This window comes from Algoriphagus hitonicola (genome assembly GCF_900113375.1).
GTDB lineage: Bacteria > Bacteroidota > Bacteroidia > Cytophagales > Cyclobacteriaceae > Algoriphagus > Algoriphagus hitonicola.
In genome coordinates this window covers 101,559-159,229 of record NZ_FOPC01000010.1, presented here as the reverse complement: position 1 = coordinate 159,229, position 57,671 = coordinate 101,559, and the positions used below count along the sequence as shown (strand labels likewise).

Here is a 57,671-nt window from a genome sequence, read left to right as displayed (position 1 = left end):
TCCGACAATTTGGAAATGCTGAAAACCTTTCCTCCTCCTTGGGTTTGATTATTTCCATTGGTTCTTCCTTGATTTTATTATCCGCTCTTTTGACCAGAAATTTATGATTGATGGCAAGGTAGATATGTCCAAGTTTCAGGAAGATATCAAACCCATTGATATCAAATACTACCTGATTAAGTATTTCAGATATTGGCCCTTGTACGTCACCAGTATATTCTTGGGCTTGATCATAACCTTTTTGTTTCATCGCTATTCGGTGGAGGAATATGAGGTACAAGGCAGTATTTTGATCAAGCAAAACTCCAGTCCGGAGATGCGGATTTTGGACAGATCCAATATTTTTTCGGGAGCCTATAATCTGGAAAACGACATTCTCTTACTGACTTCCAAAAATTTGGCAGCCGAAGCCTTGAGCAATTTGCACTTCAATGTGACCTATTACGCCTCGACCAATATCAAGGAGGTGGAGCTCTATGATCAGTCTCCAATCTATGTGGAAGTAGATCCGGATTTTCCCCAGATGGAGATGGGGGAGATTACCTTTACCATGGTCAATGAGGATGAATTTATGCTTACCCGTGAGGAGTCCGGTTTTTTTGATTTTCTCAATGCCAAAGCAGATGGTCCGGTGGATGATGCGATTTTGAATAAGGTTTATACCTTCGACGAAGAAATACAGTCACCTAATAGTAGCTTTAAAATCAAAAAAGTCAAGAATCTTAGAACTGGGGATAAGCTGTCCTTTATGATTCATAGTCAGATGAATATCATAGACGATTATTCCAGAGGGATCACGGTAAGACCCATTAACAGCTACGGAACTGTCCTTCAGGTAATCATGAATACCAAAGTGGTGGAAAAGGGCCGTGATTATGTCAATGCCCTGATGGATGCCTACATTGAGTATAGTCTGAAGGAAAAAAACCAAATGACTGAAAACACGCTCAAATTTTTGGAAGAGCAGTTGTTTATCGTGGAGGATTCATTGAAGGCCGTAGAAAGACGGATACTAAACTTCAAAGTTGAGAATAAACTCCTTGATATCAATTCTGAATTCGGGGGAGTATTAGGGAATATCCAGAGTTTGGAAGATCAAATCCAATCCATCGATTTCGAACTGCAATATTACCTCTCTTTACAAGCTTATTTAATTGAAAAAGGGAAAGACTATTCAGATATTCTGGCTCCCTCCTTAGTTGGGATCAATGATGGCCTATTAAATAGCTTAGTTAGTAACCTGATTGATATTTCTTTACAAAGGCGAAAACTTCTAGCTAGTGTCAATGAAAATCATCCCAATGTATTGGAGCTTGATGAGCAGATCACCAAGATTCGTGAGAATATTTTTGAAAACATGGATAATCTGGTAGAGAATACCAGAGATAGGAAGGATCGTGCTATTGCCAAATTAGAATCCGAAGGAGTGGAATTTTCTAAACTGCCTCAGGCCGAATCGGATTTCATGGCTTTGAGTAGGGAGTTTAAACTGCGGGAAAATCTATATAATTATTTATTGGAAAAAAGAGCAGAGGCTGGCATTGCCCAGGCATCCAATATTTCTGATAATTCGATCTTGGATTATGCTCGAAGAGGAAATTTGATTTTCCCAAAGAAATCGCAGAATTATGGCTTGGCTTTTGGTCTTGGCCTTTTTATTCCATTATTGCTTTTGATCCTTTATCATTATCTCAATAATAAGATTGTTGACCAGGTTCAATTAAAGAATGTACTTCGAATTCCACTTTTGGGTACCATTGGCTATAGTACCAAGGATACAAATTTGTTGGTGCAGGAGCATCCAAAATCCATGGTTTCAGAATCCTTTAGGTCCTTGAGATCGGCTTTGTTTTACATTGCCAGTGAGAAATCCTGCAAGCGGATTTTGATCACCTCCTCCGTTTCCGGTGAGGGCAAAACTTTCGTGAGTATCAATTTGGCTTCTGCCATTGCTTTGAGTGGAAAGAAAACCATCCTGATCGGCTTGGATTTAAGAAGACCAAAAATCTCCGAGTATTTGGGTGTACAGAATACTACTGGATTGTCCAATTTTTTGGTTGATAAAGCAGATCGAGAGGAGATAATCGTTAAGACCAAGTATGAAAATCTCTATGTGGTTCCTTCGGGTCCGATTCCTCCCAATCCTGCGGAACTGTTGCTAAAGGATAAAATGACAGATTTTCTGAATTCCCTGAAAGAAGATTTTGATGTGGTGGTGATGGATACTCCACCGATTGGATTGGTTTCCGAAACGATGGATTTACTTCGGTTCTCGGATGTAAATCTGTATATCGTCAGACAGGATTTTACGCATAAGCGCTACCTCCTGATGATCAATGATCTCTATGCCAATGACCAGGTAGATAATATTTATGCGGTATTTAATGGACTGAAGGCTGGTCTGGATGTGTATGATTTTGGAGGTTATAATTATGGCTATGGCTATAATTATTCCTATATGCGCAAAAATGAATATACCGGTGCCTATTATGATCAGGAGGAACCAAGAAAAAGATCTCCATGGGTCAACAAACTATTGGAGAAATTCAGAGTCTAATTAAATTCTTTATTCTTACTATACCTATACATGATCAGATCGGCAGTTTCCTCAGTTTCGATCAACGCATAATCATCTCCTAGGCTGTTCATATAGTCAGGAAAATCAAATGGTGCTTTTTCTTTAACTGCAATTAGATAATAGCTTTCAAGATCATTTAATTCTTTGAATCCCAGTCTTCGATAAGCTTTGGTTTGAAATGGACTTCTGGCTATCCAACCTTCGATAAAGAAGGGAGTTTTTTCACCGGAGCTGAAGTATCGGGAAAAATATTCTAGAGGAAAACCTTCAAGATATATGGGCGTATCGAGTGCTTTTTGAGCAATTAGGCTTTCATATTGACTAAGTTGGGACTGTCTTTTTTTGGCTTCATTCAGAAAATTAAAAATATGGATACTTAATAAAAACCCTAAGATGATTAGCGAAAGTCCGAATATAAATTTGTTTTTAAATCTAAGGCTTTGTTCAAAAATCGGTGGTAAAAGTGGCAAGTAAAAAAGAAATATTACCCTGCCCCGTATATGGTTGAAATGATTAAAAATCAAAAAAAAGAAGATCCATGCTATTGCAAACAAGAGCATTTTTTTATTCCCTCTGTAATGTATCCAATAGAGTATTAAAAAAGTTAAGGCCAGAAAGCTTTTGAAAAGCTCCGTCAAGTGGACTTGTAACAATCGAATTAAAGAAACCCAGCTATGTTTAATTGAAAAATAATGTGAATTTAATTCTTTGTAGTGGAGATTTAGATCAGCGAGGGTAGGAGGGGATTCCTGAATAAACCATTGCGAAAATACTTTCCATTTAGGATCGTTTGAATATACCTCTTCAATTGTATTTTGGAAAAATACTGGATGATCAATTACCTGATGCCTTGCTTTGTTGAACTCTAGGTAACCTTTGTATTCAGATTGATTTTCATATATACTCTTGGAACCTATCAAGACAAGCAAAAGGATTAGGGCGATGCTGAGATGCAAAGCCTTGATTTTTTGAAATTTGGCAATCATAAACCAAACAAAACCAAGCCAAATCAATAAGCTCGCCTCTGCCCGCAGTAAAGCAGCGAAAAAAAATAGGAATATCGAGAATACAAGTACTAGTTTGTTCTTTGGGAAATTCATTAGTAACAAGAAGGCTGCAAAAGCGGACCAACCAGCCACTAAAGTGAATTGGGGAAAAATGCAAAGGTGGAGGGAAACCAAAAGTAAAATGGATTGGTAAATGGTTTTACTTCTTTTTGTAAGAAGAGAATGGTGAATGACGCTACTCGCAAATGCAAATGATAAGAAAATCAGGAGATACTGATATATGCTGTACCAGGAAACAGTCGGGGTATGCTGGTAGAGGAAAGAAAGTAAATAAGACAGAAAGGGGTGCATAAACACGGCATAATTTTCGGATTCGCCAGTGTAAATACCCGAAACCAACCACATCATAATCACATCATCGTTGACCTGAAAGCGCCACGGCAGAAAGTAGATGATCACCATAGCCAGAAAACTAAGTCCTATCCATAGATATGAGGATTTGGATGGATTTGCAGATGGCTGAATTTGGATCATATAGAAAATCCCTGAATAGTTAATTTTGGATAAAAATAGGGGATTTTTTTCAAGGCTTAGGTCTTGGTTCATAAAGCAAGCCCATAATCGTTTCAATGTTGAAAAGTAGACACTGAGAGAGTTTTCATTTTATTCCTCAACTTATTCTCCGATGTTTTCAAATCCCATGGAGAGTTTGAATATTCCCGAAGAACAAATCCTTCTTATAGTGGGGAGAATCAGCATCGCTTGATGAGTATAATTTATTTTATGTTCGAGAAAACCTGTAAACTTGCAGTTTCATAATTAATTTTAGTTGTTTTAATTCCATGAAATCAGCCGCTCTTATTCCCGCCCGTTTTGCCTCTACCCGTTTGCCGGAAAAGCTGATTCAGGATATTGGGGGGAAATCAGTTATTCAGCGAACCTATGAAAGTACCTTGGCTACGGGGCTGTTTGATGAAGTATGGGTAGTAACTGATCACTTGCAAATTCAAGAGCAAATTCAAGCTGTAGGAGGGAAGGTTTTTTTTAGTCAAAAAACCCATGAAAGCGGCTCGGACCGAATCGCAGAGGCACTTTCAAAAGTCAATGCAGAGCTCATCGTCAATGTGCAGGGTGATGAGCCTTTTCAGGATAAAAAATCTCTGGAAGATCTTCTGGCCTTGTTCGAGGATGATCAGGTTCAGGTGGCTTCCCTTTACTTTTCCATTTCACCCGATGAAGCTCAAAATCCCAATGCGGTAAAGGTAGTTTTGGACGATAAAAATAATGCTCTGTATTTTTCACGTTCTCCCATTCCTTTTAACAGGGAAAAGATTAGTGATCTTTCCTTTAAAAAGCACGTGGGAATCTATGCCTATCGAAGAGAAATCCTTCAGGAATTCCCCTCTTGGCCCAAAGGGAAATTGGAGCAAATCGAGATGCTGGAGCAATTGAGATTATTGGAACGAGGCATCAACATCCGAATGGCTGAAACCCAACATCAGGCGATTGCCATTGATACGGCGGAGGATTTGGAGCGGGCAAGAGATTATTGGGAGAAATTAACGAACAGCTAGTATAAAAGACCTGCCAAGTTTCGGAAACTTGGCAGGCTTGGAGCGCAACAAATTCTCTCAGTTTAACCTTCTTAGGTACTTGAAAAACTCAGAATCCGTCGAAAGTACGATACTGGTGTTTTCATCCATTGATTTCTCAAAACTCTCCATGGTCCTTAGAAATTTATAGAGATCGATGGATTGCCGGTTTTTGTTATAAGCAGCAGCATAAATTGTAGTGGCTTCAGCATCCGCCCGCCCTTTGATTTCTTCAGCTTCTTTGAATGCTTCGGATTGGATTTGGGCAAGATCCCGCTCTTTATTCCCTTGAGTCACCCGAGCTTGTCCCTGACCTTCGGATCGGAATTGATCGGCAATTCGGTTTCGCTCAGAAATCATCCGGTCATATACCCGATCTCTGACTTCATCCACATAATTCATTCGCTTAAATCGGAAATCCAATATCCTCACTCCCAAATCAGTGGTGCGTTCATTGGCTTTTTCCAAAATGATATTCTCGATCTTATCCCTTCCCACCGAAATATCCTCCAAAACTTCTATTTCTTCCATAAAATCCTCAGTAACCTCCGGGTCACGATTGGTGGATCTAACCACATCCAGCAGATCATGACTGGCAATGGCATTTCTGGTTTCCCCATCAAGTATATCATCCAAGCGAGACTGGGCAGATCGCTCATCCCTTAGACGGATAAAAAACTGAAGGGGATTGGTAATTTCCCACCGAGCATAGGTGTCGACGAAAATGAATTTCTTATCCCTAGTCGGAACCTGATTTTTGTCTCCATCCCACTCGAGATAGCGCTTATCAAAGAATTGCACTTTGTGAAGAAAGGGAGTTTTGAAATTGATGCCCGGGGTAGTGCGGGGCTCGCCTACCGGTTTTCCAAATTGGGTAACTATGGCCTGCTCGGTTTCATCTAAGATGAAATAGCTGTTGAACAGTAAAAGGACCAAAACTGCCGCTACAACGATATATCCTATTTTTCTCTTTCTCATTGGATTGGAGGCTTTACTTTGTCAATATTTAAAAGTGGCAACACATTATTTCCTTCTTCATCTACAATAATCTTGTTACCTATTTTGGGAAGTATTTTTTCCATTGTTTCCAAATAGATCCGTTGTTTGGTTACCTCTGGAGCCTTGATATAGGCTTCGTAAAGTGAATTAAATCGTTCCGCTTCTCCTTTGGCACGATTCACCCGGTTGAGAGAATAGGCTTCAGCCAATTGGATGGTTTCTTCCGCTTCTCCTCTTGCTCTAGGGATAATCCGGTTGTAGTCAGCTTCGGCCTGGTTAATGAGGGTTTCGCGTTCCTGTTGGGCTTCATTTACAGCGTTGAACGAAGGCTTGACCGGTTCGGGTGGATTTACATCCTGCAATACGACCTGATCGATTCGAATTCCGTTTTCGTATTCATCGCAGAGTTCCTGAAGCTTAATTTCCGCACTGGAGGCAATTTCTTGTCTTCCCACGGTTAGCACCTCATTTACGGTTCGGTCACCAACTACTTTCCGCATGACAGATTCGGACATATCACGCAGAGTTTTTTCCGCATTTCTAACCTTAAATAGAAATTTGTAGGAATCAGTGATTCTATATTGGACCACCCATTCTACATCTGTGAGGTTGAGGTCTCCCGTCAGCATCATGCTTTCATCTCCGTATCCAGCCTTTACATATTCGGAGCGTTGACCTGCTGAGGTGGTTCGAAAACCAAATTCCTGCTTTAATTGTCGTTGAACAGGAATTTTATACATTTTCTCGATTCCAAGGGGTAGCATAAAATTCAATCCCGGCACTACAGTTCTGTTGTATTCTCCAAGCTGAATGACGACTCCTTCTTCTTCAGGCCCAACTGTTCGGACGCTGGAAAAAAGAATAATCAGGGCAAAAACTGCCCAAAGGATTTTACCCAGATATTTTTTTATCCAATCTGGATTGATGTTGATGTTATAACTTTTTTCTTCCATTGATTTGTAGTTGTATTCTTGATTGCAAACAATTTCCTAATGAGCCGTATTCGGGATAAAGAAAAACAGTGTTAATGAGATTTGCTTTACAAAATGCCAGGTTAAGTTCTGATTTTGCTCACTAGATTAGCTTATTGCCTTATGCTTCCAATATACCATTTTTAAAACTAGCCCAAGCAAATCCTGTTTTCTTGATTGGGAAAAGTAAGTGTCAAAACCAAAAAAAAGACCCAAAGCATGCAGAATTATGCTTTGGGCCCATAAATATTAATTCCTTATTATGTATATCCGCTTTCTTACCAGTAGCAAAACTGAACAACTAAAATTCTGCGAAAATGACAGATTTATGCAGGCATCGGTCACCGGACATCTGACACCTGTCCGCAGAGGCGGATCCGTCTTTTTTTAGTAAAGAAAATTGGGCTACTGGCATCATTGCGGACAATCATATTCCTTATTATTTTCAAATCAATTTGCATAACTCACCCGATAAATGCAATTGGCCATATCATCGGAAATCAACAAACTTCCATCGGGCAATTCCTGCACATCTACTGGCCTTCCCCAAACATCTTGAGTCGCATCATCCAACCATCCGGTGGCAAATGGTTTTTCGGCAATTACCTTTCCATTGGAGTCCATTTCCACTTTTACCACCTCATAACCGGACTTTTTACTCCTATTCCAACTTCCATGTTTGGCAATGATTGCCTGATGTTTATAATCCGAAGGGAACATGCTTCCTTCATAAAAACGCATTCCAAGTGGCGCCACATGAGGCCCAAGTTTTGCGGCCGGTTTCACATATTCAGATTCGGCCTTTCCCTGATTTCCAAATTCCGGATCTTTGACTGTACCTGCATGCCAATAAGGATAGCCAAAGTGCTGTCCTTTTTCCGTGGCATGGTTGAGTTCGCATTCGGGAATATTATCGCCCATCATATCCCGTCCATTGTCGGTAAACCAAAGATCTCCGGTTTCGGGATGCCAATCAAAACCCACTGAATTTCTCACTCCATGGGCAAAGATTTCAGGCGTAGGGTTGGCAGAGTTGGGGTCAATCCGAGTGATAGAAGCATAGATTTCATCTTCTGATTCACAAATGTTGCAAGAGGCACCCACCGGTACGTAAAGCATGCCATCCGGACCGAATGCGATAAACTTCCATCCGTGATGTGACTCGGTAGGGTATCCATCATAGACGACCTCAAATTTTGGATTGGTCAGCGTATTTTTAATGTCTCTAAAGCGTAAAATTCGGCTAACTTCGGCAACGTAAAGATCTCCGTCCTTGTAGGCCACTCCATTTGGCATGCGCAGGCCTTCGGCCAAAACAAACTTCGCATCTGCCTTTCCGTCACCATTTTCATCCACAAGGGCATAGACGTTTTTTTCCTGGCGATTTCCGACAAAGACAATTCCTTCCTCGGTTATACTCATTGATCTTGCATTGGGAACATCCGCCGCCCAAACTTCGATTTTAAAGCCCTCAGGAAGCTGTATACGGTCCAGTTTGACATCCGCCTGAGCTTGGCTGATGTTTCGTTTGTTGGCAGAATTGGGAGTTTTGACTGCTTGGAGTTGGGCACTTGCTTCTAAGCTAAACAAGCTGACCCCAACAAAAAGACTAAGTATTTTCAATGTGTTCATAGTTGAGAGGTATTGATCATGATTTAATGGATTAACCCTTTAATATAATGCTTGTTGTCCGGATGATGGTACTTTATTCCAAAAATAGGAAAAGAGGATAGGGCCCAAACTTCGAAATTCACCTTTTTTCATTTATCATTCGAAATTTTATAGGACTGATTTCTCCAAACTCCCGCCTTCCCATCGATTCAACAGTTCGACAATTCCCCGATTCATCAATAATTCAATAATCATTACCACTTGAAATTTGCGCATTGAATTTGTTAATTGAACATTGTCATCCTCCTCGGCATTCCGGTGCAGGTATCCGGCAGATCCTCGGGCCGAGGTTGGGGTATTTTGTCGTGACCAAACCCCGCATTCCGTTCGGCATTCTGCCTCACTTCATACGGGGCTACGCCACAGGCGCACAGGTATTGAAAAGTTTAATCTCCCGATAATCGGGACAGGCACTTCGGGATTTTTCTGAAATCCTCTTTGAGTATTTCGAAATTCATCATTCGAGATTTTCAAGATTTGGATATATCAAATTTCAGAATTTCGAATTCCTGAAAATTGCGACTGCCTACCTATTTACGATTTATGAATTAGGACTTACGAGGAGCAGAGTAGATTTAAACTTTTTCCTTGAATTCATCGATTCAGAATTTAACCCATTAGCCTTTAGATTTCGATTAACACCGGACATCCGACATCGGACACCGGACAAAAAACCCATTTCTGAATTACGATTTACTAACAGCAGCGTAGTTTATAGAGTATATCACTTCAATTTCACCTTTCATCTTTTTGCCCTTAATTTTAAAATTTACGGCCTTGTGCATCGTACTCACCTAATTTTCTGTAGAATATCCTCTTTAGGCTCCAAAGAGTCTTTTAGCTTTGAATTGGCTTAAAAAAATTGTATATTTACTTTCTGTCGAGCGTAAAAATACAATCATGGAAACTGTAAAAAAAAGTAAAAATACAGAATCAGGGGACTTAGGTTCTTCTGCCAAGGAAATTGGTGGGATTGATCAATTGCATATGTTTTCTCCGGCTTGGGTTGTAGTTCATTCCAAAGATGCGCCTGGGTACAAGTTGGAGTTGATCGGCCGTATTAGAGACGGGGTTAAAAAATCTGATTGGAAGCAATTGATTACTCTTTTGGGTTCGACGGAAAAGGAGTTTGCTGATATCCTTCCAGCTTCTATCAGCAGTATGCAAAAAAAAAATGTGTATAGTAAAGAAACGTCTGAGCGTATTTATGAATTGGCAAGGTTGTTTGGGTTAGGATATGATGTATTTGACTCCCGTGAGGATTTTAAAAATTGGTTATTGACACCCTCCCGTGCTTTGGGAGATAAAAAACCATTTGAATTACTGGATAGTAGTTTTGGGTTTGAAATGGTTGAAAATGAGATCATTAGAATTAAATATAATGTTTATAGCTAATGGTCGTTTTCAGAGTTGCCAATGCCAAATTCAAGGACTTTACGCTTTCGGGAATAGGTGCCGAAAAGGTTGGGGGAAGATGGAATGAGGTTGGTACTAGAGCGGTTTATTGTTCTGAGAATATTTCTCTCGCGCTTTTGGAATACTATGTCCACTCAGATAACATTGCCAATTTACCCAGAGAGATTTTAGTTGCCAAAATTGAATTTCCGGATGATTTCCCCATAGAGAAGTTAACTGAACTTCCCAAACATTGGAATCAATATCCTTATTCTACAGAGACTACCACTATTTTTACAGAATTAGTTAACAAGAAGGGGGTTTTTGCACTTCGGGTGCCTTCGACTATTGTAAATATGGAGTATAATCTAATATTAAATCCTTTGTATCAAGAGTTTGGAAAAGTTCGAGTAAAGGAATTTTTAAATCTTCGCATTGACCCAAGATTTAGAAAGGGGAGTGTTTTATAGATCAACTTATAAAGTGCTCCCTACGACGCAACTTTTTCCGTTTTTGAATTAAAATCCGAATATTAGGTAGTGGGTATCTGCCTTGCAGCATTTATGGTTTTTTGGGGCATTGAAAATCCGTTAAGAAAATGGCTTAGTCCCGAGCAATGATTCCATTTCCCTTGAAAATTGCTCATTGAATTTGTTTATTGAACTTTGTCACCCTCCTCGGCATTCCGGTGCAGAAATCCGGCAGATCCTCGGGCCAAGGTTGAGGACTATCGTCATGTCCAAACCCCGCATTCCGCAACTCCTTTCATTCGGGGCTACGCCGCGGCGCACAGGTATTGAAAAGTTTAATCTCCCGATAATCGGGACAGGCACTTCGGGATTTTTCTGTAATCCTCTTTGAGTATTTCGAAATCCATCATTTTTCATTCGATATTTTAAAGGTTTAGAAATACCAACTTTCCGAGTTCCTAATTCCTGAAAACTGCGACTGCCTGCCTATTTACGATTTATGAAATAGGATTTACGAGGAGCAGATTAGATTTCACCCATTCCCTTTGCTAAATACCGTTTCAACTTTTTCATTTAAGCCTTCAGACTTTCCTATGACTTCCTCCTTTACACCCAACCCTCCCAACAATCTTTTCCATTTCAGGAAGGATAGGAACGGGCGATTAGCTATTTTTGCAGCATGTTATCAATCAGTAACCTTTCATACTTTATCGGCGGGAGAGCTCTTTACGAAAACGCAAACCTTCATATCAAACCCAAAGATAAAATCGGGTTGGTAGGCCAAAACGGAACCGGAAAATCGACACTTTTAAGAATCATCAATGGGGATTATCAAGCGACAACCGGTGAAGTTCAAAAAGCCAAAGACTGTACCATAGGATTTTTAAATCAGGATTTGCTTTCCTATCAATCCGACGACAGTATTTTAAACGTGGCTTTGGCGGCTTTTAAAGAAACACTGGCTCTTCAGGGTGAGATCGATGAGGTACTGCATAAAATGGAGACGGATCATTCGGAGGAAATCATCAATAGATTGGCCTTCTTACAGGATCGCTTTGAAGCAAATGAAGGCTATACCATCAAAGCCAAGGCTGAGGAAGTTCTGGAAGGAATCGGATTTAAAACCGGGGATTTGGAAAAGCCACTGCGGACCTTTTCCGGTGGATGGAGAATGCGGGTAATGTTGGCAAAGTTGCTGTTGGAAAAACCCTCCCTGTTGATGCTGGATGAACCAACCAACCACCTGGATTTGCCATCCATTCAGTGGGTGGAAAATTATCTGAAAAATTACGAAGGAGCGGTAATCGTGGTTTCCCATGATCAGACTTTTTTGGACAATTGTATCAGTAGCACCGTGGAGGTGGCGAATCAAACTTTGACGCTATACCCAGGTAATTATTCTTTCTATAAAGAAGAGAAAAAACTTCGCATGGAACTGCAGCAAAATGCCTACGAAAATCAGCAGCAGATGATTAAGCAGACGGAGCGTTTTATCGAGCGTTTCCGTGCCAAAGCGACCAAATCCAATCAGGTGCAATCCCGAATCAAGGCCCTTGACCGATTGGATCGGGTAAATGAAGTGGTCAATGATGAGGCTTTTGTCAATTTCAAATTCAAATTTTCCCAAAAATCCGGTCGGGATGTGGTCGTCTTGGATCATGTATCCAAGTCCTATGGGGATTTGACCATTCTGAAAAACACCTCTGCCCGAATCGAGCGGGGAGATAAGATCGCCCTGATCGGAGCCAATGGAAAAGGAAAGTCCACTTTGCTTCGGATCATCGACGGTTCAGAGAAAATCGAGGGAAATCGGACAGAAGGCTATAATGTGATCAAGGCATTTTTTGCACAGCATCAGCTGGAAGCCTTGACTTTGGACAATGAAATTTTGCAGGAAATGAATCAGGCCGGAAGCTCTAAAACCGATTCAGAATTACGAGGCGTCTTGGGTTGCTTTCTATTTTCCAATGAAGAGGTGTATAAAAAAATCAAAGTACTGTCAGGTGGGGAAAAATCCCGGGTCGCTCTGGCGAAAACTCTTATTTCTGAAGCTAATTTCTTGCTTTTGGATGAACCGACCAACCACTTGGATTTTCAGTCGGTAAATATTTTGATCCAGGCTTTGCAGCAGTATGAAGGCACTTTTGTGACGGTTTCTCACGATCGGCATTTCATCAAAGGAGTGGCAAATAAAATCTGGTACATCGAAGATCAGCAGATCAAAGAATATCCGGGAACGTATGAGGAGTACGAATTTTGGCGAAGCCAACAACAACAAAATTCTGTCAAGGAAGAAGTGGTCAAAAGCCCACCCAAAGAAAAACCAATACCCACCAAGTCAGAGGTGGAACTGAATCAGGCAAAAAAAGACCTAAAGCGCTTGGAGCGGGACTTGGAGGAATCCGAACGAAAGATGGAAAAACTAGAAGCCCAGCAGGGCAAGCTGGAAGAAGAGCTTGCTGACCCGAATTTGTATGCCGATGATCAAAAAGCCCAAGAAGTACAGGAGCACTACCAAAAGGTAAAAACAGAACTTGGGCAGATTACCGAGACCTGGGAAAAACTGGTGGATGAGATTTCAGCCCTTCAGGAGGTTTTGGCTTAACTCAATAATTGCCTATTTTCAACGATGTATCAAGCAAGAACCTATCTTTTACTTTTCTTTTTTGCCCTGAATGCGGGAAATCTCTTTGGCCAAATTGAGGATAAAGTGTATAAGGATCACATTTATTCGGTTCGGCTTTTTCCCGTGGGATCGGATTATAATAGTCAGTTGAATGCTCCGGTGGTTTCCATTTCAGATTCCAGGCCATTGGTTTTGCATTTTGATGATTTAGCCTATGATCCGGAGCTCTATTCGGTCAAGTTGGTTCATTGTGATGCGGACTGGAAGCAATCTCAGTTGAAAAACAATGATTTTCTGTCCACTTTCAATGAGTTTACCATACAGGACTACGAGTATTCAGTCAATACCCGGATTCCGTATATCCATTACACGTTTCAGATACCACCCGTGACCAAATCGGGAAATTACATTGCGAAAGTGTATCGTGGAAGAGATGAAGAGGATGTGGTTTTGACTCGCAGATTTATGGTCTATGAGGAGTTTTTTACCGTGGGTGCGAGCATCGTTCCCACGAGTCAAACGGCGGATCGCCAAACTTCCCAGCAAATTAATGTCAATGTCAATTATTCAAATGGGGACATCATGGACCCGAATAATCAAATTCGAGTAGTTATCCGTCAAAATCAGCGATGGGGAAATGCCAAGTCCTTCTCTAAGCCAACATTTTTGAACGAAAGCAGTAAACTGATGCGATTTGAGAGTTTTGACGGGGAAAACACCTTTTCGGCTGGGAATGAATTTCGTTTTGTGGACTTACGATTTATTCGAGCTGCGGGCGTCAATATTGCCAATATAACCGTGGAAACGGATGTGATCTATGCCGATGCCAAAATCGACAGTCCAAGGCCCAATCAGGCCTATTCCCAATATTTGGATCTCAATGGGCAATATGTGGTGTTTAATAATGATCGACCGGGAGGAAATCCCGAAATGGACAGCCAATACATTCTAACCAATTTTTACCTCAAATATCCCCAAACCTCAGAACCTATTTACCTGATGGGGGCCTTTACTGCTTGGGGAAAATCACTGGATGCACAGATGAAATGGAATGAGGAATTGGAGCTTTATGAAACTGCGGTTTTATTAAAACAAGGCTGGTATGACTATCAATATGCTTTGGGAGAGGAGTTAGATACGAAGCCTTTCGAGGGTAGCTATTTCCAAACCGAAAATGAATACGAAGTGATGGTGTATTATCGGGCCTTGGGTTCCCGCTATGATCAGTTGGTGGGCTATGTTTACCTACAGCCCAATCGAAGAAGGTTATAAAAAAATCCCGAGTGATTACCCGGGAATTTTTGGCTTCGTTTACTCAGAATTTACTGGTAGTTGACATAGTTGGTTAATAATTGTAAGTCTAGCTTGAGGTCTTCATCTTCGGTTTCGGCTAATCCCCGGAGAATAAAGGTGTACACCCGGTTGCCTTTGAGCTCTACATCCGATGCACTGACTATTACTTCCTCTGTGTCCACGGCGATCACCTCGATGTCGTAAGTATCTGTAGCGATTGCTGAAAAACCGGAGTGACCTCCAAAGTCAACATCAGTGGATAAACGATCTTCTGAATCGCTGATTTTGACATAAACCTCCTCGGTATCCGGAGAAAGGTGAACCAGACGAACTTGAGCTTCCTCAGCAGTTGGGTCCTCCCAGTCATCTTCAACTAAAATCGCATCCAAATCAGGCATTTTATTTAGGATAAACAGGGAATAGACCGTATCCGCTCCGAGTACGAAATCCTTCTCCAATAGGGAAGAAGCAGCATCAAATGCGGTCACTTTGAATTGTCGCTCTCCTACATAAAAAGGACTGTATGCTAGTGCTTCAGCAAAATCTAATGCCTGATTATTAATCCGGTTTGCATCTGCATAAATGTCGAGCTCAGGGGCGTCAGGGGAACCCTGATAAACAGAAACATAGGCAGTGGGAGGGAGATTTGGGTTTTCGATGTCATCGAGGCAACTGCTCAGACCCAAAATCCCTGCTAGGGCCAATGTACTGGTAGCCATCATCAGGCCTCTTTTCTTGAAAGAAATCAATCTTTTAATCATGGTGTTGGATTTAGTTTTTATTCTGTCCCCAATACGTCATGAGCCTTGATTTCGCTTCAAGACTTTTGTAAAAAAATATTAAATCACAGAAAATCAGGATTGAAATTTTCTAAAAGTCAGTTTTTGAGTTTTCGTAAAACAAAAAAGCAGGCATCCCCCGATGCCTGCTTTTGAATACTATTTTAAAACGAAATCATTCCTCTTTACATCAACAGATTGCTCATCTCTTCCAGTTTGGGTTGGAAAGGCTGATCATAAAGCCGGTTTCCAGTGGCCTTGTATAGCGCATTGGCTACGGCTGCGAAGACAGGAGGGAAGAGAGGCTCACCCAAACCTGTGGGATCTTCATTGTTTTCCACGAAATGCACTTGGATATTTTTTGGAGCTTCCTTTTGACGAATCATTCGGTATTGGTCAAAATTCCGCTTGGTAGGAGCGCCGTTTTCGAACCCCAACTCACCAAAAAAGGCATTGCCGATTCCATCCACGATAGCCCCTTCACCCATATTGGCAGCGGCATCGGGATTCACGACGATCCCGCAATCGACGGCGGCGAAGACATTCTCTACTTTTGGGGTACTGCCTTCCATTTTTAAATCCAAGACCTCAGCCACGTAAGAATTATGGCAGAAATAGGCGGAAACTCCGCGATGGACATCAGCCGGGGGATTATTCCAGTTGGATTTTTCCCGTACCAATTCTAGTACACCAGCATAGCGCTTGGGGTCATAATCGTTGTTTTCCCCTACTGGATTTGTTTCTGCTCGCTTGAGTAATTCCAAGCGGAATTCGATTGGATCTTTCCCCATTTCCTCGGCCAATTCATCCAGAAAGCTTTGCTCAGCTCCTGCGATAAAGTTGGATCGAGGAGCTCGGAAAGCCCCGATGGTAATATTGGAAGGGATTTCCCAACCTTCAGCTAAATAGTTGTCAATCGCGCCTGCCGGAAAACGGTTGGCGTGAAGTGGGGATTCTGGAATTCCTCCAGCTTTGACATGAAATGCCAATAATTGATTGTTTTCATCCAAAGCTGCACGGTAAGTAGCCGAGTAGGTAGGGCGATAAATTCCGTAGCTCATATCATCCTCTCGTGTGTACACCATTTTGACGGGAGCTTTTATTTTTTGGGATATCACTGCTGCCTCTAACAAATGATGGCTATAAGCTCTTAATCCAAAACCTCCTCCCATTCTAGGAAGGTTGATTTTTATTTTGTCCTTGGGTAAACCCAATCGGTCTGCCAATGCCGCGCTGATCGGTTCCGGCCATTGAGTAGGGCCATAAATTTCAGCTTGTTCATCCCCTACGTTTGCAAAGCAATTTGCCGGCTCCATGGTATTATGGGCTAAGTAAGGAGCCGTATAAGTTCTCTCTAGGACTTTTGCTGCTTTTTTAAATGCACTTTCGGGATCTCCATCTCTTCGGACGACCCTAGCTGAATTTTTGGCAACTATTTCCATTTTTGAGCGATGATCAACGGTATTTTCAAGCCCTTCCGGTACAGTGATTGTCGAGGGTTCTCCTCCGCCAAAACCCCTCATTGAAAAATTGGATTCAGGAGCCTTTTCCCACTCCACTTTCACTTCTTTTTTTGCTTGAAATACTTCCCAAGTTGAATTCCCTACAATCACCAGTAGCTCCGGAAAAGTGACCACATCGAAAAAGCTCCTGACGAAATCTTCATTGTAAACTTTTATGGTGAATAGGTCTTGGATTCCCGGCATTGCTTTGGCTTTGTCCCCGTCAAAAGATTTTAATCGCATTCCAAAAGCAGGTGGATGAATAATTGAAGCGTATTTCATCCCCTCCACTTTATAGTCCAATCCAAAAAGTGGTTTGCCGGTTATTATCTGTTGTACATCTACATTTTTTTTCGAGGTGCCAATGATTTTGAAATCTTTCCTAGCCTTCAAATCTACTTTCTCGGGGACTTCTAAGGTGGAGGCTAAAGAAGCCATTTCACCATAGTGTGCTTTTTTTCCACTTCCCTTGTGCTCCAAAATTCCAGATGCAGTGGTGATTTCTGATTGGGGAACACTCCAAGTTTGGGCCGCAGCAGTGACGAGCATGGCTCGGGCTGTGGCACCTGCTGTACGGAGCGGCGTCCAGCCTTGGCGGATGGATTGGCTTCCTCCAGCAAATTGTCTTTGGAATCGATTGGTGTCAAAATTACCTTGCTCTACCATTACATTTTTCCAATCCACGTCGAGTTCCTCGGCAAGGATCATAGGCATGGAGGTTTTTATGTTTTGACCAAATTCAGGTGAGGAACTGTAAAGCGTAACCGCTCCATTTTCACCGATTTTGATGTAGCTGTTGAGTTCAAACCATTCCTTGGGCATGCCAAGCGTCTCTTCTGGTGTAGGTTTACAACCGGCCAACCAAGAAAAGCTAAGGACCATTCCTCCCCCGGCAAGGGCAGAAACCTTCAGAAATGATCTTCTATTGAGTTTTGTATTTACAGTGGTCATGGTTCTGAGGGATTACAGTTTTTGTGCCGCAGTTTTTACGGCAGCTTTGATTCTGAGGTAGGTTCCACATCGGCAAATATTCCCATTCATGGCATCTTCAATTTCTTCATCGGATGGGCTAGGATTATCTTTTAATAGTGCTGCCGCTGTCATGATTTGTCCAGCCTGACAATAGCCACACTGGGGGACATCATGCTCAATCCAGGCTTCCTGAAGGGGATGATCTCCTTTTTCTGAGAGTCCTTCAATAGTGGTGATTTCGGCACCTTCTGCGCTCGAAACCGGTAGTGAACAGGATCGAACTGCAGTGCCGTCAAGATGAATGGTGCAAGCACCGCATTGGGCGATACCGCAACCAAATTTGGTCCCTACTAAATCCAGATGATCCCGTAAAACCCAAAGTACAGGGGTGTTGGGATCTACATCGACTTGCTTGGATTTTCCGTTGATAGTAAGATTGATAATGGCCATTTCATAGTTATTTAAAGAATAAAGTTAGGGATTTTATGGAAAGGTATTCTTACGAAAATCAAACAGAAGATTTTGTAAATCAATCAATTCGGGAAATTGACGTTGGATATTTTTGCTTTTGCGATTTACAGACCTGTTTGCTAGTGACCCTTCAGCCAGGACTCTAATTTTTGAATCAGTCCAGAAACCTGATCTTCGTCCATCGGCTTTTCCCAAAAATCAATGATGATTTCATATTCTTTGGCTTTCTCCCGTTCATTTCTGTTTAATGAGGAAGTGACCATGATTACTTTGATATCCAAATGTTTGATTTTTCTGACCAAACGATCTAGAAATTCCCAACCATTCATTTTTGGCATATTGATATCCAAAAAAATCAAAATTCGATTGACACCCTCATCGATGGATAGAATATAGTTCAAGGCATTTTTGGCATCAAAAAAAGTACTGGGCTTGGGATGCAGGTTATTTTCGGTCACTATGATTTCATGAAGGAATAACACTCCGGGATCATCATCTATAATAAGAACCTTGGGGGTGTTATTTTTCATTATTTCTTAAGGTTTTCGGATTTGGAGTGAGTTTCCTTTACGATTTCATCCAATTGTTTCAGGGTTTCCAAAAGCTCGATTTCCAATTCCTCTTTGCTTTTGGCTACTTTCGAGTATTTCGAATATTTAATCAACAACTGATTGATTCCCATGGCTTTGGTTAAGGGTGCCCGGACGAGATGGGATTGATCCCAGGTGATTTCTTGCAATCTCAAATTTTGATCCTCAATTTCCCGAACTGCCTCCTTGAGTTTTTCATTGGTTTGGCTGAGTTGCAAAGTTCTCCGCTCGACTTTGGCCTCCAGTTCCCGCTTCATTTTACTATTGAAATAGTATCTAAAAATGAAATAAACCAAAAGCAAAAGGGAAAAACCGATAATCATCCAAAAGAATGGAGTTTCAATAAAATTTGCTTTAACCTGAATAGGAAGTGAATGGATCGTTTCCTCCTGTCCAAATCTTAAGATTTTCACTTCCAGATCATAGGTGCCGGGCATTAAGCCATTGAAAAAGAGCAATCGCTGATCTTTGATTGGTAGCCAACTCTCCGATCCGTCATCAATTCGGTAGAAAAGAGAATACTGAGAGGGGTTTTCGAAGTCAATGAGGCTAAAAGAAACCTGAAACATTCGAACCCCGGGGGGAATTTCAATTTGACTGTCAATCGCTGCTTTTTGATTTCCCAGTTGTAACTCATCCCAAATAAAATTGGAGGGAGACTTTGCTTGCTCTGAAGTGACCGCAGGATCTATGACCCCAACTCCCTCTACGGTAGGTACCCAGATTTTCCCGGAGAAATCTTTGGTCACTGGAGGGAAAATGAGCCCATTGGCTTCAGAATTAGGCATTCCCAAGCTTTCATTGTAAAGGGTGGTACCGATGAAAAAATCCTCATCTCTGGTTTCCTTGAATTTCTCAAGCTCTGAATCCGAAAAATATTGAACCCCGAAATTATTGCTGATCCAAACCCCATTAATTCCGTCATGGGTGATGCTATACACACTTTTGGTTTTTAGTCCATTGGCTTTTCTTAAAACTTTAAATCGACCATCTTTCAATAATATCAAGCCTCCGTGGGTAGCAAACCACAAGTCTCCTACTTTGTCTTCGTAAATCGCATAAACCACATCTTCTCCCGGAGTAAGGGGTAAAGTTCGATTTCCTATAAATTCCCCGTCTTTGAACCGGAAAATGCCTTGATTCATTGATCCAATCAGAATCTCCTTATTTCGTAATTCTTTAATAGTCACGAAGTTGGTAAAGGCAAAGTTTTCAGGAAGGTCAATTTGATGAAATACCTCGTTCTCGTCGATGTAATGAATGCCTCCTCTTCGGGTTAAAATCCACACCCAATCTTTGGAATCTTTATAAATGGCGGTGATGTAATTGTGTTTGAGACCGTCCTCTTTGGTGAATTCAGATATTATTTTGCCGGAATTTCGGTCTATGATTGAAATTCCCACGGTCGTCCCCGCATAGATTTTTTCGTCTTTGGCCCCTATGGTCGTGATTCCATTTTGAATTAGTCCATTGCTTTCATTCAAGTTGCGGATTTTTCCGTCTTCAATCCAAAATATCCCATCTGATCGAGTACCTATCCAGACGCTGCTATCTGCTGCCTGAAAGATCGGCTTGATATTCTTTTTATCCAGGGCTTTAAATTTAGGCTGAGTTACTTTGGCGGGTTTGACCAGAGCGAGACCTTTTCCCAAAGTACCTAGATATAGATTTTCATCCTCTTTGATGATTTTCCGAATTGTATAATTTTCTAGTTCAGGATAGCTGAATCGATTTACCTTGCCATTTTCGATCAGAATGATGCCTTTTTCGATAGATCCTGCCCAAATCCGGTTTTCCGAATCACTGACCAAACTGGAGGGATTGATGTCATTAATTTCATTGAATGAAATAATAGATTTCATTTCCATGTTTTCCATCAGTTGAAAAATCCCTGCATCCGGAGAATACACATACACGACACTTGAGGAGCCAAAAATTTTAATGACGGGAAAAGTATCCGAGGACAGCAACTTGACTTCCTCTGCATCCAAGTCTAATAAGTAAAGCCCCCGGGTGGTTCCCACCATGAGTTGACTAGGACTCCAATGGAAAAAGCTTTGGATTTCTAAACCAAGTTCTGGATTCCAAAAATCAAGAGGGGTAAAAGTTTCATTAGCCCAGCGATGAATCTTTCCTTCCTCGGTTCCGATCAATAGGTCTCCATTTTCTATTTGGGTAATGGCTCTGATCCAGGTGTTTTCAGTGATGGATGTGCAATCAATTACTTTTTGGATATTTTTTTCTAATAGGGCTACACTTCTGTCGGCCGTAGCCCATAATCCTCCCGGGGTCTTAAAAAAGGTGTAATAGGTCTGCTCGATCATTTCAGGATAATTGTCCTGATCAAAGACCTTGGGATAAGTTCCGTCAAAACGTACCAAGCCTTCTTCGGTGGCGATCCACAAATATCCATGGTTGTCTTTTTCGAGGGCAAAAACCGCATTTTGAGGTAGTCCTTTGGTATTGTCCCAGATTTCCATGACGTAATCAAGGGAAAAATCAGCCGCAGAATCTGAATTCTGCTCAGCCTGAGCAAAAGAATACCCAGTATCCCAAAAATTGGGGATAGAATAAAAAACGAGCAAAAGCAAAAACCTAAACAAATTCTTAAACTTCAAATTATTAATAAACAGCTAATTGAATTTTGGGTTGGTAAGGATGGATGGTAAAGCAGACAAATTTTTCCTTGGTAGATTCAGGGGTTATCGACCGGGTTTTTGTACTGAGGAAATTTAGGGTTTTTTTCAAGAAAAAATCAATTGGCTCACTAGTTATTTATTAATGATAATAGATGGCTAAAAAATTCGAGAGTCAACTGGTAGTCGGATAAAAATAGATTTATCTGAATCTCTGAATTTTATAACATAAAAATTAGGTTGGAAAACCCGTCTTCAGCTTCCTGCTTTCATCAAAAAAAAATTTAAAACTCTACCTGAAAGGAAAACAAGGTGTGGAGATAATTCAAAAAAATCTCCCATTTTCCCAACATAAAAAAAGGCTGACCCGAAAAGGATCAGCCTTAAGTGTCGTTTTCAATAAATTATTGTGGCAATAGGACAGTATCGATGACATGAACCACACCGTTGGTGCCTTCCAGATCAGCTGCAACTACATTTGCACCGCCGATTGATACATTACCATCTACGATAGAAACGGTCAATTCTTGACCATTAAGAGTAGTGACAACTTGACCATCACTTAGGTCACTGGATAATACATTGCCAGAGACTACGTGAAAAGTAAGAATGCCTGTTAAAGTTTCTTTGTTTTCAGGCTTCAAAAGATCTTCTACAGTACCTGCCGGTAAAGCTTCAAATGCTGCATTGGTAGGTGCAAAAACCGTGAATGGTCCATCACCACTTAACGTTTCAACTAATTCAGCAGCTTGGACAGCAGCTACCAGCGTAGTATGATCTGGAGATCCAATCGCAATATCCACTACCGTATTTGAAGGAGCCGGTGCTTCTTCCACTACTTCTTCTTCTACAGCCGTCTCTTCGGTGGCTTCTTCTTTTGGAGCGCTACAAGCGGTCCACAATCCCATAGCTAGGAAACTTCCCGCTAGTACTAAAATTTTTGTCTTTTTCATCGTTTGAAGGTTTTTTAGATGTTGTTACAAGAACAAAAGAGTAGATGGAAAGTTTAAAAAAATCTTTTTCTCAACCAATACCTAAGCTTTTGGAGCTATTGAAAATCAGGATTTTAGGCTACTAAGCCATTTTTTTACTTCTTTTTCAACCTTTATTTCTTTTTCCCCATCCATGACAAAAAGAATTCCATCCCGCTCGGATCCACCCCGAACAGAAAATCCCGATAGAATCAGGCAGCCTTTACAAAGCTCTTCCAGCGTATCAAAACTGCTTCCGATGCCATAGCCTCCGTTGGTATTGAAGGGGATGATCTTTTGCCCGCTCAGGTTATTCTCGGTAAGAAAACTTTTTATCGGAGGAGGCAATTGCATACCCCAAGTTGGGAATCCCAGAAAAACCACTTCTACTTGATCCAGATCGTGGATTTTGGTTTTTAAAGGTGGTAGAAAGCCAGTTTCATTTTCTCTGGCTACTTGAGACACAATGGCTTGGTAGTCTTCCGGATAGGGTGTCTTCAATTCCAATTCGACCAATCTACCTCCAACTTCTTTCTGAATCATCTCCGCCACTGCTTTGGTGTTTTTGGTCCTGGAGAGGTAGACGATAAGTATTTTTTCGGAGGTCACCTGAGTATTTTGCACGATTGTCTCGGGTTTGGATTGGCAGGAACCAAGCAGGGAGGTAAACAAGAAAATACTTAGGAGAAGGAGCTTCATTGGTTTGAATATGCTGATGTTTTTTATGCCCAAGTGAGTGCTTGCCTGACGGTTAGTCAGGTCCCCACTCACTTGTTTTGCTTCAGTTAGTAGAGACACTAACCTGGGCGGCTTTACTTCTCAATCTCATGCGTATCCCGCACGCTACTGAAAGTTAAGGCCAGCATTTTCCAGTCCGTTTCCTCTTTCTGATAAACTTCGGTTACAGTGAATTCAGTGGCTACATCATTTCCTCGGACATGGGCCGTCAGCGTGATTCGGTTCCATACGATGGCAGTGTTTCCTAGGATCTCGATTGCGGTATCGTGGACATCTGCTTTTTTATACCAAATGCTTCCCGTCTCGATGATTTCAAGTTCGCGTTCAGTGGTCCAGGTACCACTCATGTGTACGAACTTGGCTTCTGGATGGAAGAGGGGAGTTAGTTTGGCGATGTCCTTATCGGCCATCCACTGCCATTTGTCCATAGAGAGCTGTTTGATTTCCTGCTCGACGGAGGACTGAGCAACTGCGAAACCGGCACAAAAGAAAAAGGTGAAAAGGATGACGTATTTTTTCATGATCGAATAGTTTTGCCTAAGTATTCAAATTTCGTTCTTACAAAATTCACAGTTATTTCTCCTGATAGCTAATGATTTTCAAACCTTTTCTTATCAAATTCAAACAATTTACATGAGCTTTTCTTCTTTTTGAAAGGTTTTTTTTCTTTGGGAATCGGATGGAAAGAGTTTGGGTAAGTTTTGTTTGAATATCGTAACTTATCATTTGAATAGCATTAGCTCCTGCTCTTTATTTCCCCGCAATTTTGTGGTGTAATTCAATTGAATCATGAGAGTAGTCGAGCTTATTTCTAAAAAAGCAAGTTATCTGAAAAATCAACTGCTCAAATCAGTGGTGTTTTCACTTCTGACTTTTGTATTGATTTTTGTAAATGTTATTTCGAATGCACAGGAATCTGAAAACCGTCAGTTGAGTGGTACCATAACAGCCACCAACAATGGGATTTCAATTATTCCTTCCTTTTCTCTGGGAAGACCTGCCGTCTTCTTTGATCTGTCGATGGGAGGGAAGCGGCTATCCTTTGATCCGATGCTTCGCTTCGGAATGGACGGAAAACCCTGGACATTTATTTTCTGGGGAAGGTATAAGGTGATTAAGGACAAGCGGTTTTCGCTGACTATTGGAGGTCATCCGGCATTTCTATTTATGGAAAAAGAAATGCTAGTGGATGGAAATCAGGAAAGGGCCTTTGTGGCAAATCGTTATCTTGCAGGGGAGGTCAACACAAGCTATAAAGTCACCAATAAATTTTCTCTTGGATTTTATTACCTGAGGGGATCCGGTGTACAAGTGATCGCAGCAAAAAATTCCGACTTTTTCGCCTTGAATGCGGGTATATCTGACGTGAAGTTGGTTAATGATCTCAGCTTGAGTATCAATCCGCAGGTCTTTTTTCTACAAGTAGATGAAAACTCTGGAAATTATGTCAATTCGGCCTTTACCTTTAAAAAAGGGCACTGCCTTTTCAGTTTCAGACTTTTTTCAATCAAAAAATCAAATCCACCATCCCGGGAAATGACTTGGTTTGGAATGTGAGTCTGTTGTATAAGTTTGAAAATCTTTATTCAAAAAAATAATCTCATGGAAAATCCCGAAAGTCTAGAGGAGTTTTACAAGCGGAAATTCAATTGGATTCCGGAAAATATCGCAAACGAAATCGGGCATTTTAACCTTTTTCGGCTGGAGCCTTATTTCGAGGGAAAGCTCAAGGCGGTACCTTACCGAAGAAGAGATTTTTATAAAATTATGCTGGTCAAGGGTGCGAGTACCGTGCATTATGCTGATCGGATTTATGAGGTCAAAAAGCAGGCGCTTTCTTTTTCCAATCCGCTTGTACCCTATAAATGGGATCATCTGAGTCCGGAAACTCAGGGGATTTATTGCATTTTCAATCCACACTTTTTTATGAATTTCGGACAAATCCAACAGTACGAGGTTTTTCATCCCAATGGGACTCACATCTTCGAACTGACGGATGAGGAAACGGTTCAGGTGGAAAACATTTTTGAAAAAATGCAAACCGAATTCAACTCGGAATACAAATACAAGTATGATTCACTCCGGGCCTTGGTCTTTGAATTGATTCACTTCGGCATGAAGCTGCAGCCTGCTGAGATTCAGATTACTCAGCATGGCAATGCTTCCCTTCGGATTGCTTCGATCTTCCTGGAATTGCTCGAAAGGCAATTCCCAGTCGACGATACCCACCAAACCATTGGTTTGCGGGCTCCGGCAGAATTTGCCGACCAACTCAATATCCATGTCAATCACCTTAACCGGGCGGTGAAGGAAATGACCGGGAAAACCACCAGTCAGCTGATTGCCGATCGACTCATTCAGGAGGCAAAAATTCTCTTAAAGCAAAGCAGCTGGAATGTGTCCGAAATTGCCTATTCGCTAGGATTTACTGAGGTGACACATTTCAATAATTTTTTCAAAAAACACCTGAATTTAAATCCTACCCAATTTAGAAAAGGAGGGATCAATTCGCGAAAATCAGGAAACAATAGATAGATTGGTTAACAAAAAAATCCAGGCTCCTTGAGCTTGGCTTTTTTCTAGGTGGAATTCAAAGGATAAATAATTCGTTTTAGGAAGGATTGGCTTTTAGAGGATTGATTCTTACATAAAAAGCTGGTAACATCGCATATGCTTCAGGACAATTTTGGACGTACACACGATTACCTCAGGATCTCGCTGACGGATCACTGTAATTTTCGCTGCACCTATTGCATGCCGCAGGAGGAAATGGAGTGGATGCCCCAGTCCAAGTTGATGAGTAAGGAGGAGATTCTTAAACTCGCAGAAACCTTTATCGGCCTGGGGGTAAAAAAAATCCGGCTAACCGGTGGGGAACCTTTGGTCAGAAAAGAATTCCCTGAACTAATGGCTGCACTTTCCAAGCATCCCGTGGAACTGACTTTGACTACCAATGGTGTATTGATTCATAAGCATATCGAAACTCTTAAAAATGCAGGTGTGCGATCTGTCAATGTGTCCTTGGATACGCTGAATCGGGAAAAATTCCTCCAACTCACCCGTCGTGATCAGTTTCAGCAGGTTTGGGACAATATCGAGTTGTTGCTTCAGAATGGTTTTCGGGTAAAAATCAACGCCGTTGCCCTCCACGGATTGATTGAGGAAGAGATTTGCGACTTTGTGACCTTGACCGAAAAGCTTCCGCTGCATGTTCGCTTTATTGAGTTTATGCCTTTTGCGGGAAATCACTGGCAGAGCAAAAAAGTGATCACCGCGGCTCAGATGCTGGACTTGGTTCGGGAAAAATTTGAAATCATCAAACTGGAGGACAAAAAGCACGACACTACCAAAAAATATATGGTTCCGGGTTTTGCAGGAACTTTTGCCTTTATCACCACCATGAGTGAAAACTTCTGCGCGGGCTGCAATCGCATTCGGCTCACTGCAGACGGTAAAATCAAAAATTGTTTGTTTGGAAAAGAAGAGTTGGATCTTTTGGGCGCTTTGCGCAAGGGAGAAAATATTGAAGAACTCATTCGACTTTCCATTTCCCGAAAGCATAAAGCGCTGGGGGGGCAGTTTGATCCTGACTACCTCAAAACCAATCCTGATGCGATAGAAAATCGAAGTATGATCAAAATCGGAGGCTAAAATGATAGGGGTAGCTGAGGCAAAAAGAATTTTGGGACAGTTGAATTTGCCCCGTAGGAAAATTAAAATCCCCATTTCTCAGGCTTTGGGCTATTTTTTGGCTGAGCCGGTCTTTTCCAAAATCAATGTGCCATCTTTTGACAATTCGGCGATGGATGGCTATGCTTTTTTTTGGCAGGAAAATCTTAATTCTCTTCGGATTAAGGGAGAGATTTCGGCAGGTTCCACCATGAATTTGGAACTCAAAAATGGAGAGGCTGTCCGGATTTTTACCGGTGCACCCATGCCTAAAGGAGCGGATTCGGTCATCATGCAGGAGAAGGTGGAGCGAAAAGGGGATGAGATTTTTTTTGATTCTTCCGAAGTAGAAAAAGGAAAACACGTCCGCTACCAAGGTTCGCAGTGCCGAGCTGGAGATCGAATTGCGGAAGAAGGTTCGAAAATTACACCCGGGATGGTCAGTTTATTGGCCTCGGTGGGAGTGGAGCATGTGGAAGTCTGGGAGTTTCCCGGCATTTCGCTGATCATTACCGGAAATGAAATCAAAGATTTGGGCGAAGAATTGAATCCCGGTCAGATTTACAATGCCAATGGCCCGGCTTTGGAGTCTTGGTTGCGGCAATTGGGGATTTGGCAGGTCAATCAAATCAAAGTTAGGGATGAAAAAGAGGCGGTTATCCAGGGATTGAAAGAAGCTATGGAATCCAGTGATTTGGTGATCTTTACCGGTGGTATTTCGGTAGGGGATTATGATTTTGTGAAGGAAGCGGTGGAGGCAAATCAGGTGCAGGAGCTGTTTTATAAGTTGAAACAGCGACCGGGAAAACCGCTTTACGTGGGACAAAAGGCAGGGAAACTAGTTTTTGGATTACCGGGAAATCCCGGTTCCGTTCTTTCCTGTTTTATGCAATATGTAAAGCCTTTGATTCGTACATGGCAGGGAGAACCAACCGCTTGGGAAGCCTATATCAAAGTTCCCTTGGCAGATGATTTTGAAAAGAAAATTCCCCTGACCCAATTTTTAAAAGCCGAGATGAAAGAGGAAAAGGCGTACATTCTACAGGGACAGGAATCCTTCAATTTGATTGCTTTTGGCTTGGCGGATGGCTTTGTGGAAATCCCTGAGGAAATCGAGTTTGTTCAGGCTGGAGAAAAGGTGAAATTTTTTCCTTGGTAATGGAGGATTTGATCTACTATGCCTTGTTTTTACTGATGCCTTTTGCGGCATTTTTATATGCTTCTGTCGGTCATGGAGGAGCGAGTTCATATTTGATGATTTTAGCATTGTTGGGTTTTGCACCTGAAGAAATACGGCCCACGGCTTTGATTCTCAACATGATGGTTTCCATGGCTTCTTTTATAAGCTATCGCAAAGCCGGTGAATTTCCCACAAGCTTGTTTTGGTCCTTGATCATTTTTTCGATTCCGGCGGCCTATTTGGGCGGGACGATTTTATTGGATGCCTCGATTTACAAAAAGGTTTTAGGTGGGTTGTTACTTTTTCCGGCTTTGAAGTTTGCGGGTATTTTTCCGGTTGCTGATGAGAAAATAATCCAGCGAAGTTGGTGGATGGGGCCAATTTTGGGAATAAGTATAGGCTTGCTATCAGGAATGATTGGAATCGGAGGGGGAATTATTTTGACTCCCATTATATTGATGTTGGGCTGGGCAGGAGTGAAGGAAACGGCGGCCTTGAGTGCCCTGTTTATATTTTTGAATTCTGTGTCGGGATTTCTTGGGGCGAGTACTTACGAGATACCACTGAAAGAGGAGTTGTGGATATTGGTTCCGCTGACTGTGGCTGGGGGAATTTTGGGAGCTTATTTAGGAGCAAAACGGTTTTCGGTCAAGTCTCTGAAGTACCTCTTGGCTTTTGTGTTGCTTTTTGCTTCGGTGAAGTTAATTTTGGGATAAGAAAAAAATGCTCCGTGCCGCTGGGACTCTGGGTTTGGATATTGATTAGAGTCTAGGGATTAAAATCCCCAGTTATAAATTGGCCGTCCCGCTGGGACTTGGTTGAGGGATTATTAATGATACTTGGCGCGGGCCTCAATGCCAGAGGCATGATCGATTTAATAACCAGCCATTTTAATGGCTGGATCAGTGATTAGATAGAAAAGGGAAAGTGCCAGAGGCACGAACGATTATTTTTTTTAAATTAAGGTGAAGTAAAAAAGTATATCCTATGCCAAATACCTACTCATCTCTTTATTGTCAAGCTATTTTTGCTGTAAAGTATCGGTCAGCAATAATCCATGAATCATTCAAAATGGAGCTTTTGGCTGTAATCGGTAATCTCATTAATGAGACAGGTTGTCAAACTCTGATAGTAAATGGGGTAAGTGATCATGTTCATTGTTTGTTTCGATTTTACCCAAAGCATTCCATTTCTGATGTTATGAAAAGCGCAAAATCAAAATCCTCTAAGTGGCTAAATGAAACGAGTTATTTGAAACACAGATTTGAATGGCAAATAGGCTTTGGATGTTTTGCGTATAGTCAAAGTCAATTAAGCCGAGTAACTAGATACATCAAAAATCAAGAGGAGCATCATAAAAAAATGACTTTTAGATACGAGTACATAGAGCTCTTGAAAGCTCATAATATCCCCTTTTTACCGGAGTATTTGTTTGAAGATTTGCAATAATTAATGCTCCGTCCCGCTGGGACTTGGTTGAGGGATTATTAATGATACTTGGCGCGGGCCTCAATGCCAGAGGCATGATCGATTTAATAACCAGCCATTTTAATGGCTGGACAAGTGATTAGATAGAAAAGGGAAAGTGCCAGAGGCACGGTTCATTTCATAGGAATGTTCCGTCCCGCTGGGACTCTACTCTCTGGTTGATGCTTAAGGTCTAGGGATTAAAATCCCCAGTTATAAATCGGCCGTCCCGCTGGGACTTAGTGATCTTATTTATAAATGCGTTCTATAAAATTTATTCAAATAGTTGACTGATTGTTTTCATTGGAAGAAACATTTTCCCACTGTCTGGAAGCTTGATGAACCCGTATTTTGTATAAAATTCTTCTGCATCAGGATCAATAGGGTCCACTATTACCGCAAAGGAACCTAAGGATTTTGAAATATCATGACATCTCTTTAGAGCATCAACTAAAAGTAATTTCCCTATTCCTTTGCCTTGGAATTGTATATCAATTGCTAATCTACCAAGTAAGATAGTTGGAATAGAACGATAGGTTTTTGGCAATTTTTTCTGAATTTCTGAAGGAATCAGATTCAGGGGAATGCTACTATTGGAAAGCGTGTAATACCCTTTTATAAGTTTTATTTTTTCTTGTGCAATTACAAAACAAGCAGAAAGTTTTCGTTTGATGTCTTGGTTTGCCTGTTCTTGGATATAGGAATCTGGCATTTCCTTTCCACAGGAAAATTCAGATTTCTTATGAATAGATTGTAAAGGTTCTGAGAGTTGACTCATTAGGAGAAAATAGATTTAAACTCAGCTGCTGCATCAGAAAGTGATTTATTCGGGCTTTTTGGATTCATTACCGCTTCAAAGAAGATTTCACCGTCTCGTTGTGAGCTGAGAATTCGCTCATTTTCAGAAATGATTTCTTTTGCTTTTTCCTGAAGTGTAAGTACCACAAAATCAGTTAAATTTCTGTAGCCACCGAGTCGAACTGCCTTTTCAAAAAGCTCCTTTTGTTCCTTGGAAAGCCGAGTGTCAAATCGTGCGTCTTTGGGATTTAATTCTTTGGTATCCATAAGTTAGATTTTTACAAATGTACGTAAATCATACGTACGTTAAAAATTAAGTACGTTTTTCTTCCGTACAAGATACCTAGAGACATTGAGATTGGATATTTGATCAGTTAATTAGCTAAATCGGGCATTGAACTTTAATTTAGTAGCTAGAATTAACTAAGTATGGAAAATCAGATTTCAGTAAAAGCTTTTGGGCTGGTGGCAGAGAAAATCGGAATGAATGATTTTCAAATGGATAATCCGGGAAACCCTGCAAGATTCAAACAGCAACTTTTTGAGCGATTTCCGGAGTTGAAGCCCTTGAAGTTTACTTTGGCAATCAATAAGAAATTAGCTGCTGAACAAACTGAAATTCCTCAAGGAGCAGAAGTGGCACTTTTACCCCCGTTTTCAGGAGGATGATTATGGATAGATTTGAGCGACAGGTGATGCTTCCCGGATTGGGAAAAGAGGGACAGGAAAAACTCCGGAAAGCTTCCGTTTTGGTGATCGGAGCAGGAGGCTTGGGTTGCCCGATTTTACTGTATTTGGCAGCGGCAGGAGTAGGCCGAATCGGAGTGGTGGATGGTGATGAAGTAAGTCTTTCCAATCTAAACCGACAGGTGCTTTTCGGGGAAAAAGACCTTGGGAAAAACAAAGCCGAGCAGGCTGTTGCTTTTTTCCAACATAAATACAGCGATATCAACTGGTTTGCTTTTCCGGAGTTTATCCGAGTGGATAACGCTTCTCAACTTCTGAAATCCTATGATTTAATTATCGATGGTTCGGATAATTTTCCCACCCGATATTTGGTCAATGACGCCTGTGTGCTAGCTAAAAAACCACTTATTTTCGGGGCAGTTTATCAGCATGAAGGACAGGTTTCGGTATTTAACTCCTTCCGAAACTCCTGTAATTACCGGGATTTGTATCCCAATATGCCGGCGGCGACAGAAATCCCCAATTGTGCCCAAACGGGCGTAATTGGTGTTTTGCCGGGAATCATCGGCAATTTAATGGCATTGGAAGCCATTAAGTGGATTACCGGATTGGGTAAAATTTTGGATAACCGAATCTTGTTTTTCAACAGCCTCAATTCCCAATCCTATGAGGTGGAGATCAGCCCTCAATATCAATCACGAGCTCAAGCCCCGCAAGATTGGGAGGCTTTCCAACAAATGAATTATGAATTGGCCTGCGAAGGAATCGAGTTGCTGGATTGGGATGAGGCTTTTCAGCGAGCTGGTCATGGGACTATGCTGGTAGATGTTAGGGAACTCGATGAACAGCCACCTTTGGTTTGTTCAGTCTTATTCAAAGCTCCTCTTTCAGAGTTTGAAGGATACTTTGATCAACTAGAAGAAGCGGAAGCTTTATTTTTTTTCTGTCAAAGTGGAATTCGTAGTCAAAAGGCCGCTTTACGATTGAAATCGGAATTTCCCGATAAGACGATCTTCTCTATCCGTGGTGGGATAGATGCATTAAAATCAAGTCAATTTCGAAATGGATAAAGTCAGAAAACCCAAAAATATATTTATTGAAGGAGCAATTTCACCCGAAAAAATCGCTCAGTCCATCGCCAATCACAGCAGTAAAACCGAAATCGGCGGACATTCCATCTTTTTGGGTCAGGTACGTGCCGACCAAAAAGAGAACGGCGCAGTAATCGGTATTGAATATTCGGCTTATGCCGAAATGGCTTTGGAAAAGGCGTTTGAAATAAGGGAAGCCATTTTTGAAAAATACCCCCTGACCTGCATGCACATCTATCACAGTTTAGGGGAAGTGAAGACAGGTGAACTTTGTCTTTTTGTATTCACCTCATCCAAACACCGGAAAGCAGCCATGGATGCTTGCGAAGAACTCGTGGAACGAATCAAAGCCGAACTCCCCGTGTGGGGTAAGGAGATCCTAGATTCGGACGAGCATGTGTGGAAAGTAAATACCTAAGAAACCCAAATGCACAGTTATGAACATAGAGATGAAGTATTGGAGAAAACTCTCTCCGGAAGAGCGCCAAGAGCGTGTACAAAAAGCCTTAAAGGCCAATGTTGATTTTTCCAAAGATGCCAATTTAGGCTATCCTGCCTCTAGATTGGATGAAAAGGTCTTTACCAATGAATCCCTTTTTCTTCGGGAAATGCCCGTTTTGAGCACCTATATCGCCAATCCCAATCATATCGGATGTCATACGTACGGTACTTCCGAATATGCTTTCAAAGGAACCCAAGATCTCGAGCGGGAAGTCTTGAAAATGATCGCCGTGGACTTGTTTAAAATAGAAGACGATCAGTTTGACGGTTACATTTCCCCCGGAGGAACGGAAGCCAATGTTCAGGCGATGTGGATTTTCAGAAATGAGTTTATGAAAAAACACAGAGCCAAATTAGAAGAAATTGTGATTTTGGCCTCTGAGGATACGCACTATTCCATTCCCAACGGAGCTAATCTTTTGATGATTGATTGGGAAAAGGTGCCCGTTCAAGAGGATACTCGAGATATGTCTCAGGAAGCAATTGAGGCTGCAATCAAACGCGCGATTTCTAACGGTAAAAAATACTTCATCGCGATCGCCAATATGGGAACGACCATGTTTGGCTCCGTGGATGATCCGGTACCATTAGCCGAAACGTTAAAAAGTTTTGGAGTGACTTTCCGGCTTCATATTGATGGGGCTTATGGAGGTTTTGTTTTTCCGTTTTCCGAGGACGAAAACCCCATCACCTTTGAAAATCCTGATATTTCATCCCTGACCATTGATGCGCACAAGATGCTTCAGGCACCCTATGGAACGGGGATTTTTGTCTGTCGAAAAGGCTTGATCGAAAATGTACTGACTAAGGAAGCCGAATACGTGGAGGGTATGGATTTGACACTTTGCGGTAGCCGATCCGGTGCCAATGCGGTGGCTGTCTGGACCATCCTGACTACCTATGGCCCGCATAAATGGTATGAAAAAATATCTGTGCTAAAAATGCGCACCAACTGGCTCTGTAAACAACTCGATCTGTTAAAAATTCCCTATTTCCGAGAACCGGAGATGAATATCGTGACGATCCGAGCCCATGCCGTGCCTGAACCGATTGCTATGAAATTCAATTTGGTCCCTCAGTCCCATGGAGAAGATAATGAATGGTACAAAATCGTCTTGATGGACCATGTGGAAATCGAGCATTTGAAGGAATTTATCGCTGAAATGAAAAGTTTTACAAAGGTTTCGAGTTAGAAAAAAAACCGGGACTGTTTAATACCTGTCATTTGTCACTTTGAGGGCCCACCTTTCTCTCAAGTGCTACCCATGACGGAAGGCTTTTGGACAACTGAGTGTGGTTCAGTCCGAGTCTTAACTATTCTTCGAACATACAAAAAGGAGATGACGAAAATTATGGTTTGAATCAAATTTTTGATCACGCTGAGCAGCTTGTCCCGATCAAGTTTCGGGAGAGTCAAAGCGTCCTCGTACCTTCAGACTCCCGTCTTTCGGGTGCTCGGACTGACCCCAATTTTGTGATATTAAGCATCTCTGTCATTGGTGGCGAAGTCGGGGACGTTTCGATTTCGAGACTCTCGTATTTCAAGTGCTCAGCTTGACAACGTCTTTTTAAACCAACAATACCGAATTACTCTCCGAGGGTTTTTCATCCCTCGGAGAGTTTGTTTTTAAGCTCTTCAAAGAAAACGGTTGATATTTTAGGCTTGTCAAAATTATCAACCGTTTGCATATTTTTTTCATGCTTTTTATTTGGAAAGACAGCTTTTGGCTGTGATAAAGTTTGTATGTTAGGTGGATTGAATAGGTGAGAATACTTGCTTATTTTCCTTTAAACCCAAAATGTCCACTCTTTTCTATGGCAAAACCACGCCTTTCTTTTTCCCAAATCATCAACATGAATGTTGGTTTTTTTGGCATTCAGTATAGTTTCGGTCTTCAGCAGAGTGCAGTCAATCCCATTTATGACATGCTGGGTGCCATGCCGGATGAGATTCCTATTTTGAATTTGGCAGGACCAATGACTGGTTTGCTGATTCAGCCGATAATTGGTGCGCTGAGTGACAATACTTGGAGTCCAAAATACGGTAGAAGAAAACCTTTCTTTTTTATCGGAGCCTTATTTTGTAGCATTACGCTATTCTTTTATCCTTTTAGCAGTTCGCTCTGGATGGCTGCCGGATTACTTTGGGTGCTCGACGCGGCAAACAATACTGCCATGGAGCCTTATCGGGCTTTAATTGCGGATAAATTGCCCGACGAGCAATACAGCACCGGTTTTTTGACGCAAAGTTTTTTCACGGGTTTGGGGATTACTTTGGCCAACGTCTCCCTTTTCGTCTTTCAAAAATTCATTACCGGCACTTGGGGTTCGCTGCCCTATTGGGTATATGCCTCATTTTTCTTGGGTACGGTTTGTTCGATTGGTTCGGTGCTCTGGAGTATTTCCAAAACCGATGAAATCCCCCCGAGTCCTGAAGAATTGGAGGCGCTAAAAGTGCGAACCAAAGGAATGCCTCATCCGGCGATTCAGTTCTTTTTATCGATTCTGACTACACTCTTTGCCTATCTGGTTTTCTTTGTGCTACTGATCCCGGCCATTTTTCAAAAAGGACTATTGCATCGTATTTTGCAGAAAACGAAAGCGAATTCGACCACCCGAATTCTATTTGCCCAGAATATCGAAATCATCGAATCCATTATGGTAATGCCTTCGGTGATGTGGAAGCTGGCTTTGGTGTATTTGTTTCAATGGTATGCCTTGTTTTGCTATTGGCAGAATGCCGCCAAAAGTATCGCCCAATCGGTTTGGAATACCTCACCTACTGCCGATCCCAAGCTGTTTGAGGAGGCGGTAGGATGGACAGGATTGGTCAATGGCTGGTATAATATTGTCACCTTTCTGTCCGCTTTTTTTCTGGCGGGAATGGCTCGGAAATTTGGACCAAAAAAGGTGCACTTTATCTGTCTCTTGTTGGCAGGAGCAGGACTTTTGGTTTTTCCATTTTTGGAAAATAAATATGCTCTTTTTCTTCCCATGACTGGATTTGGCATTGCTTGGGCCAGTATGATGGGAGTTCCTTATTTGTTGGTCGTCAATGAGATACCGAAGGAACGATACGGTGTGTACATGGGCGTGATCAATATGATGATTGTGATTCCGATGATATTGCAGACGCTTACGTTTGGGTTTATTTCGCGGACATTTCTGAACAATGACCCCGGTTTGGCGATCGTATTTGGAGGGGTTTTACTCTTGATCGCGGGATTGGCGACCCTCTATATCAAAGAAAATAAAAAGATAATCACTGAAGTCAGCGGGCTATCTGCGGGACATTGATTTTGAAGTGACATGAAGCAAGAAAATATCAATCAAAAGATATCAGGGTTTTATACCGAATTTAATCTGGATAAGGATGATTCAGATTATGCCTTTTCCATTCGGCTTAAAGAGGGAATGGGCTCGCTGCGGAAATTGTATGAAAGTATTTACGGAAATGAGCCCGAAATTGACGATTATTTTTACCGACTCCTTCGGACAATATTTGAGGCTTATGTGTCACGGAGTCCCAATTTGAAGAAAAGAGATAAGGATAAACTCGCAAAGGGAAACTGGTTTCTCAGCAATGAACTCGTGGGAATGAGTTTGTATGTGGATCGATTTTGTGGGAAAATCAACGATTTAAATGGCAAGCTGTCCTATTTGGAAGAGTTAGGCGTGAATTTTCTTCATCTGATGCCGCTTTTCGAAAGTCCGGAAGGAGAGAGCGACGGAGGATATGCAGTTTCGGATTTCCGAAAAGTCAGCCCTCGGTTTGGTTCGCTCAAGGATTTACAGGGATTGGTCCATACGCTACATGAAAAGGGAATGAACCTCATGTTGGATATCGTCCTCAATCATACTTCTCATCGCCATGAGTGGGCGGAAAAAGCCAAATCCGGTGATTCGTACTATCAGGATTACTACTATATGTATGACAATCGCTGGATTCCCAATCAATATGAAGTGGCGATGCCCGAAATTTTTCCCGAAAGTGCACCCGGAAATTTCACTTGGTCTGAGGAATGTCAGAAATGGGTAATGACTGTATTTCATGGTTATCAATGGGATCTTAATTTTAGAAATCCTCAAGTCCTTCGGGAAATGCTGGATACGATTTTTTTCTATGCCAATCTGGGAGTGGACCTCCTCCGAATCGATGCACCGGCTTTTATTTGGAAGGAAACGGGGACTTCCTGTCAGAATCTTCCTCAGGCGCATGCTATTTTACAACTGATCAAGCAGGCCGTGCAGATGTCAAGTCCGGGAATGGCGATTTTGGGAGAGGCTATTGTGGCCCCGGCTGCGATTATGGAATATTTTGGTGAAGGAGAGCAGGAGGGAAAAGAATGTGATTTTACCTATAATGCGACTCAGATGGCTTTGCAATGGGATATGCTGGCTTCCGGAGAAACTGAGGTGATGCTTCAGGCCCAGCCCATTTTGTCCCAAAAACCCTATGGCTGTAGCTGGATTTCCTATACTCGATGTCACGATGATATTGGCTTGGGTTATGATGATTACATGATTGCCAAAGCGGGAAAAGATCCCTTTTTGCACCGACGATTTCTGAAGGATTATTTTATCGGGAACACACTGGGAAGTCCTGCAAGGGGAGCGCTTTTTTCATCCAATCCCCGAACCGATGATGCGAGGATTTCCGGGACTTTGGCTTCACTTTGTGGTTTGGAAAAATCCTTGGAAGAAAATGATCAAGGACAGATCAATCTATCAATCCAAAAAATTCTGTTAATGCAGGCCCATTCTTTTTTTCTGGGTGGATTGCCGATGATATTTTACGGGGATGAATTGGGTTACACCAATGATTACTCCTATCAAAATGATCCTGGCAAAAGCTATGACAATCGCTGGATGCACCGTCCTCAAATTACTTGGGAAACAGCATTGAAAATTAAGGAAAGGGGAACTGTGGAGGAGCGGATTTTTTCAGGCACGCAGCGCTTAATTCAAATACGAAAGGACTTGTCAGCAATTGGAGACTATAATAATTTGCTCTGGCTTGGACTTCAAAACAAGCATATCACGGGATATTTGAGAAGTTTGGGTGAGCAGCGGATTTATGTGGTGTTTAATTTCAGTACTCAGTTTCAAGACTTGACCTGGTATGTATTCAAAGAGCAGGGATTGATTCCCCGTAAACTTTGGGATCATTGGAATGAAGAATTTCTTCAGGTTGGCTTGGATAATGAGTTCCTTCACTTGGCTCCGTATGAATTCCGAATTTTGGAGGTGAAGGACTGATGCTGATTTTTTTGTAAATCTGGACGAATTTGGAGCGGCTTGGGCGGCTGCTTGTTTTTAGTGTGTAGTTATTTATGCAAAAAAGCTGAATGACTATATTGAGAGCTTAGTCCAATAGTCATCCAGCTTTTTAATTCCTTTTTTCAGTTTTGAATCCTTAATCCATATCATCCCAATTAATCAAGGCATTCCAAACCAATGGAGCGTCATGGTGATTTAGATATCGATGAAGTGGATCAAAGGTAAAGGCGATGATTCTTCCCTTTCCAACGGGCACATTAAACAGTGTACCATGTCCGATAATATTTTGTTCATTTCTGACCATTCCTGATCTTACATAAGGAGGTGACTTTTCGGTAGATTCTTGTTCCTTGGTTTCCTCCTTCTTTTTATCCGGCATTCCCATAATCGGCCCGTCATAAGGTGTTTCGTCTTTCAATCCCTTCGTACCATATTGCAATACCATCATGTCCCGATTTTTTAAATCAACTTGGTAAAGAGGACCATTTCCACGGAAAATCGAGAAGATTTCCGGGTATCCATAGAGCAGTGGACTGGACGAATTTTTGGCTTTTACTGTCACTACAGAACCGGGATGAAACAAGCCACTGGCTGAATAAGGACTGAGTTTTCTGGTAATTCCTGTCTCGGCTACCATTGCGGTAGAATTATCCAATGTGATAATCATCCCTCCGTCTTCGGCAAACTTCTTTAGATTATCCATGCCCATAAATCCAGGTCCACCGGTGATATCCTCGCTACTATCTGGAAATCCATGCGAGGAATATTCTTCTGTTTTGGTATAAGCTATAGGTCCAAATTCAGTAGTGACACCATGAATAAACGTAGAAGCATTTCCTCTTGATCTGGGCACCAAGATTACGTCAAAGTTGGCTCTAAGATTTCCGTTTTTCAGATCATCTTTATCTATGGATGTATATGGGATTCCGCGTTGCTCAAATGTATAGCGGGACCAGCCTTCATCCTGTGTATTGAACCAGGTATGGTAAATGGCAATCCGTGGAAGATTCATCTTATGACCCTGATCACTTTGCGGTTTTTCGCTGCCTCTAATCAAATCCAAGCCATAGTTTTCGTTGAGACTTTTAGCTAGGCTTGAATTTATCCCCTCAAAATAAATGGAGCCCTTCGCTAGAGTATCATTTCCAACAATAAATTCCTCTTCTAAAATTAAAGCCTCGAAATTTTTATTTTGCTCTTTCATCCAATATAGCGCAGGTAAAACGGTGTTCTGAGCCTGATAGTTAAGGAAATATCCGTTTCCATTTCCAACTGTTTTCCCAGTGTATTTGGCATCCTCGTTTAGGAGTTTCAGTTGGTTTGACTCATAGACTAGGCTGTCTGTTTTCTCGACTTTGACCCCGTATAAATAGCCCAAAGTCCAGGCAATATCATCATAGGGTGGAAATTTCGCATCCTTAGGATAATTTTGTTCGGTAAGTAAATTCACCGCAAGATTGCGATAAGGTTGATCAAGAAGGACTACATAATCTCCTTCATTTTCTCCCTCAGTAGCCTGATGCACTTCGATCCGCTGGGCTCGAAGCTGATTGACCAAATAGGCAGCCATCACAGGATCTTTTTGTCCAGACGGAATGATAAAAGCCTTGGGACTTTCGCTCTTCCCTTTTTGGATGGAATTGACTCCTTTTTGATAGAAGTTTTTGAGTAATTGCTCTCCATTATGCGCAGCGTAGGTGAGGGATGCCAATACTCCCGCTTGCATGTAATTGACATTATTTCGGGCAGACCAATAGACTTTTTCTGTAGGCGGATCTGGACGGTACCATTCACGGGTGGTAGCTGGGTCTCCTGCATAGGATTGCTTGGAAAGATCCCTTAAGTAGGTGTTGGCGCCTGCGTTACCAAATGTCTCGTAAAAGCGTCCATTGGAATTATGGTTATTGGCTACCCAGATTCCATAACCCGGCCACCAACCGTCATAAAATGCCCAAGTAAATGCGCCAGGCATTCCCTGAGCAGCCAAACTTGCAATGTCACTATTGGCCATGATCTGCCATTCTCCTATGGTAATCGGATCCACCTGCTCATTGTAGGGACCGGTTCCTGTAGAGATGTAAAGCAAAGGAACAGACTCATGCAAATCCAGCATAACGATGGGATGCCAATCAAAAAAGATCTTGAAGATCCCTTTGGTGATTGCCTGCGAAACCTGAAGCCCGTCCCGGTTATTGTCATGAAAGACATACTTGCCCCAGTAAGGAGGGGATTTTGGAAAATCATTTTCCCACTCACTGATTTCTTTGGTATATCGATGATACCAATCCACTTGCTTGTCTCTGCCATCAGGCTCGGAAACCGGATTGATCAATAGGATTAGGTTTTCCCGGATATTGACAATAGCGGGATCTGAGCTACTCACCATTCGATAGGCTAGTTCCATCAGCATTTCCGGTGAACCCATCTCAGTGGAATGCATGCCTCCGTTGAGGTAATAAAAAGGTTTGGTGTCAGCAATGATGTCCTTCGCTTGGGCAGCGTCAGTAATTCTCGGATCGGCAAGCTTATTCATTTGGGATTGGTAATGATCCAGGCGCTGATTGCTGTCCTCATCGCCAATAATCACCAAAAATATCGGCCTTCCTTCTTCAGAAGTTTCGACTTGCCGGATACTTAGAAAGGGGGATTTATCCGCCAAAATTTTATAATACTCATAAATCTCCGCTGTGCTATGCATGATTTTTGGCGCACCTATTATTTCGCCAAAATGCTCCAGAGGGGAGGGGATTTCCGGATGTTTTTCCACATTCAGGACTGATTGTGGAAGGAATCTTGGATCGGTGGTAAACTCTCTGATTTTGGAGTTGTAGGTTTCGTCTATTTCTTGTGCTTGAGCTGACTGAAAGCCAACTAACAGAAGAAACAATCCTTTAAAAATGGATGATTTCATATTGGAGATGATTGGTGGTGGTAAGTGTTCGTATTTTGGGATTGAAGATTAGAAGTTAAGGGAATTCTTCTAAAGAAATAAAATAGGATGATGAAATTCTTCACAATGTACCTGTCAAACCAAAATTATTGAAAGTCCTTTTTACTAGGCGGGAATCAATAAGGTTATAAATCACTCGTGATCAGAGGAAGGGTTTATTTTAAAGTAGATTCACGAATAATTAAATCCGTTTCAATTTTGTAAGTCTCATGATTTCCTTGGGAGTTTTCTTTTAGCAAATTGAGCAGAATTTCCGCCGATTTTGCACCAATTTTAAAGCCATGCTGATCGACTGTGCTGAGGCTCGGGCACATCACTTCGGAAATTTTCCAGTTGCTGAATCCCATCACGCCTACTTGCTCCGGCACCTTGATTCCTGCGCTTTTGAGGTAATTCATGACACCCAATGCAACCAAGTCGGTAATACAAAAAATCGCATCCGGCCGCTGGGGTAAATTCATCAATTGCTTTGCAAATTCAAGCCCTTCTCCTTCACTGATTGATTTGCAATGCGGTACCCATTCTTCCCGGTATTCTAGACCATGATCTTCCAGGGCTTTTTTGTATCCCTTGAATCGGTCGATGGAATTCTGTACAGCCATCAAGCCATTGATATGCGCGATTTTTCGATACCCTTGATCTATAAGATGTTTGACAGCTGAATAGGCACTTTCGAAATCATCGGTAATCACTTTGGGCGTGTCAAGCAGTTCTGAAAACTTATCAAACTGGATTACTGGTTTGCCTTCATCCAAAAACTCCTGAATATGATCAATATTGGTGGTTTCATTGGCAATGGAAATCAGCAGACCATCTACATTACCACCTATCATACTTTGGCAGGCAAGGATTTCATTTTTTGCTTTCTCGTCAGTTTGACTAATCAGTAAGCGGTAACCTGCGGCATTTGCCCGACTAATAGCGCCACTAATCACTGCCGAAAAAAAAGGGTGCACCAATTCAGGGACGATCATCCCGATGGTCTGCGTTTTGTTTTTCCGAAAGTTTACAGCAATCGAATTTGGAACGTAATGGTGTTTTTCCGCGTAATCCTTCACCAATTTAATGGTGTCCGCCGAAATTCCAGAATAAGAATTGAGTGCCCGTGAAGCAGTGGAAACAGAAATACCCAATTCCCGGGCAATGTCTTTAAGGGTAATGCGGCGTTTGTCTGACATGGATTTTGGGTCTATTGGATTGAATATAAGTCAGATTCTACCCAAAATCCAAAGAATTGATCAATTTGTCAGCTTGTCGACTTCTTGACCTGTTTTGTCCAAAATTACCTCTTTCTCATCTTCGTCTTTTTGTAAGCGGACTTGATACCGGAATCCATTTTTGTCCTCTATGAAACTTACTCTTCCCAATTGATATCCTGGGTATTTTTTGAGCAAGCTTGAGGCGATTTCTTCCGGTAGCTGATCTTCATATGGTATGGTGTTTTCAAATCGAAATTCCGGACCGAGTTCTCCCTTTTTCTCCACGAATTGATTGCGGCCATCCTCAGATTTGATCAATTCAAATGCATCATAAAGCTCTCCGATAGCCGTATAAGCTTCAAACTGGAGCTTGTTTCCTTCCACTGAAATCACCTGAAAAAGCTGGGTGTTTTCCGCTGCTCGATCCCGTTCCGCTTCCAGGTCTTCCCAGCCATTGGGGCGTAGTCCGTACATTTTGCCCCCACTGACGGATACCACGTAAACGGTTCCGGTCTGATCTCGCATATTAAGTCCATTGAGTACATTTTCACCGGGAGCTACCCGCCCTCTGGCATAGCTGTGATCATGGCCCTGAAGGGCTAAATCCACTGAATATTCATCAAAAATCGGTTTCCAAAGTTTGCGCAAATCTTCATTATCGCGTCCTGCAGAGGCTGAAAACAAGGGGTGATGGTAGCTGACAATGGTCCATTTTTTATCATTTTGCGCAAGCACCGATTTCAACCATTCGGCCTGAACCTCATGCTCTCGATTGCTATCCAGAAAAATAAATTTCACCTGGGGATAATCGATGAAATAAACCGTTTCTTCCAATCCCTCCGGTCCATTTTCGGGAAAACTGAATTGAGGTTTCCACTGTGCGGATAGACTACGTTTTCGATCTATTCGATCCTGGTCGTTGAGGTAGTTATATTCATGATTTCCTGGTACAGCTAAAGTCGGTAGCATACTATGGATAAAACCTCCTGCGGTAAACCATTCGTGCCATTCTTGTTCACGGTGGGCATAGTTAATCAAATCACCTGCATGGATGATAAAATCGGCATTGGGTGCTTTGCGATAGCCTTCTCGAATGAGTCTTGACCAAAGTTCAAGAATGAAGTTTTGCGCATCTCCTACGTAGAGAAAGGAGAATTTAGCTTCCGGGTCCGAATCCGGAGTGTTGAACTGAAACCATTCTGACCAGCGATCTCCATCTCCCACGCGATAAGCATAGGTCGTTGCCGGTTGGAGTTCATCGAATTGTACACTGTGGTAGTTGGCTAAAACCTCTGCTCGGGGGACATCAAGTGCGTTGAACCTTTCGGTTTTTGCTTTTTGGCTTATCGCATTTCTCCAAAACTTGGGTGCGGCAGTGGCAATGGCTATTTCTGCGTAGGCTTCTGTAATGGTACTGTCTGTTCTCCAGTTGATTCGAATTTCTTCCGTGGCATTTTGACCAAAAGTCAATACTATTCGGTCAGGGTGTTCGGAAGGTTTACTCCAGTCCTGACCAAACTGGGGCGCTTTGTACACTCGTGGCTTCTGGGCAAGTACTTGAAAAGTGAAAAGAAAAATCAGGGATAGGGACAGGATAGATTTCATGAGTTTGTCTTTTCTGAAAAATACCCATTTTTTGGGTGGAATTAAAAAGAGATAGGCTGACTTTTAAAAATTAACCAAAAGCTAATGTCGCGTTGATTTGTAATTAATATGAAAGCGAAGTTTTGAAATTAATTGGACAAGGATTGTTTTTTCCTAAAAATTCAAAGACCAAATTCCTGCCCGTTCGGCTTTCTGAGCATCCAAATGCTGCCCGTTGAAATAGGCCATGGCCTGCCCGTCCGAACCCAAATCCCATAGATTTCCCCTCAAAAATACATTCAGCGCCACTTTAGCTTTGGTATTGTTGATTTTAGCGGGTAGGGCATATTTATTCCATGCTTCCCATTCGCTGATTTTTTCAATGTCATTTAAGTCAGTGCCGACAGGAGCAGATGCCCCGGTATAACCCATCCATAGGCGGTCCATTCCTCTATCTTCGGCCAAAAAAGAGGGAACGAGGACAATTTCGACTTCTTCTTCATCCATTAGCTGGAAGAATTCAGGATACCAGCTGTCAGCACAAATTAACAGGGAGGTTTTTCCCATGGGAAGGTTGAAAATGGGAAAATCATCTGTAGTGGCAGAGCCTAAAAATGATTTTTCTGATTCGATTGGAAAAGCTTTGAGCACGGGCTGTCCTATTATTTTGCCATCAGGTCCGAAAATAAAGGAGGCATTATAAAGGGGTTTGGAATTGTCTATGATCAATTCCCCATCCGCGACACCGGGACCCGGCAAAATGATGGATCCTGCAGCGATATAGCATTTTTGCTCTTGGGCCATTCGGCTGAAGGCATAGTAGTATTCCCGGGCCATTTTACTGGATTTCATTCGGAAAAGGGCGCCCATCTTTCGATTTTCTTCCCTAGCCTTGAAATAGCTCAATCCAAAATCCACCAAATTGGAAATAATCAGGGTGGACATGGCATCTTCCAATTTCTCCTTTTCGGCGATTGCATGTTTTTCTCCGGATATCACCAACCAGGTACCGATGTATTCTGGGAATAAAATGAGTGAATTTCGCTTGACTAATCCCTCCTGATCGGCTGCTGTTAAATATCCGTTCAATTTGGAATAAAATACATCTTGATTGAGATAATCACGGGTTTCCATATAGGGCTGAATACCCAGAATATTTCGATTCAAGGTATCCGAAGGATTCAACTCCTGAACCAAATCCAAGTACATTTCAGGGGGAGGAAGGGGATAACCTCTTCCGGTGTTTGACCAGATAAGCCAAATAAAAATCAATAGAAGGACTGCTGAAATGATAAACCTCTTCATGTCTGGGTGAATTTGATTTAAGAATGGACTGACATGGTGAAGTGTTTCCGAGTATATTCCAATGCTACTTGATTGTCAACTTGAAAAGGCAAAATGTAAAAAAATTCTGATTAATTGGTTTTATTCCAAAATCAATGCGAGGGGTTTTTCAAAGTGGATTTTTAATTTAATGATTATCAATGGCTAATAATCTGGCTTTTCCCAGTTAAAACTCAAATTCCATTTTTTCACCCGCTTTTAAGTTCAGTTCCATTTCTGATCCTTCTGCAAATACAGTTACCGGTTTTCCCAGTGAAGAATGGATTTTTAACCAGCTGAGTTTTCCGTCTTTCCATTCGAAATCTAGCGTAAATCCCCCTCTTGCTTTGATACCATGCACTTTTCCCGTTTTCCAAGCTTTAGGCAAAGCAGGTAATACTCGAATAATGCCCTCTTCATGACTTTGAATGAGCATTTCGGCTACCCCTGCTGTAAAGCCAAAATTCCCGTCAATCTGAAAAGGCGGATGAGCGTCAAATAAGTTGGGATAAAGTGACTGACTGATGAGTTTTTGAATGTGATCGTGGGTAGCTTCCCCGTCAAGAAGTCTCGCCGAGAAATTGATCAGCCATGCCCGGGACCAACCGGTACCAGCCCCACCGTTGGCAAGTCGGAAATCCAAGGTCTTTTTGACCGCTTCCATTAGAGGGGGAGTTTGGCTGGGAGTGATTTGATTGGCAGGGTGAAAGGCATACAAATGGGAAAGGTGGCGATGTCCCTTTTCAGACTCTTCATATTCTCTGTCCCATTCTAGGATCCGCCCGTCTTTTCCCAGTATCACGCCGGATCTCAAACTAGGCATTAGCTTTTCTATTCGGTTACCTAGTTCAGATTTAGTAGGATTTACATCTTTGATTTTAAGATAAATAGTAAATATATCTTCAATTAATTGTTGATCCATAGCAGCACCCATGGTGGAGGCTGATTTTATTCCTTTTGGATTGATAAACTGATTTTCGGGAGAGGTCGAAGGAGCCGATACCCAGCTTCCATCCCGTGGATCTTTCATCAGCCAGTCTGCATAAAAAAGGCATAATTGTTCGATTGCCGGAAGTGCCCGCTCGCGAAGAAAAACCTCATCGCCGGTAAATAAATAGTGTTCCCAATAATGCCGGGCCAGCCAAGCACCCGAACCCATCCAACTGCCCCAGTAAGCTGTAGCTGCCTGTAAAAATGGGATTTTCCATAGATCGGTGGTATGCGGCAAAACGGATCCTTGCATACCGAAATTTACCCGTGCGACTTCTTTTCCGTTTTCGATTAATTCATCTGTGAAATCAAATAGCGGCATATGCAATTCACTCAAGCCAGTCACTTCCGCCGGCCAATAATTCATTTGCAAATTGATATTCAAATGATAATCCGCATTCCAGGGAGCGGCGATGTGTTGGTTCCAAAGTCCTTGGAGGTTGGCTGGATTGGTGCCCGGCCGACTGGAGGAAATCAACAAATATCGGCCATAGTCGAAAAGCAGTTTTTCGAGCCAGAGATCGGTTTTTCCTTCTTTTACTAGCTGGATCCGACGATCTGTGGGGATTTCATCTTGCTTATTTTCCCCTAGTTGGAGATCCATTCGATCAAACCAGGCCTTATATTCTTTTTCGTGCGCAAACAGCAATTCTCCAAAGCTTTTGAATGCGATTCGATCCAGTTGACTTTGGGCTACCTGCTCATGATTTTGATGATAATAGGAGGTAGCGGTGACCAATTTCAACGTGATTTCTGAGGCGCCATTAACCAGAAGTTTTTCCTCCTCGCTTTCTAAAGGAATATCCGCATCAACTTGTAAAATACTGCGAAAACGAACTCCATGGTAAATGGGAGCAGGCTTGGAATCAATTTGACCTCCGCGCTGGGTGACTTCTCCATTCATTTCCAATAATTGATTATGAATGGCCTTGGTCTCCGCAGTGGGTACGCCTTCGTCTTCGGGTCTGTTTAATCGGATTTTTCCCCGGAATCCTTTGGGATGATTGGTTATTAATCGGATAATCAAGGCTTGATCTGGGGACGAAGAAAAAACCTCCTGACTTACCTCATATCCCTCACTTTCAAACCTGGAAAAAGCCACTGCCCGCTCTAAATCCAACTCGCGGTAAATATCGCTCACCTCCTTCCACTCGAAATCTAAAAAAAGGTCGCCTAGCGTCTGATGGGATCGGGTAATTCCTTTTCTGGAGAATTTTAAAACCAACAGTGAGTCTGCTTTTTGATGCTCACCGGCAATAAGGAAAGCTCTAATTTGTGCCAAATCCTCCGGTCTTCCCTCGGCAAGCCCCCAATCTTTTGGTCCTCCCGGCCAGAGAGAGTCTTCATTCAACTGGATTCGTTCATTTCCCGGAATACCAAAGACCATGGCGCCTAATCGGCCATTTCCAAGCGGTAAGGCCTCTTCCCATATTTCAGCGGCCTGCTGATACCACAATTTCGATTGCTGGGCTTGACTATCAAAAAATACAGCAATAAAGACTCCTAAGAGGATAATAGCATTTTTCATCGGCTAGATTGGGTTTGCATCCGAAGAATACTACAAATCTTTTGTGCCAGCAAACCGAAATTAAAAAAGCGCCGAAACCAGGATTTGGATTTATTGGGAAATGAGAAAATCTCGAAATTCATCCGTGTTGAAATTGCTCATTCCTTCCTGATAAAAAACGATTTTTCCCTCTGAATTGACGACTAAGGTGGTGGGAATCGATTCGCTTTGAAGACTTTTATTAATCCCAAAGCTGGCATGTACGGCCGGGAAAGCCCAAGTCTTGGATTCAATCAGACCTTTGCTTTTCTCAAAGTCATTATCCAATCCAATCATGAGAAATTCAATGTCTTTCTCATCTTCCAAGGATTTATAGAGTTCGGAAATATGCGGCATCTCAGCTCTACACGGGCCACACCAAGAGGCCCACAGATTGATGAAGACCGTTTTACCTTTATAATCGGAGAGATTTATTCGATTTCCATCAAAATCCTGAAACTGACCTGAATAATCAAAATTTTGATCGGTCAGATCCACTCGTTCCAGTTTGGGTTGGATCAAACCTGTGGAAAGTAAGACGGACTGAATGGCTCCCTGGACCACGGGCAATAATCCGGTGAAATAGAGAAAGGCAAAAAATGCGAGAATCAGTCCCCAAGACTTGATTTCTTTTTTCCAATCCATTTTTTTCTTTTCCTCCATTTTTATCCTTGATTTTTAGCAGCTGATAATTGATCAATTTATTTTCAAAATTAATCCATCAGCTTCAGCCATTTAGTGACAAGTCTTACACATCAGCCTTTTTGTCTGACTCAGGACACGTATCTTGCAGCCTCAAGTTGGAAAAATCACCAGTAAATATGAATTACGAAGTAAAAATTTCTTCCGAACTGCAGGTTCGACCGGCCCAGGTAAAAGCGACGATCGAGCTTTTGGACGGAGGAGCGACAGTACCTTTTATTTCCCGCTATCGAAAGGAAGTCACCGGAAGCTTGGATGAAGTGCAAGTTGCTGCGGTCCGGGATCGCCTGCAACAACTGCGGGATTTGGATAAGCGAAAGGAAGCGGTAATCAAGTCAATCGAGGAGCAAGGGAAAATGACAGATGTCCTTCTACAGTCCATCGCCACTGCTGAGACGATGGCAAAACTCGAAGATATTTATCTTCCTTATAAACCTAAACGACGAACCAAGGCGACCATTGCGCGGGAGAAAGGCTTGGAGCCGCTTGCTAAACAGATTTTTAAGCAAGAATCTTTGGATATCGAGCAGACTGCGGCTGAATATGTGGATGCAGCTCAAGAAGTCAATAGCATCGAGGAGGCCCTTCAGGGTGCACGGGATATCATTGCGGAGTGGATCAACGAAAATGTGATTTTACGTGAAAAGATGCGAAAGCTTTTTTTAGAGCATGGATCCTTTACTTCCCGAGTCATCCCCGGAAAAGAGCAGGAAGCGATAAAATACAAGGATTATTTTGACTGGTCCGAACCCATTAAAACAGCACCCTCTCACCGAGTATTGGCGATGAGAAGAGGGGAAAAGGAATTGTTTTTGATGCTGGATTCTTGTCCGGAGGAAGCCGATGCTTTGGCGTTGATGGAGCGGGAAATTTTAGAAAATGCCGCTAACGCTTCGGTAGAGCAAGTTCACTTGGCGATCAAAGATGCGTATAAGCGATTGCTTAAGCCCAGTATGGAGACGGAGGTTCGTCTGATGACTAAAAAGAAAGCCGATGAGGAAGCTATCCGTGTATTTGCGGAGAATTTGAGACAGCTGCTTTTGGGTGCGCCTCTAGGCGAAAAAGCAGTGATGGCAATTGATCCGGGTTTCCGAACAGGCTGTAAATTGGTGTGTTTGGGGCCTCAGGGACAATTTTTACATTATGAGGCAATCTATCCCCATGAACCGCAACGGAGAACAGCCGAATCGGGCATGACTGTTAAAGGACTTGCGGAAAAGTTTTCTATCCAAGCGATTGCGATAGGAAACGGGACTGCCGGTCGGGAAACGGAGGCTTTTGTCAAAAATTTGGGATTACCCAAATCTGTTATCGTCACCATGGTCAATGAGTCTGGAGCATCGATTTATTCGGCTTCGGATGTGGCTCGGGAGGAATTTCCTGATTTGGATTTGACTGTGAGAGGAGCAGTAAGTATCGGAAGGCGTTTGATGGATCCATTGGCCGAGTTGGTCAAAATCGATCCCAAATCCATCGGGGTCGGGCAATATCAACACGATGTCGATCAAAGTGCGCTTAAAAATGCGCTGGATGATACCGTGATGTCGGCTGTAAATGGAGTGGGAGTGGAGGTAAATACTGCTTCCAAGCAGCTGTTGACCTACGTCTCTGGACTGGGGCCTGTCTTGGCGCAAAACATTGTAGAATATCGAAATCAAAATGGTCCATTCTCAAGTCGGTCCCAATTGCTGAAAGTGCCAAGATTGGGCGAAAAAGCCTACGAACAGGCAGCGGGATTTTTACGGATTCGTCAGGCCAAGCATCCCCTGGACAGTTCGGGAGTTCACCCGGAGCGCTACGAACTCGTCGAGCAAATGGCCAAGGATTTGGGTGCGACTGTTACCGATTTGATGAGTTCGGAGGAACTCCGACAGCGGATCAACTTAAAAAATTACGTTTCTGAGCGAGTAGGGATTCCGACTCTAGAGGACATTTTACAAGAATTGGCCAAACCGGGGCGAGATCCGCGGGAGAGTTTTGAGGTCTTCCAGTTTGAGGAAGGGGTCAATAGCATTTCTGATCTGAAAACAGGAATGAAACTTCCCGGTGTGGTAACCAATATCACGGCTTTTGGCGCATTTGTGGATATAGGAGTTCATCAGGATGGCTTGGTGCATTTGAGTCATTTGGCTGATCGATTTGTCAAAGATCCCAATGAAGTGATCCAAGTCAATCAAAAAGTTCAGGTGACGGTAATGGAAGTCGATGCTGCCCGAAAGCGAATTGGCTTGAGTATGAAGTCGGATCCCTTCGCTGAGCGTGGGAAAAAGATGGCCAAGCCTGAAGAAAATCGATCAGCAAAGCCCAACCAAAAAGAACCTAGCATGGCCGAGAAGCTGGCGATGCTGAAGGGGAAGTTTGGGGGTTGACTTTTATGAAATAAATTCAAAATTATATGAAATGCAGAATATATTGTTCGAAAATATCTAAATAATTCTACGACAATCTCTGTCAAATTATTAAAAACTTAAAAAATACCCTGTACTGGGTATTTTTTTTTGGATTGAAGTTCCTATTTTGCTCCTGAAACTAAGGAGTAAAAAAAGACGACCCCGAAAGAATGAATCTATCGGGGCCCTCTTAAATGTTTTCACAACGGAATAATCCTTATTGTGAATTGCTTCAAATTGATAATGCTAATATAGATTTTAAACTTTAAACTTTTATAAAACCATGAAAAAGATTTTGGGATTGGATTTGGGGACTAACTCGATTGGATGGGCTTTGATAGAGCAAGACTTTAAAGAAAGAGAAGGAAGAATTCTTGGTATGGGATCTAGAATTATCCCTATGAGCCAAGATATTTTAGGTGAATTTGAAAAAGGTAATTCTATTTCACAAACTGCTGAAAGAACGAGGTTAAGAGGAGTCAGAAGACTAAGAGAAAGACATTTGCTGAGAAGGGAAAGGTTGTTAAGGGTTTTAAATGTTTTAAACTTTCTACCTAAACATTTTTCAGATCAAATTGATTTTGAGAAGAATCTAGGAAAGTTTATTGAAGAGTCTGAACCTAAAATAGCCTACAATACGGAAGGGTTCATTTTTAAGAATTCCTTCGAAGAAATGCTAAATGAATTTAAGTCAAGTCATCCAGAATTAGTTAAGGGTGGAAGAAAAATTCCTTATGATTGGACGATATATTTTTTAAGGAAAAAGGCTATTACAGAAAAAGTTGAAAAAGAGGAATTGGCTTGGTTAATTCTGAACTTTAATCAAAAGAGAGGATATTATCAATTGAGAGGTGAGGAAGATGATGAGAAGGCAAATAAACTCGAAGAATTTTATTCTTTGAAAGTAATTGAAATTACAGCAGACGAAAGTCCTAATAAAAAAGGAGAAACTTGGTATTCTTTGATATTGGAAAATGGGTGGGTTTATCGAAGATCAAGCAAAGTCCCAATGGATGATTGGCTTGGAAAAACAAAGGATTTCATTGTAACCACTGATATTGATGAAGAAGGAAATGTCAAACTTGATAAAGAAGGAAATGAAAAAAGGAGTTTTCGAGCTCCTAGCGAAGATGATTGGGGACTAAGAAAGAAAAAAACCGAAAAGGAAATAAAAGACTCCAACAAGACGGTTGGAGAGTTTATCTATGATAATCTTCTTTCAAATCCCTCTCAGAAAATTAAAGGAGACTTAATTAGGACAATTGAAAGGAAGTTTTATAAAAAAGAATTAAAGTCGATATTAATTTCCCAAAAACGTTTTCATTCTGAGCTGAATGATGAAGGGGTTTTGTCAGACTGTATCAGAGAATTGTATAAAAACAATTATTCCCATCAAAGCCTTCTTCAAAACCAGGATTTGATTCATCTTTTGGTTGAAGATATTATATTTTACCAAAGACCCTTAAGGAGCCAAAAATCAACAATTTCCAATTGTCCATTGGAGAGCAGAGTTTTTATGAAGGATGGAATAGAAAATGTTTCACCAATAAAGGTTGTTTCGAAATCCCATCCATTATACCAAGAATTTAGGTTGTTGCAATGGATTAATAACCTTAGGATTATTGGAATTAAAGATGAAAAATATGTGACCGAAAAATTTCTTGGAGATATAGACCAGTATGAAGAACTCTTGGATTTTTTGATGAATCAGAAAGAAATTGATTGCAAAAATTTAATGAAGTTCTTTCTTATTAAGGAAGGGCTTAAAGGGAAAGAATTAAATTCAGAAATCCTAAATTATAAATGGAACTATGTTTATGATGTAGAGAAAGGCGAGTCAAAAGTATACCCTTGTAACCCGACAAGGTTTGAGATTTTGAAGAGACTTGAGAAAGTTGAAGGTTTTGATTTCAAGAACTTTACAAGCGAATTTGAAGAAGCATTATGGCATGTAATTTATTCAGTAACTGATAAAGTTGAATTTGAGAAAGCATTAAAATCATTTGCCAGAAAGAAGGATCTCGATGTTCAATCTTTTGTTGATTCGTTTAAAAAAATTCCGCCTTATAAGAGTGATTACGGTGCCTACTCTCTCAAAGCAATTAAAAGGTTGATTCCATTGATGAGGTTTGGTTCTAATTGGAGTGCAGAAAAAATTGAGCTATCTACCTTAGAAAGAATTGATAAAATACTAAATGGCGAGTATGATCCAGAAATCAAGGATAAAGTGAGAGATCTTTCAAAAGAATTCACCTCTGTTGAAGATTTCCAGGGATTACCTATATGGTTTGTAAATTACTTGGTTTATGGTAGACATTCTGAGGCTTCGGAAATCACCAAATGGAATTCAAGTGAGGGCTTGGAGTCATTTATTAAAGGTTTCAAACAACATTCATTAAGAAACCCTATTGTTGAGCAGGTAATAGTTGAAACCCTGAGAGTGGTAAAAGATATATGGCTTCAGTATGGGAATGGAAATAAAGACTTTTTTGATGAAATCCATGTAGAATTAGGTAGGGATATGAAAAATCCTGCTGGCGAAAGGGAAAGACTTTCAAAAGTGATTTCAGAAAATGAAAGCACAAATCTTAGAGTAAAAGCATTGTTAGTTGAGCTTTTAGAAGATCCTGATGTTGATAATGTCAGGCCTTTTTCGCCCATGCAGCAGGAAATTCTTAAAATCTACGAGGAAGGAATTTTAAAATCAAGTATTGATGTTCCAGATGAAATTTTGAAAATCAGTAAAACTGCCCAACCATCAAGATCGGATTTACAGAGGTATAAATTATGGCTGGAACAAAAATACATGTCACCTTACACAGGTAAAGTAATCCCTTTAAATAAACTTTTCACCTCAGCTTATGAAATTGAGCATGTGATTCCACAATCAAGATTTTTTGATGACAGCCTAAGCAATAAAGTTATTTGTGAATCGGCTGTGAACAAACTTAAAGACAAAATGATGGGGTTAGAATTCATTAAAAATTTTCATGGACAACGGGTTTCTTTGGGAATGGGAGAAGAGGTCGAGATTTTTTCAGAAAGTGCTTTCAAGTCATTTGTTCAAGATAATTATTCAAAAAATCCAGCTAAGAAGCGAAAGTTATTGATGGATGAATTACCAGAGAAAATGGTAGAAAGACAAATGAACGATACTAAGTATATAAGCAAGTATGTTACCTCCATTTTGTCCAATATTGTGAGGTCAAATCAAGATGATTCTGGATTCAATTCAAAAAATGTAATTCCTGGTAATGGTAAAATTACTAACGAATTAAAAAATGATTGGGGACTTAATGATATATGGAACGACTTAATACTTCCAAGATTTGAAAGAATGAATCAGATCACCGCGAGTAATAGTTTTACATCATGGAATAAAAAACATCAGAAATTTTTACCTACTGTTCCAATAGAGTATTCGAAAGGGTTTCAAAAGAAGAGAATAGACCACAGGCATCATGCCTTGGATGCTTTAGTCATTGCCTGTGCTACTAGAGATCACGTGAATTATTTAAACAATGAACATGCTTTAGGTAAGAAATATAGAGGTAAGGAGGAAAAGCAACAAAGAAGATTTGACCTTAAACACAAGCTTTGCTACAAAAAAACTAATTCCAACAATGCCAAGGATTTTGATTGGGTTTTTCATAAACCTTGGGAATCATTTACGTCCGACGCAAAAGAAAATTTGGGAAAAATTACTGTGAGCTTCAAACAAAACTTAAGAGTTATCAACAGGACTACAAATAAATATCAGAGCTATTATGACGAGGAAGGGAATATTAGAAAAGATAAAAATGGAAATCCTATAAAAGGACTAACCGCCCAGATAAAAGGTGATTCATGGGCTATTAGAAAGGCAATACATAAGGATACTGTTTCAGGTCTGGTAGAATTAAGAAAGGTGAAAACAGTTCCATTGAGATTAGCATTAGATATCCATTCGGATCTATTAGATAAAAAGCTCAAGAAGAAAATCGTAGAACTAAAAAATCTAAACTATGACAATAAATTGCTTTTAAAGTATTTTAAAGACAGAGGTTTTAAGTTTGAAGAAAAGGATATTTCAAAGGTGGATGTTTATTTCTTTGATAAAGATTTAGCAGCATCTAGAGTTAGCTTAGACACTTCATTTTCAGAGAAAAAGCTTCATTCAGTTACTGATACAGGAATACAGAAAATTCTACTTAATCATTTAGAGAATTATAAAGGGGTTAAGAATGACAAAGGAGAGGTTATAGATCCCGAAACATTGGCATTTACACCCGAAGGCATTGAGGAAATGAATAATAATATAATAAGCCTTAATAGAGGGAAATTCCATAAACCAATTTATAAAGTAAGGACTTATGAACCAAAAGGGAATAAATTTCCAGTAGGTTATATAGGCAACAAAAAGTCCAAATTTGTAGAAGCTGCTAAAGGCACCAACCTTTTCTTTGGAATTTATGTGAATGATGAAGGGAAAAGAAGTTATGAAACAATTCCATTCAATATTGTAATGGAAAGGCTTAAGCAGGGAGAGGAACCAGTTCCTCCATTGAATGAAAAAGAAGATAGACTTTTGTTTTATTTATCTCCAAATGATTTGGTTTATGTTCCTGATAAAGAGGAAAGTATAGATACAATCGATTTTAATAACCTTTCAAAAAATCAGGTTTGTAGAATTTATAAAATGGTTAGCTGTACTGGGCCAGAATGCCATTTTGTAAGAGCTGATATCGCAGCATTAATAAAAAATTATGATTCCAAATCAAAAATTGGTGAGCTCGGAAGTTTAAATAAGCAAGAATTAACAATCGAATCGGACAAAAGAATTAAGGAGTGTTGCATAAAAATAAAAGTAAATAGATTAGGAAAGATAAATAAATAGGAAAAACATAAATGGGACCATCTAAATACTTCGATACCTATAATGACGCTATTAGCATGGAGGATGGTTACCAAAAAAGGATTTTTATAAGTGCTTTCTTCAACTCATCCAAAGTTCTAAAACTTTGGATGAGTTTACCCTTAAGCTAGTCGTTATAAAATTAAATTTATGGAGCTAGGACGATCCTATCATATCTACAATCACGCAAACGGAATGGAGAATATCTTTCGTGACGAAGAGAATTATAGGTTCTTTCTTCAGCAATATGTCAAGTATTTGAGTGGTGTGGTAGATACTTATGCCTATTGCCTGATGCCGAATCATTTCCATTTGCTGGTGGGTGTGATGGATGAAGAGCAATTGATGTCAACTTTTCCAAAGTTCGAAACTTTAGAAAAGTTAATCTCTAAGCAATTCGCTAAATTCTTTAGTTCTTACACTCAGTCGTTTAATAAAGTTTATAATAGAAAAGGAAGTTTGTTTATTAAGAACTTCAAAAGAACCCCCATTATTGACGAACACCAATGGCAGGAGACTTTTATATATATTCATCTCAATCCAGTTAAACATGGTTTTGTCAAAGATCATCCTGATTGGAAATGGTCGAGTTGGCATGCTTACCAAAATTTAAATAAGACTTCAAATTTACAAAGAGCCTATTTTACAAATTTCTATGACGGTTGGGAACATGTGGAGAATATGATGAAAATGAAAAAGGAATGGTTAATGAATAAAAATTTGGAATAGTGGATCAGGTAACTTTTCCAAAGTTCTAAAACTTTGGAAAAGTTGACTCCTGCCAAAATTTAAAAACATGATCAAAAGAACCCTTTTCTTCGGTAATCCAGCCTACCTAAGTACCAAAAATGAGCAGCTGCAAATTTCTTTTCCCGAAGGGGATAAACCGGACCGTACTGTCCCTATCGAGGACTTAGGTATGATTGTATTGGAAAATCAACAGATCACGATCACCAATGGCCTTTTGGCCAAACTCACTGATCGTAAAGTTGCGGTGGTATCCTGTAATGCCCAACATCTTCCAGAAGGACTGCTTCTCCCGATGCAAGGACACACCGAGCAAACCGAGCGGATTCGATATCAATTAGAAGCATCACAGCCTTTGAAAAAAAATCTCTGGCAGCAGACCATCACAGCAAAAATCAAAAATCAATATTCCCTTTTACGGGAAAAAGGAAAGGAATCGAAGCGGATGGAATACCTCTATAAAAATGTCAATTCGGGAGATTCAGGAAATCACGAGGCCCAAGCAGCGGCTATCTATTGGCAAAAATTATTTGAGATTCCAGATTTTAATCGAACACAGGCTGGAGTTCCTCCTAATAATTTATTGAATTATGGCTATGCCGTTTTGAGGGCTGTTGTTGCGAGGGCATTAGTTTCATCGGGAATGCTTCCGGGAGTTGGGATTTGGCACCGAAATAAATACAATGCCTATTGCTTGGCAGATGATATCATGGAGCCTTACCGTCCATATGTGGATTTGGTAGTTTCTCATGTGGTAGAAACGCAAGATGATTTTGCCGAATTGACCACCGATTTGAAAAAGGAACTGTTAAGTATTCCCGCTTTGGATGTCAAAATCGATGGGCAAAAAAGCCCACTTATGGTAGCAGCTTCCAGAACTACCTCTTCTCTGTTTGAGTGTTTTGCAGGAATCAGTAGAAAGATCATTTACCCGGAATATGGATGAAAAGTACTTTTCAAGACTTAATCAGTACAGGAGTTTGTGGGTTTTAGTCTTCTTTGACCTGCCCACCGAAACTCGCAAGGATAGAAAAATCGCCACTTCTTTCCGGAAGAAGTTATTGGACGATGGTTTTGGGATGTTTCAATTCTCCATTTACATGCGTTTCTGTGCAAGCAGAGAAAATGCTGATGTGCATATCAAACGAACCAAAAAAAATCTCCCACCCAAAGGAAAAGTGGGAATTATGTCGATTACCGATAAGCAGTTTGGGATGATGGAGGTGTTTTTTGGAACTAGTAAGCAGGAGACCGAAGCACCTACGCAGCAATTGGAATTGTTTTGAACCTAAACTTTTCCAAAGTTTAAAACTTTGGAAAAGTTAAAACTTGCCCATTCTTAATATGGGACTTCCCAAATCCAATAATTTTTTAAATCCTAGAATAGTACATAAAAAACAGCATACCAGCCA

The 57,671-nt window shown here is 41.2% G+C and carries 44 protein-coding genes (1 of these 44 only partly in view); 24 read left to right on the top strand and 20 right to left on the bottom strand.

What is annotated here, in order from left to right; all coding sequences use genetic code 11:
• Both BM043_RS14235 and BM043_RS14230 read left to right on the top strand, forming a co-directional pair.
• Positions 1–107 carry the final stretch of a polysaccharide biosynthesis/export family protein gene (locus BM043_RS14235; protein ID WP_092792775.1) on the top strand. Its footprint begins 703 nt before the window's first position, so the window shows 107 of its 810 coding nt (coding positions 704–810); its start codon lies off the left edge, out of view; it ends in the stop codon at positions 105–107.
• Entirely contained in the window at positions 104–2,557 is a 2,454-nt protein-coding gene (locus BM043_RS14230) for an exopolysaccharide transport family protein (RefSeq protein ID WP_092792773.1), read from the top strand. The genes BM043_RS14235 and BM043_RS14230 overlap by 4 nt, the downstream gene beginning before the upstream one ends.
• On the opposite strand, the gene BM043_RS14225 is transcribed toward BM043_RS14230, so the two are convergent.
• Positions 2,554–4,119, bottom strand: a complete 1,566-nt coding sequence (locus BM043_RS14225) for a hypothetical protein (protein ID WP_218144150.1) — start codon at positions 4,117–4,119, stop codon at positions 2,554–2,556. The genes BM043_RS14230 and BM043_RS14225 overlap by 4 nt on opposite strands.
• Before the next feature lie 308 nt (positions 4,120–4,427).
• Between BM043_RS14225 and kdsB the strand changes: the two genes are divergently transcribed.
• Positions 4,428–5,159 (top strand): 3-deoxy-manno-octulosonate cytidylyltransferase, encoded by a 732-nt coding sequence (kdsB, locus tag BM043_RS14220; protein WP_092792769.1) that lies wholly within the window; start codon positions 4,428–4,430, stop codon positions 5,157–5,159.
• 57 nt (positions 5,160–5,216) lie between these two features.
• On the opposite strand, the gene hflC is transcribed toward kdsB, so the two are convergent.
• The 3 genes from hflC to BM043_RS14205 form a co-directional block, all read right to left on the bottom strand.
• Positions 5,217–6,155 (bottom strand): protease modulator HflC, encoded by a 939-nt coding sequence (hflC, locus tag BM043_RS14215; protein WP_092792767.1) that lies wholly within the window; start codon positions 6,153–6,155, stop codon positions 5,217–5,219.
• Complete coding sequence (gene hflK / locus BM043_RS14210; RefSeq protein WP_092792765.1) at positions 6,152–7,129, bottom strand: FtsH protease activity modulator HflK; 978 nt, start codon at positions 7,127–7,129, stop codon at positions 6,152–6,154. Before hflK ends, hflC begins: the two co-directional genes overlap by 4 nt.
• A gap of 468 nt (positions 7,130–7,597) precedes the next feature.
• Positions 7,598–8,779, bottom strand: coding sequence for a PQQ-dependent sugar dehydrogenase (locus BM043_RS14205; protein ID WP_092792763.1), 1,182 nt, complete (start codon positions 8,777–8,779; stop codon positions 7,598–7,600).
• A gap of 939 nt (positions 8,780–9,718) precedes the next feature.
• Here BM043_RS14205 and parS point away from each other — a divergent pair.
• The 4 genes from parS (at position 9,719) to BM043_RS14185 (ending at position 14,581) form a co-directional block, all read left to right on the top strand.
• The gene (gene parS, locus BM043_RS14200) at positions 9,719–10,213 is read left to right on the top strand and encodes a type II RES/Xre toxin-antitoxin system antitoxin (RefSeq protein WP_092792832.1); all 495 of its coding nucleotides are present in this window, start codon (positions 9,719–9,721) and stop codon (positions 10,211–10,213) included.
• Positions 10,213–10,683, top strand: a complete 471-nt coding sequence (locus BM043_RS14195) for an RES family NAD+ phosphorylase (RefSeq protein WP_092792761.1) — start codon at positions 10,213–10,215, stop codon at positions 10,681–10,683. Before parS ends, BM043_RS14195 begins: the two co-directional genes overlap by 1 nt.
• Before the next feature lie 679 nt (positions 10,684–11,362).
• Positions 11,363–13,288: a ribosomal protection-like ABC-F family protein gene (abc-f, locus tag BM043_RS14190; protein WP_092792759.1), complete on the top strand. Its 1,926-nt coding sequence runs from the start codon at positions 11,363–11,365 to the stop codon at positions 13,286–13,288.
• A 24-nt stretch (positions 13,289–13,312) separates the two neighbouring features.
• Positions 13,313–14,581: a type IX secretion system plug protein gene (locus BM043_RS14185; protein ID WP_092792757.1), complete on the top strand. Its 1,269-nt coding sequence runs from the start codon at positions 13,313–13,315 to the stop codon at positions 14,579–14,581.
• Positions 14,582–14,631: 50 nt separating this feature from the next.
• Here the strand turns inward: BM043_RS14185 and BM043_RS14180 are convergent, their stop codons facing one another.
• From BM043_RS14180 to BM043_RS14145, 8 genes are all read right to left on the bottom strand, one after another.
• Complete coding sequence (locus BM043_RS14180) at positions 14,632–15,363, bottom strand: DUF4397 domain-containing protein (RefSeq protein WP_092792755.1); 732 nt, start codon at positions 15,361–15,363, stop codon at positions 14,632–14,634.
• 203 nt (positions 15,364–15,566) lie between these two features.
• Entirely contained in the window at positions 15,567–17,834 is a 2,268-nt protein-coding gene (locus tag BM043_RS14175) for a xanthine dehydrogenase family protein molybdopterin-binding subunit (protein ID WP_092792754.1), read from the bottom strand.
• A 12-nt stretch (positions 17,835–17,846) separates the two neighbouring features.
• Complete coding sequence (locus tag BM043_RS14170; RefSeq protein WP_092792752.1) at positions 17,847–18,305, bottom strand: (2Fe-2S)-binding protein; 459 nt, start codon at positions 18,303–18,305, stop codon at positions 17,847–17,849.
• A 140-nt stretch (positions 18,306–18,445) separates the two neighbouring features.
• The gene (locus tag BM043_RS14165) at positions 18,446–18,856 is read right to left on the bottom strand and encodes a response regulator (protein ID WP_092792750.1); all 411 of its coding nucleotides are present in this window, start codon (positions 18,854–18,856) and stop codon (positions 18,446–18,448) included.
• On the bottom strand, positions 18,856–21,507 hold the full coding sequence (locus tag BM043_RS14160) for a ligand-binding sensor domain-containing protein (RefSeq protein ID WP_092792748.1): 2,652 nt from the start codon (positions 21,505–21,507) through the stop codon (positions 18,856–18,858). Before BM043_RS14160 ends, BM043_RS14165 begins: the two co-directional genes overlap by 1 nt.
• Before the next feature lie 449 nt (positions 21,508–21,956).
• Positions 21,957–22,460: a fasciclin domain-containing protein gene (locus BM043_RS14155; protein ID WP_218144151.1), complete on the bottom strand. Its 504-nt coding sequence runs from the start codon at positions 22,458–22,460 to the stop codon at positions 21,957–21,959.
• Between the two features lie 150 nt (positions 22,461–22,610).
• Positions 22,611–23,222, bottom strand: coding sequence for a flavodoxin family protein (locus BM043_RS14150; RefSeq protein ID WP_092792745.1), 612 nt, complete (start codon positions 23,220–23,222; stop codon positions 22,611–22,613).
• Positions 23,223–23,335: 113 nt separating this feature from the next.
• Complete coding sequence (locus BM043_RS14145) at positions 23,336–23,782, bottom strand: nuclear transport factor 2 family protein (RefSeq protein WP_092792744.1); 447 nt, start codon at positions 23,780–23,782, stop codon at positions 23,336–23,338.
• Between the two features lie 268 nt (positions 23,783–24,050).
• Between BM043_RS14145 and BM043_RS14140 the strand changes: the two genes are divergently transcribed.
• From BM043_RS14140 to tnpA, 6 genes are all read left to right on the top strand, one after another.
• Positions 24,051–24,818 (top strand): hypothetical protein, encoded by a 768-nt coding sequence (locus tag BM043_RS14140; RefSeq protein ID WP_092792742.1) that lies wholly within the window; start codon positions 24,051–24,053, stop codon positions 24,816–24,818.
• 45 nt (positions 24,819–24,863) lie between these two features.
• The gene (locus BM043_RS14135) at positions 24,864–25,796 is read left to right on the top strand and encodes a helix-turn-helix domain-containing protein (RefSeq protein WP_092792830.1); all 933 of its coding nucleotides are present in this window, start codon (positions 24,864–24,866) and stop codon (positions 25,794–25,796) included.
• A gap of 135 nt (positions 25,797–25,931) precedes the next feature.
• Positions 25,932–26,912 (top strand): GTP 3',8-cyclase MoaA, encoded by a 981-nt coding sequence (gene moaA / locus BM043_RS14130; protein ID WP_092792740.1) that lies wholly within the window; start codon positions 25,932–25,934, stop codon positions 26,910–26,912.
• A gap of 1 nt (position 26,913) precedes the next feature.
• Positions 26,914–28,089: a molybdopterin molybdotransferase MoeA gene (locus BM043_RS14125; protein ID WP_092792738.1), complete on the top strand. Its 1,176-nt coding sequence runs from the start codon at positions 26,914–26,916 to the stop codon at positions 28,087–28,089.
• On the top strand, positions 28,089–28,826 hold the full coding sequence (locus BM043_RS14120; protein ID WP_092792736.1) for a sulfite exporter TauE/SafE family protein: 738 nt from the start codon (positions 28,089–28,091) through the stop codon (positions 28,824–28,826). The genes BM043_RS14125 and BM043_RS14120 overlap by 1 nt, the downstream gene beginning before the upstream one ends.
• Before the next feature lie 271 nt (positions 28,827–29,097).
• A complete protein-coding gene (gene tnpA / locus BM043_RS14115; RefSeq protein ID WP_092792734.1) occupies positions 29,098–29,559 on the top strand; it encodes an IS200/IS605 family transposase in 462 nt (153 codons plus the stop codon).
• Between the two features lie 292 nt (positions 29,560–29,851).
• Here tnpA and BM043_RS14110 read toward each other — a convergent pair whose 3' ends face one another.
• Both BM043_RS14110 and BM043_RS14105 read right to left on the bottom strand, forming a co-directional pair.
• Positions 29,852–30,355 carry a GNAT family N-acetyltransferase gene (locus BM043_RS14110; protein ID WP_092792731.1) on the bottom strand — a complete coding sequence of 168 codons (504 nt, stop codon included), beginning with the start codon at positions 30,353–30,355 and terminating at the stop codon, positions 29,852–29,854.
• A complete protein-coding gene (locus BM043_RS14105) occupies positions 30,355–30,642 on the bottom strand; it encodes a type II toxin-antitoxin system TacA family antitoxin (RefSeq protein WP_092792728.1) in 288 nt (95 codons plus the stop codon). Before BM043_RS14105 ends, BM043_RS14110 begins: the two co-directional genes overlap by 1 nt.
• A 162-nt stretch (positions 30,643–30,804) precedes the next feature.
• Between BM043_RS14105 and BM043_RS14100 the strand changes: the two genes are divergently transcribed.
• The 6 genes from BM043_RS14100 (at position 30,805) to BM043_RS14075 (ending at position 37,913) form a co-directional block, all read left to right on the top strand.
• Positions 30,805–31,044 carry a MoaD/ThiS family protein gene (locus tag BM043_RS14100; protein ID WP_092792726.1) on the top strand — a complete coding sequence of 80 codons (240 nt, stop codon included), beginning with the start codon at positions 30,805–30,807 and terminating at the stop codon, positions 31,042–31,044.
• A gap of 2 nt (positions 31,045–31,046) precedes the next feature.
• On the top strand, positions 31,047–32,132 hold the full coding sequence (locus BM043_RS14095; RefSeq protein WP_092792828.1) for a HesA/MoeB/ThiF family protein: 1,086 nt from the start codon (positions 31,047–31,049) through the stop codon (positions 32,130–32,132).
• Positions 32,125–32,571: a molybdenum cofactor biosynthesis protein MoaE gene (locus BM043_RS14090; protein ID WP_092792724.1), complete on the top strand. Its 447-nt coding sequence runs from the start codon at positions 32,125–32,127 to the stop codon at positions 32,569–32,571. The genes BM043_RS14095 and BM043_RS14090 overlap by 8 nt, the downstream gene beginning before the upstream one ends.
• A 19-nt stretch (positions 32,572–32,590) precedes the next feature.
• On the top strand, positions 32,591–33,847 hold the full coding sequence (locus BM043_RS14085) for a pyridoxal-dependent decarboxylase (protein WP_245753039.1): 1,257 nt from the start codon (positions 32,591–32,593) through the stop codon (positions 33,845–33,847).
• Between the two features lie 622 nt (positions 33,848–34,469).
• Positions 34,470–35,951, top strand: coding sequence for an MFS transporter (locus BM043_RS14080; RefSeq protein ID WP_092792721.1), 1,482 nt, complete (start codon positions 34,470–34,472; stop codon positions 35,949–35,951).
• Between the two features lie 12 nt (positions 35,952–35,963).
• Positions 35,964–37,913, top strand: a complete 1,950-nt coding sequence (locus BM043_RS14075; RefSeq protein WP_092792719.1) for an alpha-amylase family glycosyl hydrolase — start codon at positions 35,964–35,966, stop codon at positions 37,911–37,913.
• 157 nt (positions 37,914–38,070) lie between these two features.
• On the opposite strand, the gene BM043_RS14070 is transcribed toward BM043_RS14075, so the two are convergent.
• The 6 genes from BM043_RS14070 to BM043_RS14045 all read right to left on the bottom strand — a co-directional run bounded on the left by BM043_RS14070 (position 38,071) and on the right by BM043_RS14045 (position 48,171).
• On the bottom strand, positions 38,071–40,845 hold the full coding sequence (locus BM043_RS14070; protein ID WP_092792717.1) for a M14 family zinc carboxypeptidase: 2,775 nt from the start codon (positions 40,843–40,845) through the stop codon (positions 38,071–38,073).
• A gap of 194 nt (positions 40,846–41,039) precedes the next feature.
• Positions 41,040–42,062, bottom strand: a complete 1,023-nt coding sequence (locus BM043_RS14065) for a LacI family DNA-binding transcriptional regulator (protein WP_092792715.1) — start codon at positions 42,060–42,062, stop codon at positions 41,040–41,042.
• 60 nt (positions 42,063–42,122) lie between these two features.
• On the bottom strand, positions 42,123–43,688 hold the full coding sequence (locus BM043_RS14060; protein ID WP_092792714.1) for a purple acid phosphatase family protein: 1,566 nt from the start codon (positions 43,686–43,688) through the stop codon (positions 42,123–42,125).
• A 153-nt stretch (positions 43,689–43,841) separates the two neighbouring features.
• Positions 43,842–44,972: a nitrilase-related carbon-nitrogen hydrolase gene (locus tag BM043_RS14055; RefSeq protein WP_092792712.1), complete on the bottom strand. Its 1,131-nt coding sequence runs from the start codon at positions 44,970–44,972 to the stop codon at positions 43,842–43,844.
• A 205-nt stretch (positions 44,973–45,177) separates the two neighbouring features.
• Positions 45,178–47,508 carry a glycoside hydrolase family 95 protein gene (locus BM043_RS14050; RefSeq protein WP_092792709.1) on the bottom strand — a complete coding sequence of 777 codons (2,331 nt, stop codon included), beginning with the start codon at positions 47,506–47,508 and terminating at the stop codon, positions 45,178–45,180.
• Positions 47,509–47,598: 90 nt separating this feature from the next.
• The gene (locus tag BM043_RS14045; RefSeq protein ID WP_092792826.1) at positions 47,599–48,171 is read right to left on the bottom strand and encodes a TlpA family protein disulfide reductase; all 573 of its coding nucleotides are present in this window, start codon (positions 48,169–48,171) and stop codon (positions 47,599–47,601) included.
• 176 nt (positions 48,172–48,347) lie between these two features.
• Between BM043_RS14045 and BM043_RS14040 the strand changes: the two genes are divergently transcribed.
• From BM043_RS14040 to cas2, 5 genes are all read left to right on the top strand, one after another.
• Positions 48,348–50,597, top strand: a complete 2,250-nt coding sequence (locus BM043_RS14040; protein ID WP_092792825.1) for a Tex family protein — start codon at positions 48,348–48,350, stop codon at positions 50,595–50,597.
• A gap of 304 nt (positions 50,598–50,901) precedes the next feature.
• A complete protein-coding gene (gene cas9, locus BM043_RS14035) occupies positions 50,902–55,494 on the top strand; it encodes a type II CRISPR RNA-guided endonuclease Cas9 (protein WP_092792707.1) in 4,593 nt (1,530 codons plus the stop codon).
• Positions 55,495–55,662: 168 nt separating this feature from the next.
• A complete protein-coding gene (locus BM043_RS14030) occupies positions 55,663–56,241 on the top strand; it encodes a transposase (protein ID WP_092792705.1) in 579 nt (192 codons plus the stop codon).
• A gap of 67 nt (positions 56,242–56,308) precedes the next feature.
• Positions 56,309–57,205, top strand: a complete 897-nt coding sequence (gene cas1, locus BM043_RS14025; protein WP_092792703.1) for a type II CRISPR-associated endonuclease Cas1 — start codon at positions 56,309–56,311, stop codon at positions 57,203–57,205.
• Positions 57,198–57,545: a CRISPR-associated endonuclease Cas2 gene (gene cas2 / locus BM043_RS14020; protein ID WP_092792702.1), complete on the top strand. Its 348-nt coding sequence runs from the start codon at positions 57,198–57,200 to the stop codon at positions 57,543–57,545. Before cas1 ends, cas2 begins: the two co-directional genes overlap by 8 nt.
• Positions 57,546–57,671 lie beyond the last annotated feature (126 nt).

Coding starts and splice junctions, on each gene's coding strand:
- BM043_RS14230 (WP_092792773.1), top strand. CDS start 104: ATGATTGATGGCAAGGTAGATATGTCCAAGTTTCAGGAAGATATCAAA.
- BM043_RS14225 (WP_218144150.1), bottom strand. CDS start 4,119: ATGATCCAAATTCAGCCATCTGCAAATCCATCCAAATCCTCATATCTA.
- kdsB (WP_092792769.1), top strand. CDS start 4,428: ATGAAATCAGCCGCTCTTATTCCCGCCCGTTTTGCCTCTACCCGTTTG.
- hflC (WP_092792767.1), bottom strand. CDS start 6,155: ATGAGAAAGAGAAAAATAGGATATATCGTTGTAGCGGCAGTTTTGGTC.
- hflK (WP_092792765.1), bottom strand. CDS start 7,129: ATGGAAGAAAAAAGTTATAACATCAACATCAATCCAGATTGGATAAAA.
- BM043_RS14205 (WP_092792763.1), bottom strand. CDS start 8,779: ATGAACACATTGAAAATACTTAGTCTTTTTGTTGGGGTCAGCTTGTTT.
- parS (WP_092792832.1), top strand. CDS start 9,719: ATGGAAACTGTAAAAAAAAGTAAAAATACAGAATCAGGGGACTTAGGT.
- BM043_RS14195 (WP_092792761.1), top strand. CDS start 10,213: ATGGTCGTTTTCAGAGTTGCCAATGCCAAATTCAAGGACTTTACGCTT.
- abc-f (WP_092792759.1), top strand. CDS start 11,363: ATGTTATCAATCAGTAACCTTTCATACTTTATCGGCGGGAGAGCTCTT.
- BM043_RS14185 (WP_092792757.1), top strand. CDS start 13,313: ATGTATCAAGCAAGAACCTATCTTTTACTTTTCTTTTTTGCCCTGAAT.
- BM043_RS14180 (WP_092792755.1), bottom strand. CDS start 15,363: ATGATTAAAAGATTGATTTCTTTCAAGAAAAGAGGCCTGATGATGGCT.
- BM043_RS14175 (WP_092792754.1), bottom strand. CDS start 17,834: ATGACCACTGTAAATACAAAACTCAATAGAAGATCATTTCTGAAGGTT.
- BM043_RS14170 (WP_092792752.1), bottom strand. CDS start 18,305: ATGGCCATTATCAATCTTACTATCAACGGAAAATCCAAGCAAGTCGAT.
- BM043_RS14165 (WP_092792750.1), bottom strand. CDS start 18,856: ATGAAAAATAACACCCCCAAGGTTCTTATTATAGATGATGATCCCGGA.
- BM043_RS14155 (WP_218144151.1), bottom strand. CDS start 22,460: ATGGGATTGTGGACCGCTTGTAGCGCTCCAAAAGAAGAAGCCACCGAA.
- BM043_RS14150 (WP_092792745.1), bottom strand. CDS start 23,222: ATGAAGCTCCTTCTCCTAAGTATTTTCTTGTTTACCTCCCTGCTTGGT.
- BM043_RS14145 (WP_092792744.1), bottom strand. CDS start 23,782: ATGAAAAAATACGTCATCCTTTTCACCTTTTTCTTTTGTGCCGGTTTC.
- BM043_RS14140 (WP_092792742.1), top strand. CDS start 24,051: ATGAGAGTAGTCGAGCTTATTTCTAAAAAAGCAAGTTATCTGAAAAAT.
- BM043_RS14135 (WP_092792830.1), top strand. CDS start 24,864: ATGGAAAATCCCGAAAGTCTAGAGGAGTTTTACAAGCGGAAATTCAAT.
- moaA (WP_092792740.1), top strand. CDS start 25,932: ATGCTTCAGGACAATTTTGGACGTACACACGATTACCTCAGGATCTCG.
- BM043_RS14125 (WP_092792738.1), top strand. CDS start 26,914: ATGATAGGGGTAGCTGAGGCAAAAAGAATTTTGGGACAGTTGAATTTG.
- BM043_RS14120 (WP_092792736.1), top strand. CDS start 28,089: ATGGAGGATTTGATCTACTATGCCTTGTTTTTACTGATGCCTTTTGCG.
- tnpA (WP_092792734.1), top strand. CDS start 29,098: ATGCCAAATACCTACTCATCTCTTTATTGTCAAGCTATTTTTGCTGTA.
- BM043_RS14110 (WP_092792731.1), bottom strand. CDS start 30,355: ATGAGTCAACTCTCAGAACCTTTACAATCTATTCATAAGAAATCTGAA.
- BM043_RS14105 (WP_092792728.1), bottom strand. CDS start 30,642: ATGGATACCAAAGAATTAAATCCCAAAGACGCACGATTTGACACTCGG.
- BM043_RS14100 (WP_092792726.1), top strand. CDS start 30,805: ATGGAAAATCAGATTTCAGTAAAAGCTTTTGGGCTGGTGGCAGAGAAA.
- BM043_RS14095 (WP_092792828.1), top strand. CDS start 31,047: ATGGATAGATTTGAGCGACAGGTGATGCTTCCCGGATTGGGAAAAGAG.
- BM043_RS14090 (WP_092792724.1), top strand. CDS start 32,125: ATGGATAAAGTCAGAAAACCCAAAAATATATTTATTGAAGGAGCAATT.
- BM043_RS14085 (WP_245753039.1), top strand. CDS start 32,591: ATGAACATAGAGATGAAGTATTGGAGAAAACTCTCTCCGGAAGAGCGC.
- BM043_RS14080 (WP_092792721.1), top strand. CDS start 34,470: ATGGCAAAACCACGCCTTTCTTTTTCCCAAATCATCAACATGAATGTT.
- BM043_RS14075 (WP_092792719.1), top strand. CDS start 35,964: ATGAAGCAAGAAAATATCAATCAAAAGATATCAGGGTTTTATACCGAA.
- BM043_RS14070 (WP_092792717.1), bottom strand. CDS start 40,845: ATGAAATCATCCATTTTTAAAGGATTGTTTCTTCTGTTAGTTGGCTTT.
- BM043_RS14065 (WP_092792715.1), bottom strand. CDS start 42,062: ATGTCAGACAAACGCCGCATTACCCTTAAAGACATTGCCCGGGAATTG.
- BM043_RS14060 (WP_092792714.1), bottom strand. CDS start 43,688: ATGAAATCTATCCTGTCCCTATCCCTGATTTTTCTTTTCACTTTTCAA.
- BM043_RS14055 (WP_092792712.1), bottom strand. CDS start 44,972: ATGAAGAGGTTTATCATTTCAGCAGTCCTTCTATTGATTTTTATTTGG.
- BM043_RS14050 (WP_092792709.1), bottom strand. CDS start 47,508: ATGAAAAATGCTATTATCCTCTTAGGAGTCTTTATTGCTGTATTTTTT.
- BM043_RS14045 (WP_092792826.1), bottom strand. CDS start 48,171: ATGGATTGGAAAAAAGAAATCAAGTCTTGGGGACTGATTCTCGCATTT.
- BM043_RS14040 (WP_092792825.1), top strand. CDS start 48,348: ATGAATTACGAAGTAAAAATTTCTTCCGAACTGCAGGTTCGACCGGCC.
- cas9 (WP_092792707.1), top strand. CDS start 50,902: ATGAAAAAGATTTTGGGATTGGATTTGGGGACTAACTCGATTGGATGG.
- BM043_RS14030 (WP_092792705.1), top strand. CDS start 55,663: ATGGAGCTAGGACGATCCTATCATATCTACAATCACGCAAACGGAATG.
- cas1 (WP_092792703.1), top strand. CDS start 56,309: ATGATCAAAAGAACCCTTTTCTTCGGTAATCCAGCCTACCTAAGTACC.
- cas2 (WP_092792702.1), top strand. CDS start 57,198: ATGGATGAAAAGTACTTTTCAAGACTTAATCAGTACAGGAGTTTGTGG.